Below are 56,303 nucleotides of genomic sequence, written 5' to 3' on the forward strand. Positions count from 1 at the left end.
GCTTGTTGCCGAAGATGATATCGACATTCTTGAAAACGACGGCATCGGTCATGCGCCTTCTCCTTCATCGGACGAGCGGAACAGGCGGTCGAGAATGATTGCGAGCACGACGATGCAGAGACCGGCTTCGAAGCCCATGGAGATGTTGACGGTGTTCAGCGCGCGCACCACCGGTACGCCGAGACCCTTTGCACCGACCAGCGCGGCGATGACCACCATCGACAGCGACAACATGATCGTCTGCGTCAGGCCGGCCATGATCTGCGGCATGGCGAACGGCAGTTCGATCTTGCGCAGCACCTGCGACGGCGTCGCGCCGAAGGAGACGGCCGCCTCGACCAACGAGGGCGGCGTGGAGATGATGCCGAGGCGGGTGAGGCGGATCGGCGCCGGGATTGCGAAGATCACGGTGGCGATCAGGCCGGGAACCATGCCGAGGCCGAAGAGGATGAGTGCCGGGATCAGGTAGACGAAGGTCGGGATCGTCTGCATCAGGTCGAGCGCCGGGCGCAGGATCGCATAGAACCAGGGCCGCCGCGCCGCCGCGATGCCCAGTGGAACGCCGACCAGCATGCTGACGCCGGTCGCGGCAAGCACAAGCGCAAGCGTTTCCGTCGTTTCCTTCCAGAACCCCTGATTGACGATCAGCAGCAGCCCGAGACAGGTGAAGACAGCGACCCCGATGGAGCGGCGGAAATACCAGGCGAGGCCGGTCACGAGCAGGATCAGGGCGAGGGCATAGGCGAGCTTGCCGCCGGGGCTCGAAATGAAGGGACCCTGCAGCACGAACAGCACCGCATCGATACCGGCCTGCAGAACCACTTTCAGGAAGTCGAACAGGCCCTTGCCGTTGGTCGTCAGCCAGGTGACGACGGCCTTGGCCCATGGGCCAATCGGAATCTTTGTACTTGTCAGCCAATCCACGAAACGAAACCCGATTTCAGTGTTGATGGAAAATCAGCGCGCGGGCAAAGCGGTGCCCGCCGCGGACGCGGATGCAATAAGGGACGGATCACGGGTGGATGGTTCCACCCGTGTCGATGTCAGTTGCCTTGCGATGATCCTTAGAGGCCGAGCGCCGTCTTGACCGCACCGGCGGCATCGCCACCGTCCTTGGTCGTCACTCCAGCGAGCCACGGATCGATCGCAGTCGGATTGGCCTTCAGCCATTCGGTGGCTGCGGCTTCCGGATCCTTGCCGTCATTGAGAATCTTGCCCATGATCTCGTTTTCCATCGGAAGCGAGAACTTGAGGTTTGTGAGCAGCTTGCCGACATTCGGGCATTCGGTCGTGTAGCCGGCGCGCACATTGGTGAACACGGTGGCGCCACCGAAATTCGCGCCGAAGATATCATCGCCACCCGACAGGTAGGTCAGCTTGAAATTGGCGTTCATCGGATGCGGCTCCCAGCCGAGGAAGACCACGGGGGCCTTGTCCGTTTCGGCGCGCGCCACTTCGGCCAGCATGCCCTGCTCGGACGATTCGACCACTTCGAAGCCCTTGAGGCCGAACGTGTCCTTGTCGACCATGTCGATGATCAGGCGGTTGCCGTCATTGCCGGGCTCGATGCCGTAGATCTTGCTGCCCAGTTCGTCCTTGTGGGCTGCGATATCCTTGAAATCCTTGATGCCGAGCTCGGCGCCCTTGGCGTTGGTTGCCAGCGTGTACTTGGCGCCCTCGAGATTTGGGCCGAAGGATTCAACCGACTTGTCGTCGAGGAAGGGGCGAACATCGTTTTCCTGGGTCGGCATCCAGTTGCCGAGGAAAACGTCGATGTCCTTGTTTTTCAGGGACTGGTAGGTGACCGGAACGGACAGGACGGTCGTTTCGGTCTGGTAGCCGAGGCCCTTGAGAATGGTGCTGACGGTGGCTGTGGTTGCGGTGATGTCGGTCCAGCCGACGTCGGAGAAACGGACGGTGCCGCAGTTTTCCGGCTCGGCGGCCTGAACGGATGTCAATGCGCACAGCGATACGGCTGCGGTCAGCATGAATTTCAGTGTCAGTCTGGTCATCGTTGTTATTCCCCTGCCTTTTGATTTTTAGCCAATCACCAAATGTCCGCCAGTTCAAGCGCCCTGATGTTGGCCCGAGTGTATTGAGACAATCGCCGGACACGCCCGCCTAAAACGACGTGAGATGTCGCATTGCTAATGTTCTGCCGATCGCTGTCGATTTTCTGTGACTTTCGCGCTCGCGCTCTGGTCTTCCTCGCCCGGTCTGTTCATGAACAACCAGCAGCATACAGAAGAGGACGCAATGGCAAAACTGTATTTCAGCTACGCCACGATGAATGCCGGCAAATCGACGATGCTCCTGCAGGCGTCCTATAACTATCGCGAACGCGGCATGCGGACGGTGATCCTGATCGCGGCCTTCGATGACAGGGCGGGCAAGGGGCGTGTGTCTTCGCGGATCGGCCTTTCGGATGATGGTATCGCCTTCAAGCATGAAGATGACCTCTATACGCTGGTCGAGCGCATGCATGCCGAAGACCCAATCGCCTGCGTTTTCGTCGATGAGGCCCAGTTCCTTGGTTCCGACCAGGTCTGGCAGCTTGCGCGCGTCGCCGACCGGATTGGCATTCCGGTGATGGCCTATGGCTTGCGCACCGATTTCCAGGGCAAGCTTTTCCCGGGCTCCATGGCGCTGCTGGCGATCGCCGATGAAATGCGCGAAGTCCGCACGATCTGCCATTGCGGCCGCAAAGCGACGATGGTGGCGCGGCTCGATCCCGCGGGCAACATCGTGCGTGAGGGCGCGCAGGTCGATGTCGGTGGCAACGAGAAATACGTCGTCTATTGCCGTCGCCATTGGGACGACAAGATGAACGAAGGCTGAGCCGGGCTATCGCGTGAGCCCCGCTCCGTGCCATGATGGGAACCGCACTGTCTGTCGCAGGAGTTCGCATGCCATCCCGCCTCGTTTTGATCAGTCTTTTTCTCTGTCTTGGAACCGGCTTCGCCCATGCGGCCGGCGATGCGGCGGCCGGCGTGCAAGTCTTCAAGAAATGCGGCGCCTGTCACACCGCAACCGAACCCACGAACCGCGTGGGGCCAAGCCTGATGGGTGTTGTGGGCCGTCCGGTCGCGACGTTTCCGGACTATTCCTATTCGAGCGCGATGGCGGATTTCGGCGCTGACGGCAAGGTCTGGGACGAGGATCGGTTGTCCGAATATCTCTTGAGCCCGAAGGCCATGGTTCCCGGCACGAAGATGAGTTTTGCCGGGCTGAAAAAGCCGCAGGACATCGAAAATGTCATCGCCTATTTGAAATCGATGGCTACGAATTAGTCCTGTTTTCATCTTCGGCCGGGCGGCCGGTATGGTACAAAATTGAAAATCGGCAGGTGGGGCTTGAGCTTCACCTTGCCGCTCCCATTATATAAGCTGATGTCACGACTGAATAATTGGGCTGCGCGATGCGTTAGCATCGGAGCAACAGGGGGAAAAGCCGATGGCGACACTTCAGAATTTTGAGAGCGAAATCGAAAAGACCCGCGGGATCGTCGAGCAGATGCGCGGCAAGATGAACCAGTCTGCGGTCGTGCTCGACCAGTTCGCCAAGTCCGACACCAAACTTGGCGACGCCAATTTCGATATCGAGAATGCCCGTATTCAGGACGTCATCAACCAGCAGAAGGTGATGGAAGGCAATATCGCCGACCTGATCATCGGCCTGGAAGACGCGACTAACGCCTTCGGCTCCGAATTCGAGAGCATGAAGAGCTTCACGGGCTACGAGAAATTCATCGGCATCTTTTCCAAGCAGAGCGCGCAGCGCATGCGCACGGACCGCGTCCGCAACATGTCTCTGGCCGGCAACCTGCAGGAACTGCTGGCCAAATCCGATACGATCGTCGGCATCCTGAAGGAACAGAAGAGCGTCCTCGACCAGCGCTACAAGACCTCCGAGGCCAGCCTTCTGCAGGTGATCGAGCGCCGCAAGGGGACGATGGCCAATCTGCAGGAAACGCAGAAGCGGATCGAGGAACTGAACCCGCTGCTGATGGACATCGAAAACAAGATCGCCGCCTCGACCGACCAGATTTCCCGCACGCAGCTCGAGGGCGAGCGTTCGGTTCTGGCGACCGAATACAACGAGAAGCAGGCGAAGGAACAGGAACTGCTGGCCGAGAGCCAGACCTACGAGCGCTATACCTCGATGTTCCAGACCTTCGTGGACAGTCTCAACAACCAGATCGCCGCGCAGAACACGCTGATCAACAAGCTGACCATCGATACCGAACAGCGCATCGTGCTCTACAAGGCGCTGGAAGATTCGTTGAAGACGGCGGCGCAGCAGGACGTGGCGCACAAGATCAACACACTCGGCAGCCAGGTCGATACCGCGGCTGAGGAGACCATGGCCGGCATCGGCTCCGCCTCGCAGCGCCATATCGGCGATCTTCTCGAGATGCACGAGAAGAACATGCTCTCCACCCAGGACATCCAGCGCCGCAAGAAGCTCGCCGACGACGCCTTCGCGCGGAGATTCCAGGCTGTTATGGACAAGCACAATTACGTGAAGCAGTGATCTGCATGTCTACCGCTGAAATAAATGACTTCCGCGCTTGCGGCGGCTTACCCCCCTCTGTCGGCGACGCCGACATCTCCCCCTTAAGGGGGGAGATGAGCCGCGGGCCTAGGAGTCATAAGGGAACACAACCATCTCCCCCCTTAAGGGGGAGATGTCACGCAGTGACAGAGGGGGCTAAGCGTCCTCAAACGCTGAGCGTTTCCCCATGAACGCCGCATCCGAAGGCACAGTCGGCCAGTATTTCGCTTCGATCCGCGCTGCACTCGGTGGGCTCGAAATCTTTCTGGGCGACCGCAATTCGCCGCTCTACAAGAACACGGTCGTCGGCGAAGTGATCGTGCCCTACCTGGCGCGGCTGAAGGCGTCGTTTTCCTGCTGGGAAAACCGGATCGGCTTTATCGAGCAGTTTCGCATTTCCCGCGCGGAAAGCGGATTTCCGGTGTTCCAGAATGTGCTGGAGCTGGAAAACGACCGGCAATCGGCGGAAAAGCGCCTGTCCGGCATTCCCGTTGCCGATGCTCTGCGCCAGGAAATGGCCGACTTCATCCTGAGGCAGAAGGCGTTTCCCGCTGCATTGCAATCGCGTATGGCCGAGCGCCTTTATCTGGAGCAGATCGGCAAGGGTGACATCTTCTCGCCGTTCATCATGCCGGAGACAGTGCGTGTCGCGGTCAATCCGAAGACCATGCGGCCATATTACATTGTCTGCTGGGGCGCGTTCGATGGCGCCAGTACGTTGCCGATGGTGTACATGGCAACAATCGAGGATTCATCGGAAAAGATCGCCAAGATGCTGGTTACGCCGGATGGCAAGCTGAATCCCGAGGTCGATATTCCGCTGCCGATCGGCGGCCTCCTCAATCCGGAATTTGCCAGCCGGTTCGATGATTTCGCGCTGAAGAACAGCGCCTATTCGCTGACGCCGGTGACGATCGCCACCAATCTCGACCGGGATTTTCCGGAACTGCGGCCCAAGCAGTTGCGCCGCCTCGTGCTCGGGCCGTTCTATTCCGCCGGGATTACCGAGAACAATGCCAAGATCAACGATATCCTCTCCAAGGTGCGCAAGCCCGAAAACGCCTGGGTTCTGACCTGGACGGTGCAGGAGGTCTTTTCCAAGGCCGAACGTCCGGCACAGCGCGGCTTCTGGTCATCGACGCCGCCGAGCGAGGAATTCCATATCGATACCGACAATCTGGAAGCGACGCGCATGGGCGTGAGTTCCTATGAAAAACATGCGCTGGTGCCGCACGAGGCCTATCAGGCGCTCTATGCATCCGGTGATGTCGCCCAGATTTTCGGTGACTACAAGGTGCATGTGATATCCGGCAACCAGGTCATCAGCGAGGTGTGAGACCATGTCCCTGAATGCGGGTTTGACGACGTTGCACGAAGACGACATAGCCAAGCATCAGGCGGTCGCGCAGGGTCTGGTCACACGGCTCATCATCCTGGAGGCGGATGATCCCTCAAGCGGGACGGCGATTGCCGGAACCGGCCGCCGCTTCGTTTCCACCGTTTCAACGGCGGGACAGCGGCGCACGCGCGAGGTGGAACTGGTCAAGACGATCCAGTCGGTGCGATCCGGTGACCCTCTCTTTTCGCCCGCCCAGCATGCGCTTCTCTATCGCGCTCGGCGCGGTGCGCAGGTCGCATTGGCTGTCGGCGATGTCTTTGTCCGCCAGACCAATCTCGAAGGCCTGCAATCGCGCAACGCGACGTCTCCCCTTTCGGGCGAGGACGCGACACAGTTCAAGGCATTGCTGTCAGCCTCTGCCTATGTCGCCGCATTCACCTTCGCGGCCTATCTCGCCGCCACCCTTGCCGGCCACAGCGAGCCGGTCGAGGACGGGACAGAACCGGATTTCCTGTTCGATACACCGCAGGACGCGCTCAAGGGGATGATTTCGGCACTGGACAAGACCATAACCGGTGCGCCCGACGATGCGGCGCTCACGAGCCGGGCGCGCGCTTTTGCGCGGCTTGCCCTCGAAGGGTTGATTGGCCGCAAGGCCCGCTTTACCGGGCTTTCGAGCTTCGAGAATGTCCATATCCGGCTCGACCAAGACGATTTTACGCTGGATGGTTTCGATGTTGCGCCGGGCCAGAAGCGCCAGCCGCTGGTGATGACCTTCAAGAAGCCGGAAGAAATCATCGGCAACCACATCGCCAAGTATCAGGCGCTGAAACTGTCGAAGATGCTGATGGCCTATGACTTCGAGCGGCAGATGAACCCGTTCGTCGAGCTTGGCGGTTTCCTGTTCACCTTCATCGGCGACGGCATGCCCGGCACTGGCAAGACCATCCTGATCCAGATGCTGGCCGGTCTGCTGAACGATTACTGCCAGATCGCCGGTTACGCCTTCCACTACGAGAATTTCGGCGTCGACCAGATTTCGTCCTATCAAGGCAAGTCCGGCCAGAACTGCAAGGCCTTCGTCAACAATGTCATCAATCCGAAGGCGATCGGTTTCGGCACCATTGATGATGTGGATCAGGTCGCAGCCAAGCGCTCGGACGACCGTGCATCCGCCGGCCAGCACGAGGTGACAGCGGTGCTGATGGAAAGCTTCGCCGGCGCCTCGACTGTGATCCGCGGCAACTGCACCTTCGGCATGTTCTCCAATTATCCGGAAAATGTCGACGATGCCCTGCGTCAGCGCGCCGGCGCCCGCTGGCTGGTCGACGGGCCGCAGTCGGAGGGCGATTACATCGATATCTTCGCGATGCTGGTCGGCAAGAACCACAAGATTCCGCTCGGCGAGCATCAACTGTTCGCAGCGCAGGAGATCAAGAAGGCGGTTTCGCAATCCTATGCCGAGCACGCCCGACCGAAGGAAGACGGCCTGCTTGCCGTCTGGGAGCGGCACGAGAAGGAGGAGGGCAAGATCGAGACGCTCGTTGATGTCGGCTCCTACCTGCACATGATCAAGGAGGCGGAGCCGCGTTTCACCGGCCGGGCGATCAAGAACATCACCGATGCGATCAAGATGCGTGCGATGGATGTCGAGCTTCCGGATGATTGGTTCGTCACGCCGCAAGCTTTCATGCACAAGAGCTACGACGAGAAGAAGGCCATGATCGAGGAATTGCGCGGCCCGATCACGCTCGAGATGGTCATGCAGGAGATCAACCGCTACGCCGACAGTGAATTCCGCTACACCGACAAGTCCGACGATGCCGCGGTGACCGAGATTATCCGGCGCGAGCGGCAGCGGGAGAAGGCTATTCGCGAGATCGAAGCGATGAAGGCGGATGGGCGGTGGCAGGGATAATTCGCTATCGGCGAATTTTCTTGCCGGAATTAGTTTTATCGGATTAGGATTATCATGCGCGTCATCTATGACAAGGAGGCCATCAAGGCCCTGACGCGGATGCCGGCGACCGATGCGAAGCGAATACGCCAGAAGATACAGCAATATGCCGAGGATCCCGCATCGCTCGCCAACAATGTCAAGAAACTGCAAGATATCGAATATTATCGTCTTCGGGTCGGCGATTGGCGTGTGATTTTCAGCGAGGACGGATTGGTAGTAGACGTCATCAAGATTGCCGGTCGCGGAGAGGTTTATAAGGGATTGAAGCCATGAACACGCCCGTTTCTTTCACAACGCCCAACGGCGAGGAGATGGTTGTCCTGAGCCGTAGCGATTATAACTTGCTCCTACAGCAGTCGGAACTTGTCGAGGACTTGGAGGACTTGCTCGCGGTCAAGGCTTATGAGGCGCGGGTAGCGGCAGGTGAAGAAGAGCGCGTGCCTGTCGAATTTGTCGATCGGCTCATTGACGGGGAACACCCGGTCCGGGTCTGGCGCGATTTTCGCGGGCTCTCCGCCAAGGACCTCGCGGCTGCCGCCGGTATCAGTACAGCCTACATTTCCGAGATCGAGACGGGCAAGAAGGAAGGCAGCATCTCCGTGCTCAAAGCGATTGCAAGGGTCCTTCGCCTAGACCTCGACGACGTGGTGCCGACACGCGATGAAGCGCCGTCTAAAGATGATTGATCAACGCAAAATCGCAGCAAACGCATGAAACGACTACTTGAAGCCGAACTCATCTATGGTCGCCTGCTCGAAATTTCCGAGCCGCACCTGATCGCACGTTACAACAAGGCGCTGCAGGGCTTGGGTCTGCGCCCGACATCTCTCTCATCGTTCCAGATCGACATGACAGGGTTTTCGCCCGAGATTGCCGATGAGCTTGGCGACCGCGATTATCTCGATCCAAACCGAGTCAACCGGCGCTTCATCATCATGACTCCGGGGCAGGAGGAGCTTCCTGTCGTCCATACCAGCTTTTCCAACACCGCCGCGCTGATGCATGAGTTCTTCTCCGCCAATGCGCGGGCGATCAATGCGGTGACGATCAAGGACGCACTCTACGGCGAGATCGAGGATTCCGTCTCCACGGTCAGCGATATCGACGATCTGCTGTCGATCAACGAGGTGCGGTTCCGGGTCATGTCGGCCGAAGACATGCTCGGCAAGGCGGCAGAGCTGCGGGCGCTGGTCGATCGGCTGAAGACTGTGCCGACCGCATGGTCCGACGACGCCATGCTGAACCGTATGGTCGAGCTTGCCAAGTTGACCGGCGACATCCGCGAAAATGCGCTGGTTCCGGACAAGCTGGTCTTTCGCCACGACGCCTTCTGGGCCAATCATTTCGGCGGCGTGTATGTCTTCCTCGATGAAAAGACGACGACGGTCATCTGCGATCCCTCGGTGCCGGGCTTTCGCCGGTCGCGTCCTTGGCAGGTGGGCTATATCAGCCTGTCGGACCCGCAGCGCATCTACGAATTCCTGGCGTCGACCAACCGGCTGCAACTCCCTCAGGCATCCTGGGTGGAAAGCTCGGGTCTCTACCAGCATCGCTGCGACATGATCCTGCGCAGCCTCATCAATACGGTCGACCCGACGACTGACATGGGTTCCGTCGACGCGATCTGGCTGCAGACCTGGATGCACCGCAATTCCGCGCGTGTTGCGGCAGATGGGGCCTATCCTTTCCTGCAGACCATGCTTCGTACCGTGCTTTCGTCGGGAACGATCAGGATGCAGGACGTGGCACCCGAACACCGCTTCTTGCTGGTCCGCGCCGCGCCGGATCACCCCGATCAATGGCTGACCAACCGGCTGATTTCACAGCTTGTGCCGCGTGATTTCGTCTCTCGCTTCGTCTTTGACAAGCAGGGCTTCTATGCGGCCTATGAACATTACAGTGAAAAGTTCAGGGAATATGTTGTGGCGACGCTGACCGGCACATATCTCAGGGACAAGGTGGCGTTCCGCAAACGCCTTTACGGGTTGAAGGAGGATAACAGCAATGCTTGATCCGATCGTCGCGTTTTTCCAGCGCATTTTCTCCGCGATCGGCCGCGGCATTGGCCTTGTGGTCTCCTGGATCCTCTATCCCTTCATCACGGTCGCCAACTGGTACCGGGCGCGTGCCTGGATCATCAAGGGACCGATCGGCATCGGCCTCGCGGTGCTTTTCAGCTTCTACTTCTATTTTGTCTGGCAGACGCAGGTCTGGACGGGCTTCGATCCTGATTATGTCAACAGCTACAACCTGAGCCAGCGCAAGCAGGATGCCGGTGTCGCGGCAACCGATACGAACACGACGGTGGCTGCCAACGAGGCGTCCGAGCCGGCGCCGAAGACCTGCGTCAAGTCGGCGGTGGTCGAGGTGACGGCCGATCTGATCGACCAGAACGTCAACAAGAATGCCTGGATTTCATCGATGCTGCTCTACAAGCTCGGCCTGTTCGGGCTGGACTGGGACAGCACGCCGTGGTTCGACAACAAGGCTTCCTTCCAGCGCGGGGTCAACCAGGCCGTGCGGCGCACCTCGGTCGAACTGGTCGATTCACTCGGCCGCGTCCGCGGAACGTCCGGCGTCAACGCCGACCTGCAGCGTGCGCGTGGCAACATCCAGTTCGATGAGGAGACCTGGTATTTCGGTTCTGACTCGCTGCTGCCGAAGACGCCGACGCCAAACTATTATCGCACGGCCCTGGAGGACCTGCGCAAGTTCAATGTTTCGCTCGAAGCCTGTGATGCGATTTTTGACGGCCGCTCCGACAACCTGATCGAATTCCTCGACCGCATTGCCAACGACATTGGCTCGACCTCGGCAATCATTCGCGAACGCTCGGAATTCCACAATGGCGGCTGGTTCGATACTCGGGCTGACGACCGGTTCTGGTTCGCGTATGGCCAGCTCTACGGCTATTACGGCATCCTCGCCGCTGCCGGTGCCGATTTTGACGCCGTTATCAAGGCGCGTGGTATCGATCCGATCTGGCAGGAAAGCATCAAGCAGCTTCGTGCCGCGCTGAATATTCAGCCGGCGATCATCTCGAACGGCCGCGAGGATGGCTGGATCATGCCGACACATCTGGCAACGATGGGCTTCTATATTCTCCGGGTTCGTTCGAATCTTGTTGAAATGCGCGATATTCTCGCGCGGTAAAGGGAGGGGACAGTGGGCCTGATGTTGCGGATGGCCACTGTTTTCCTGTTTTGCCTGACCGGTGGCGGTTGGGCATCGGCCGAAGAGAAACTGCGTCCACCGGCCGAGTTCGCGCCGATGGTCTTTTCCATCGTGCGCAGTGTGTCGGGTTGCGAGCCAAGCTGTCCCGAGTGGATTTTCGCGCAGGGGCAGATCGTTGCAGGTTCGCCTGCGGGCTTGAAGAAGATCCTGAAAACGGCCGGTAAGCGGCGCCTACCCATTCTTATTCAGTCGCCCGGCGGCGATGTCGATGCGGCCATTGCGATGGGGCGCATGATCCGTAAGCGCAAGCTCGATACCGGCGTCAGCGCCACTCGCTTCAGGGGATGCGAGCCAACCGATCCCGATTGCACGCTTGGACCGGAGGCGCGGGGTGTCTATTCCGGCACGGCGTTTTCAGGCGGTGCATTCTGCGCCTCTGCCTGTCCGCTGATGCTGGCCGGTGGTGTCACCCGTCTTGCCAGCCACTGGTCCTATGTCGGCGTGCATCAGGTGACGACGAGCTATAGCGAGACACGGGTCACCTACAAAACCCTGTACCGGATCGTGAATGGCAAGAAGAAAGTGGTGAAGAAGACTGTCGTCGGCCGCAAGCAGGGGCCGGTCCGGACCACCACCAAAATGAGCAAGGCCATTCGCAAGAAGCTGCTCGGATATTTCGCCGAAATGGGCGTTCAGGCATCGACGTTGGAGGCGATGCTGAGCACACCGCCGGAGGACATGCGCCATCTGCCGGAGGATGAATTGTTGCGGCTCGGCTTGATCACGCGCCTTGGGACCGCCGACATGCTGGTTGCCAGAGAACTTTGCAAGACCGCGCCGCCGGTATCCTCCTGCAGCATGATCACTGCCGTTGCCGGTGTACCGGCGATGACCGTTTCGCCGCATCCTTAGTCGCAATAAAGATACCCCCGTGTTGGTCTGTCGTTTCGAGCGCCTCAATTGTCGCTTTTGGTCTATCCGACGGCAAATTAGGATATGGAAAGTGGCGTCAATTCAGGCTCTTATGCTCCCAGAACAAAAAAGGTGGATGGGAGAGACACCAAATGGCCGACGTGAAGTCCGATATCGAAATTGCACGTGCAGCGAAGAAAAAGCCGATCCTCGAGGTTGGCGCAGGACTTGGAATTCCCCCGGAAGATCTTCTTCCCTACGGCCATGACAAGGCGAAAATCAGCGCCGATTTCATCGCCCGCCAGAAGAGCAAGAAGAATGGCCGTTTGATCCTGGTCACGGCGATCAACCCGACGCCGGCGGGCGAGGGCAAGACGACGACCACGGTGGGTCTCGGCGACGGCCTCAACCGCATCGGAAAGAAGGCAATCGTCTGCATCCGCGAGGCATCGCTTGGGCCCTGCTTCGGCGTCAAGGGCGGTGCGGCCGGTGGCGGCTATGCGCAGGTGGTGCCGATGGAGGACATCAACCTTCACTTCACCGGCGATTTTCACGCCATCACCTCGGCCCATAATCTGTTGTCGGCACTGATCGACAACCACATCTACTGGGGCAACGAACAGAATATCGATATCCGCCGCGTCGCCTGGCGCCGGGTCATGGACATGAACGATCGCGGGCTGCGCCAGATCGTCGGCTCGCTCGGCGGTGTTGCCAACGGTTTTCCGCGCGAGACGGGTTTTGATATAACCGTCGCTTCGGAGGTGATGGCGATCCTGTGTCTGTCGACCGACCTCAAGGATCTGGAAAAGCGGCTCGGCGATATCATCGTCGGCTACCGGCGTGACAAGACCCCGGTGTTTGCCCGCGACATCAAGGCGGATGGCGCCATGACGGTGCTGCTCAAGGACGCCATGCAGCCAAACCTCGTGCAGACGCTGGAGAACAATCCGGCCTTTGTCCACGGCGGGCCGTTCGCCAATATCGCCCATGGATGCAATTCGGTAGTGGCCACGACGACAGCGCTGAAGCTCGCCGATTATGTCGTGACGGAAGCGGGTTTCGGCGCCGATCTCGGCGCGGAGAAATTCTTCGACATCAAGTGCCGCAAGGCCGGGTTGAAGCCCGATGCGGCGGTCATTGTCGCGACGGCGCGCGCCATGAAGATGAATGGCGGGGTGAAGAAGGAAGACCTGGGCCAGGAGAACGTCGAGGCCGTCAAGAAAGGTTGCGCTAACCTTGGCCGTCATATCCAGAACGTGAAGAAGTTCGGCGTGCCGGTGGTCGTAGCGGTCAACCACTTCACGCTGGATACGGAAGCGGAAATTCAGGCGATCAAGGATTTCGTCGCCACGCTCGGCGCCGAGGCGATCCTGTGCAAACACTGGGCGCAGGGGTCGGCGGGGATCGAGGATCTGGCCCATAAGGTAGTGGAACTGGCGGAAAACGGCCGCTCGCAGTTCTCGCCGCTCTATCCCGACGATATGCCGCTGTTCAAGAAGATCGAAACGATCGCCAAGGACATCTATCATGCCGGCGAGGTGATCGCCGACAAATCGGTGCGCGACCAGTTGAAGACATGGGAGGAGCAGGGCTACGGCCATTTGCCGATCTGCATGGCGAAAACCCAGTATTCGTTCTCGACCGACCCCAACTTGCGCGGCGCACCGAGCGGTCATACCGTCCCGGTCCGCGAGGTTCGCCTGTCGGCTGGCGCAGGGTTTATCGTGGTCATCACCGGCGAGATCATGACCATGCCGGGCCTGCCCAAAGTGCCGTCGTCGGAGAAGATTTACCTCAACGCGGACGGGTTTATCGAAGGGCTGTTCTGAAGCGGGGGCAGGCGCCGCGGACTCTTTCGTGGCCTCCGCATTCTCTCCCATGCTCGCCCTCGTGGCGAGCATCCAGCGACCCGACGTCCGTCGGGTCGAAAGACTTTTTTCGCCCAAGGTTTTGGGCGGCTGGATTCCCGTGACAGGCACGGGAATGACGGAGGTTTTGGATGCCGCTAAACGTCGCGGCCGCTTTCAGTGTCGGAACCGGTTTTCACCCGTTTGAAGGGGATTGCGGCCCCTTCCATTCATCGAGAAACCTGCTGGCCTTAGCTGTAAGCGCCCAGATAATCGGCCTTGCCGACCGCGACGCCTTGGTTGCGCAGGATGTCGTGGGTTGTCGTGACGTGGAAGAAGAAGTTCGGGATGGCAAATTTCAGCATGTAGTCGTCACCGGTGAAGCTGAACTTCACCTTGCCGAAATTGACATTCACTTCCCGCTCATCGCTCTTTTCAAGATCGGACGGCTTCACGGTTTCCAGAAATGCGATCGTCTTGGCGATGCGCTCGCGTAGCTCGGGAAAGGTCTTTTCCTCATCCGGAAAGCTCGGCACGGCAATGTCGCTCAGCCGGCCGATGGTGTTTTTCGAGGTGTCGCTGACCCGCTGAACCTGACCGGACAGGGCCAGCATGTCCGGGGCGAGACGGGCATTGAACAGGTCGTCGAGCGGGATCTTGCGCTCGGCGGCATGCGACTCCGCCTTGTCGAGAAGGCTGGCTAGAATGTTGAGGCCGCGAATAAAGACCGGCACGGAGAGCTTGTACATGGAAACGGGCATGAAACATTCCTTGTGAACAGGCGAGCACGGAAGCCCGGCATGCGATGCAAATGGGGTGCGGCTTTGCCTCCGGCAAGACGGCGGAGGCGACGGCCACGAAGTATTCTAGAATCTATGCGGACTCTGTGATCAGCGGCAATAGCGGTATCCGCCCTTGCGTTCGATCACGTCGAAATGTAGATGGTTTTCATGGGCTTCGTCGCTGCCAGGATCGAGCACTGTTTCGAAATAGAGGCAGCCTGTGGCCGTCACTGCGCGCTGGAAGGCCCCGGCCAATGTCGAGTCTTCGTCGCGCGGCTGGATTTCGATCGATTTTCCGCTCTTGAACGTAAAGGAGGCGATATCGATGGCATTGCCGCGGGCGTGCTCGGAGATTTTCCCGGTCTTGGCGTTGTTGCGCAGGCGGCAGACATAGCTGGACGCCTGGTTGATCGTCGTCAGCGGTCCTTCCTCTTCGAGCGCGGCCTTGGCCGCAGGCAGCACCGCATCCTTCGTCCACCGCGCCAGTTCCAATGCCGTTTCGCAGCGCATCGTGCCTTCGGGCTTCAGCGTGATGCCCGGAAGCACGGTGGTGACGGTCAATGGCTTGTCGATGCCGCACCCCTTGCCGTCGTCAATCCGCTTGGTTTCCTCGAAGACGGCGCCAATGGCTTTCAGGTCGGCCAGGCAGGCGGTGTATTCCTTGCCGTCTTCCGGCTTGATCGTCAGCACAGGTTCGGGCTTTTCCACCGTGGCCTTGTCATCGGCGGGCGGAGCATCCTTCTTGTCTTCATCGGCCGGCGCCGGCTTTTCCTTGTCATCCTTAGCCGGCGCCGGTTCTGCCTTTGCAGGCATGTCCGTTTCTTCCTGTGCCTTTTCTTCCGGCTTTTCAGCCGGTACCGGGACTTCGACGGTCACTGGTTTTTTCTCGGGAAGGGGGCCTTTTTTGGGAAGGGCGGCGCTGGACAGGAGGAGGATGGAAACGAGCGAGAGGGCGATCCGAAACGACATGAACAGGCTCCGTTTTCTGCCGGAGATGGCAGGGGGTCGGTTCACAACGCTTTTGGACCGTGGTCGGTTGCATCCAAGCCTCCGGTCGGGCGTCATTCAAGGGCCAAGAGAGACGCGCATTTCAGGATTTCATAAATTTCGATTGACAAAGTGCATATACACATCTATTCATCCTCTCATGAAACCGCAATCGTCGATCACCACCTGCAACTGCTTCGCCATTCGCCAGGCCGCGCGCTTCGTCTCGCAGCTTTACGAGCGACACTATGCCAAAGCAGGGATCACGGCGGCGCAGTTTTCATTGCTGGTCTACATCGCCGAAGCGGAGAAGGCCGGCATGGCCGAGATCGCCGAGGCGATGGTCATGGACCGCACCACGCTGGTGCGGGCCTTGAAGCCTCTGGAACGCGACGGCTATGTGGTCAGCGTGCCGGAAGGCAAGGGGTCGCGCAAACTGCTTCTGATGCTGTCCGATGCCGGGCAGAGGAAACTGGCGGAAGGTGCCGAATGCTGGCATGCCGCTCAGGCCGAATATGTCGAACTGGTTGGAGCCGAGCGGGCGGATGAACTGCGCCAGATGCTTCTCTCCGTTCCGACGGGCATCGCTACCTGAAGAAACACGAGGCCGAAACGTTCGGCTTTTTTGATAGCACAAATAGTGTATATGCACTTTTATAAGGAAGAAACTGATGTCGCAGAAAATCGAAAACTCCGTCGCCCTAGTCACTGGTGCCAATCGGGGCATCGGCCGCGAATTCGTCGCCGAACTGCTGCGCCGCAGCGCGGCCAAGGTATACCTCGGCGCCCGTGACCCGGCCGCACTTGCTGATCTCGTTGCACTCGATCCGGAACGCCTCGTGCCGCTGAAGCTGGACGTGACCAATGCGGCGGATATCGCCGAGGCGGCGAAGGTTGCGACCGATGTCACCCTTCTCATCAACAATGCCGGTTTCGCCGGCGAGCATGGCGTCTTTTCGGCACCGGACCTGTCCGTCGCCCGGGCAGAAATGGAAGTGAACTATTTCGGCGTGCTTGCGCTGTCGAAAGCCTTTGCGCCAATCCTTGCCAAGGCAAGCCAGAGCAGCATCGTCAACGTTCTTTCGTTCCTGTCGCTGGTCACGCTTCCCTCCGCCGGCACATATTCCGCGTCGAAGGCCGCCGGTCTGGCCGCGACCCGGTCCATCCGCGCCGAACTGAAAGGGCAGGGGACGCAGGTGGTCGCCACCATGCCGGTGCAGGTGGATACGGATATGGGCAAGAACCTGCCCGAACCGCGCTTGAAGCCTGTCGAGGTCGCGTCGGAAACGCTGGATGGCGTCGAAACAGGCGCCGAGGAAGTCTTCCCGGGCGAACTGACCCGCAACGTCCAGACCGCCTTTGCCGCCGACCCGAAGGGGGTGCAGGCGCACATGTCGACCCGGCTGCCGGCCTGATCGGACCTGAAAGCGCGGCGGAAAATGGCCATTATTTTTCCGCCGCCGCCCGCTTGCACAATCCTTTCTCTCACGCTAACAATTCTGCCATGACACAGGCACGCAACATTGCAATCTGGTGGTGGGCTCGCTAAAGCGGCCTTGACCAGTCATGCGTGATTGAGACGATAAGCCGCCCGGAAGTTTCGAGGCGGCTTTTTTGTATTCGGGCCGCAGGAATGACGGGCCTGAATGGAGCGACAGATGGCGACGACAATTCTTGCAGATGGCGGGGAAGCCTATACCACCAAGGGCGGCATTTCCGTCACCCGCCGGCGGCGCGAGGCCCCCTATGGTGAAGCGATCTCCAGCTATGTCGACAAGCTCGACGAGCGCCGGGGCGCTGTCTTCTCCTCCAACTACGAATATCCGGGCCGCTACACCCGCTGGGATACGGCTATCGTCGATCCGCCGCTGGCCATCTCCTCCTTCGGTCGCTCGCTCTGGGTCGAAGCCTATAACGAACGCGGCGAAGCCCTGCTGTCGATGATCTCCGATCATCTGGCCGGTATCGCCGATATCACGCTGGGCACATCGACGGCCCGCCGTCTCGATCTGACAATCAACATGCCGGACCGGGTGTTCACCGAAGAAGAACGCTCGAAGATGCCGACGGTCTTCACGGTGCTGCGCGCCGTCACCAACCTGTTCTATTCGCAGGAAGATTCGAGCCTCGGACTCTATGGCGCCTTCGGTTACGACCTGGCCTTCCAGTTCGATTCGATCGAGCTGAAGCTGAAGCGCCCGGACGACCAGCGCGACATGGTGCTGTTCCTGCCGGATGAAATCCTCGTCGTCGATCACTATGCCGCCAAGGCCTGGATCGACCGCTACGACTTCGCTAAGGATGGCCTGACAACCGAGGGCAAGGCAGGCGATATCGCCCCCGAACCGTTCCGTACCGTCGACAGCATTCCGCCGCATGGCGACCACCGTCCGGGCGAATATGCCGAACTGGTCACCAAGGCGAAGGAAAGCTTCCGTCGCGGCGACCTGTTCGAGGTTGTGCCCGGCCAGAAGTTCTTCGAGCGCTGCGAAAGCAAGCCGTCGGAAATCTCCAACCGGCTGAAGGCGATCAATCCGTCGCCCTATTCCTTTTTCATCAATCTCGGAAACCAGGAATATCTGGTCGGTGCCTCGCCGGAAATGTTCGTGCGCGTGTCCGGCCGCCGGATCGAGACCTGCCCGATTTCCGGCACGATCAAGCGCGGCGAAGACCCGATCGCCGACAGCGAGCAGATCCTCAAGCTCTTGAACTCCAAGAAGGACGAATCCGAACTCACCATGTGCTCGGACGTCGATCGCAACGACAAGTCCAGAGTCTGCGTGCCCGGTTCGGTCAAGGTCATCGGTCGCCGCCAGATCGAAATGTATTCGCGCCTCATCCACACGGTCGATCATATCGAGGGCCGCCTGCGCGACGACATGGATGCCTTCGACGGGTTCCTCAGCCACGCCTGGGCCGTTACGGTCACCGGTGCGCCGAAGCTCTGGGCGATGCGTTTCATCGAAAGCCATGAAAAGAGCCCCCGCCTGTGGTACGGTGGCGCGATCGGCATGGTCGGCTTCAACGGTGACATGAACACGGGCCTGACGCTGCGCACCATCCGCATCAAGGATGGTATTGCCGAGGTACGCGCCGGTGCCACATTGCTCAACGACAGCAATCCGGAAGAAGAAGAAGCCGAAACCGAACTGAAGGCATCCGCCATGATCGCAGCGATCCGCGACGCAAAATCCGCCAACAGCCGTGGCACGGGCCGCGACGTTGCGCCGGTCGGAACCGGCGTCAACATCCTGCTGGTCGATCACGAGGATAGTTTCGTTCACACGCTGGCCAACTATTTCCGTCAGACGGGCGCCACCGTCACCACGGTCCGCACGCCGGTGGCCGACGAAATCTTCGATCGGGTAAAGCCCGATCTCGTCGTCCTGTCGCCCGGTCCCGGCATGCCGAAGGATTTCGATTGCAAGGCGACGATCAAGAAGGCGCGCGCCCGCGACCTGCCGATCTTCGGCGTCTGCTTGGGTCTGCAAGCGCTGGCCGAAGCCTATGGTGGCGATCTGCGCCAACTCGCCGTTCCGATGCACGGCAAGCCCTCGCGCATCCGGGTACTGGAACCCGGCATCGTCTTCTCAGGCCTTGGCAAGGAAGTCACGGTCGGCCGCTATCACTCGATTTTCGCCGATCCTTCGACCCTGCCGCGCGAATTCATGATCACGGCGGAAAGCGATGATGGTACCGTCATGGGTATCGAGCATATGAAGGAGCCGATCGCCGCGGTGCAGTTCCACCCGGAATCGATCATGACGCTCGGCGGAGATGCCGGCATGCGGATGATCGAAAACGTGGTGGCGCATCTTGCCAAGCGGGCAAAGATCAAGGCTGCCTGATAGTCGCAGGGCCGCAAGGTTGAAAACCGCCGCGCCCGAGAGGACGCGGCGGTTCTTTTATTGGAAATGAGGGCCGGAAATGGCAATTGGCATTCAAAAGAACAGGGCGCAGCGGCTCGCATTCTGGGGCATTCCACTTGCCATTCTGGTGCTCGGCCTGAAGATGCTGGCCTGGTGGGTCACGGGATCGGTGGCGCTTTTGTCCGACGGCCTGGAATCGATCGTCAATGTCGTCGCCGCGATCGTCGCCTTTCTCGTTATCGGCTATGCCGCCAAGCCGGCGGATGCGGGCCATCCGTTCGGTCATTACAAGGCCGAGTATTTTTCGGCCGTCATCGAGGGCGTACTGATCGTCGTGGCGGCGCTGCTGATCGCCTGGGAGGCGGTGCCGGCCATCCTGTCGCCGCGTCTGCCGGAAGCGCCGGCGCTCGGTCTGACGATCAATATTCTGGCAGGCTTCATCAACGCCCTCTGGGCCGGAGTGTTGATCCGTTCCGGTCGCGCTCTGCGATCCCCGGCGCTGACCGCCGATGGTCAACATATTCTCTCGGATGTCTTCACCTCGATCGGCGTTCTCATCGGCCTCGTGCTGGCGATAGCCACCGGCTATGCGGTGCTTGATCCCCTGCTGGCCGTGCTTGTCGCCTGCAACATTCTTTATCAGGGCTGGAAAGTGATTGCCCGCTCCATCGACGGTCTGATGGACAAGGCGGTTGCTGCAGAAGAGGAGGCCGCCATCAAGGCCGCGATCGCCGCCAATGCCACCGGTTCGCTCGGCGTGCATGACCTGAAGACCCGAGAGGCGGGGTCGGCGATCTTCGTCGATTTCCACATGGTCGTTCCCGCCGCCATGCCGGTGGGGGAAGCGCACGATATTTGCGATCGCCTTGAAGATGCCATTCGGGCGGTCAATCCCGGCGCCAAGATCGCTATTCATGTGGAGCCGGAGGGCGAAAAGGCCCATGGCATCCGCGTTAAAGTCGTTGAAGGATTGAAATCGTGAGCAAGACCGATGTTTCCGGCCTCTCGCAATTGGGGCAGGCTGTCGAGGCGCCGAAAAACCCGGAGGAGGCCGTACTGGAGCGGGTGCCGAGCAACCATGCCGGTACCGATTTCGTGGTGCGGTTCACCGCCCCGGAATTTACGTCGCTCTGCCCGATGACCGGCCAGCCGGATTTCGCCCATATCGTCATCGATTATGTGCCGGATGGCTGGCTGGTCGAATCGAAATCGCTGAAACTGTACCTGCATTCCTTCCGCAATCACGGCGCCTTCCACGAGGATTGCACGATCGATATCGCCAAGCGGCTTGTCGACCTTCTGTCGCCGAAATGGCTCCGGATCGGTGCCTACTGGTATCCGCGCGGCGGCATTCCGATCGATGTGTTCTGGCAGACCGGCAAGCCGCCGGAGGGTGTCTGGCTGCCGGATCAGGGCGTCCAGCCTTATCGCGGGCGCGGTTGATCTCACAACGAAACGGCGGGTCAAAAGCCCGCCGTTTTGCGTTCTGGTTTATTCCCGGCATCCTCAAATTCCGTCATCCTCGGCCTTTGAGCCGAGGATCCACGTTTTCCAGCATGGATGATCGGGTCAAGCCCGACCACGACGAAACGAGGGAGTAAGATCAGCCGAGGATCAACGCCAATCCGGCAAAGGCGGTGAAGCCGCCCAGAATGCGCGAGAGGATGCGGCCCGAGGACAGGCGGCCGATGCCGAGGCCAAGGCCGATACCGGCGGCATGCAGCAGCGCCGTGGCAATGATGAAGCCGGCGCTGAAGGGCGGGGCGCCTGCCTCGCCGAGTTCACCGCCGTGGGCGTAACCGTGGAACAGCGCGAAGACGCCGACCACTGCGGCGCAGGCGGCCGTATTCATCCGCACGGCCAGGGTAACCAGAAGTCCGAGTGCCACGATGGAGGCAAGGATCGTGGGTTCGACGAACGGCAGGGACACGCCGGTCATGGCGAGTACGAAACCGGAGGCCATGGTGCCGACGAAGGCTGCGGGCACCGCCCAGAGCGCCCGTCCGCCGATCTGCGCTGCCCAGAGGCCGACCGCGACCATGACGAGGATGTGATCCAGACCCGACAACGGATGGGTGACGCCGGAGAGGAACGAGCCGTGCTCAGCCGGATCGAGATGGGCGAAGGCGGGAGCGGTCGATGCGGCGAATGCGACCGCGGCAAGAAGAATCTTTTTCATTGTGGTCCCCACTGAAGGACGGGAGCGTGGGAAGCGGCCCCGCCGGATGCGAATTCGTAACCTCCGCATCTTATTGCCGGTGAAGCTGCTGTCCATACGGCAATTGCCTCAGCCGACGTCTTTACCATAGCGAAAATTGCCTTGCGGATTGCCCTTTCATAGGCATCCGTTTTTGTTGCATTGTTTTCGCAGTCGAGTCGCCTTATCTGACAGCGGCAGGACATTTGATTTATTTTGCGGGAGACTTCGCATGAACGAAGAAGACGACGACAAGACAAAGGAACTGCCGCTCGGCAAGGAAACGGAGGCGAACCTTTTCAAGTCGCGTTCGATCTTCATCTATGGCCCGATCACGCAGGAACTGGCGCAGAAGGTCAACACGCAGCTCGTGGCGCTTGCCGCAGCCAGCGACGAAGATATCCGTGTCTACGTGAACTCGCCCGGCGGCCACGTCGAATCCGGCGATTCCATCCATGACATGATCAAGTTCATCAAGCCGAAGGTCTGGATGATCGGTACCGGGTGGGTCGCTTCCGCCGGCGCGCTGATCTACGTATCGGCCCCCAAGGAACGGCGCATCTGCCTGCCGAACACCCGCTTCCTTCTTCATCAACCGTCGGGCGGCACCCGCGGCATGGCATCGGACATCGAGATCCAGGCCCGCGAAATCATCAAGATGAACGAGCGCCTGAACAGGATCTTCGCCGACGCCACCGGCCAGCCCTACGAAAAGATCGCCAAGGACACGGACCGCGACTACTGGCTCTCCGCCGAGGAAGCCAAGAGCTACGGCCTGGTTTCACGGATCGTGACGTCGCAGGCCGAGATCGCCTGAGCGGTTTTCGTCTGACCTGAAGCAGAACCATAGGCGCTTGCTTTGGCAGGCGCCTTTTTCACATCGGCCTTGCCCTTCGTTTTTTCTACGGTTATACACATTCCATGTCGAACATTGGCGCCACGATCATCGAACACGTTTCCTGCGGGCAGGTTGCCATCGCGGACCGTTCGTGTGCCTCGCTTCTTCTTCTCGGCCTTATCAGCGGTTGCCGGGTTCTTTGAAGGAGCGCCCGGTGGCCCAAAGCCCACCGGCCCCAGCTCCTTGCCCTTCCTGAAATTCAGAATTGAAAAGAACCCGAGAGCCAGCATTTTGCCGTCGCAATGGAACCGTCGATCGGTTATTGCATGCGGGAAATGCGCCTCACAGATGAAGAGAAGCCGCAATGATCATGAAGTCCCACACCGTCAAGCAGGGCATGCCCGAGGCAGCGGTCAAGTACCAGCCCTATCCGCAGATCAATATTCCGGACCGCACCTGGCCCGGCAACACCATTACAAAGGCGCCGATCTGGTGCTCCGTCGACCTGCGCGACGGTAACCAGTCGCTGGTCGATCCGATGGGCCACGACCGCAAGGCCCGGATGTTCCAGCTGCTGCTCGACATGGGCTTCAAGGAAATCGAGATCGGTTTCCCGTCGGCCTCGCAGACCGATTTTGACTTTGCCCGCTGGTGCGTCGAGGAAGGCAATGTGCCTGCCGATGTATCGCTGCAGGTTCTGGTCCAGTGCCGCCCCGAACTGATCACGCGGACCTTTGAAGCCCTGCAGGGGGCCAACAAGCCGATCGTGCATTTCTACAATTCCACCAGCGAATTGCAGCGCCGCGTCGTGTTCGCCAAGGATGTGCGTGGGATCAAGCAGATCGCCACCGATGCCGCCAAGATGATTGCCGACATGGCAGCCAAGGCAGGCGGCGGCTTCCGCTTTGAATACTCGCCGGAAAGCTTTACCGGCACCGAGCTGGAAGTGGCGCTGGAAATCTGCAACGCGGTTACCGAAATCATCCAGCCGACGCCGGACAACAAGCTGATCCTGAACCTGCCGTCGACCGTCGAGATGGCGACGCCGAACGTCTATGCGGACCAGATCGAATGGATGTGCCGCAATCTGGACAATCGCGAGAACCTGATCATCTCGCTGCATCCGCACAATGACCGCGGCACGGGCATTGCCGCCACCGAGCTGGGCCTGATGGCCGGTGCCGATCGTGTCGAAGGCACGCTGTTCGGCAATGGCGAGCGCACCGGCAATGTCGATGTGGTTACATTGGCCTTGAACATGTTCACGCAGGGCATCGATCCGCAGCTGGATTGCTCGAACATCGAGCGGATCAAGGAAGTCTACGAATACTCCAACCAGATGACGATCCCGGAGCGCCACCCTTACGTCGGCGAACTGGTCTACACGGCCTTCTCCGGCTCGCATCAGGATGCCATCAACAAGGGCATGAAGGCGATCAAGCAGGCCAACAAGCCTTTGTGGGAAGTGCCGTATCTGCCGATCGACCCGCAGGACGTCGGCCGGTCCTACGAGGCGATCATTCGCATCAACTCGCAATCAGGCAAGGGCGGCATCGCCTATATCCTGCAGGAAGACTACGGCATCAACCTGCCGCGTAATCTGCAGGTGGAGTTCCGCGAGGACATCCAGCGCATTACCGACGAACACGGCAAGGAACTGCCGTCGAAGGCGATCCATGCGCGCTTCATCGAGCGTTATGTCGATCAGCCCGGCGCGCGCATTCGCTATGTCGATCACCACACTTATCCGGTCAGCGAGCAGAAGGGCGCCCGTATCGTCGCTGCCGAGATCACGGACAAGGGCGAGACAAAGCGCATCGAGGGCAGGGGCACAGGCCCGATCGACGGCTTCATCAACGCGCTGTCGATCTATCTCGGCGTCGAGATGTCGGTTGCCGATTATTCCGAACATTCGCTGCAGCACGGCTCGAATGCCGCCGCGATCGCCTATGTCGAGGTGGAATATCCAGGCGGCAAGCTGTTCGGCGTCGGTATCAACACCAACATCGTCGCCGCCTCGCTCGAAGCGATCGTTTCGGCAGCCAATCGGGTTCTGGAATTGAAATAACGGCAGGAATGTTTCTGGATACAACGAGGCCATCCATGCGATGGTCTCGTTTGCATCAGGCTTTTGATCGAATATCATTCATTATGCGTGTATAATATTCGCAAGAATTCGCGCTATAGTTTTAACTCTTTGTTAAAACAATTTATTAACCACAAGTCGCTAATATATTTATCCAGCAAGACAGCTGGACAAACAGCGCCCCATTTCGGCCTGCTGCCATGATGGCATGCCCGATCCCGGTTCCCGCCGGGATGTCTTGAACATTCCCCTTCATTCGACAGCGTCGCTGGTGCCCTTTGCGTGCGCCGGCCAGTAAGAGGATTCAAGATGACATCAATATCGCGGTTTGGCATTGGAACGCGCCTGGGCATCGGCTTCGGCTTTCTTGTCCTGCTCATGCTCCTCCTGACCCAGCAGTCTGTATCGCGGGTCAATGAAATCAACGACGATCTGGCCAAGATCAACGACGTCAACAGCGTCAAGCAGCGCTTCGCCATCAACTTCCGCGGCAGCGTTCACGACCGCGCCATCGCCATCCGCGACGTGACGATCGTCGAGACGGCGAAGGAGCGTCAGGAAGCGGTTGCCCTGATTGCAAAACTCGCTGACACCTATGCCGCCAATGAAGTGAAGATGAAGGACATGATCGCTTCTCCGGCCGGTGCCTCCGACCAGGAAAAGACGATCCTCGCAGAGATCGCCGACATCCAGTCGAAGACCAACCCGCTGGTTGCTGAAATCATCGCGCTGGAAGACAAGGGCGACAAGCCAGCCGCGAAGAAGATCCTGCTGGAGCAGGCCCGTCCGCTGTTCGTTTCCTGGCTGGGCGCGATCAACAAGTTCATCGATTATCAGGAAGCGCTCAACAAGTCCGTCGGCGGCGATGTCCGTTCCATGGCAAGCGGCTTCCAGACCCTTGCGCTCGGCTCGCTCGGCGGTGCCGTTGTCTTGGCAATGATCGCCGCCTTCCTGGCCGCACGCTCGATCACCGCGCCGATGGCCAAGCTGCAGGACGCCCTGCGCAAGATGGCCGAAGGCAAGCTCGAGGGTGACCAGGCGCTGGACGCTCGCCGCGATCAGATCGGCGATCTCGCCCGTGCCGTTGGCGCTGTCCGTGATGCCGTCGGTTCGCAGGCCGCCCGCCAGGCGGAAAGCGATCAACAGCGCGCTGCCGCCGAACGCGAGCAGATGGAAAACACGGCCCGTGAACGTGATGAAGAGGCCATGCAGACCAATCATGCAGTGTCCCAGCTCGGCCAGGCGCTCGAGGAAATGGCCAATGGCAATCTTGAATTCCGTCTGTCGGAGCCGTTCGGCTCGTCGCTTGACGAACTGCGCATCAACTTCAACAATTCCGTAGACAAGCTTCATTCGGCTCTGAAGGCGATCGGTGGCAATGCCTTCTCGATCGATGCCGGTGCCCGCGAAATCAGCGGTGCCGCCAATGACCTCGCCCGCCGCACCGAAACGCAGGCCGCATCCATCGAGCAGACCGCTGCGGCGCTCGATGAAATCTCCACCACGGTCAACGATTCGACCAAGCGTGCGGAAGAAGCCGGAAGCCTCGTCGCCAAGACCCGGCAAAATGCCGAGCGCTCCGGCGAAGTGGTCAAGCGTGCCGTCGCGGCGATGGGCCAGATCGAGGGCTCTTCGAACGAGATCAACAACATCATCAGCGTCATCGACGACATCGCCTTCCAGACCAACCTGCTGGCGCTAAACGCCGGCGTCGAGGCGGCGCGGGCAGGGGAAGCGGGCAAGGGCTTTGCGGTCGTTGCACAGGAAGTGCGCGAACTGGCACAGCGTTCCGCCAATGCCGCCAAGGAGATCAAGCAGTTGATCAACAATTCCGGTGAGCAGGTCCGCTCCGGCGTGACGCTGGTCGGCGAAACCGGCAAGGCGCTGACGGAAATCGTCGCCGAGGTGCAGGAGATCAATCGCCACGTCAACTCGATCGTCGAATCCGCCAAGGAGCAGTCTGTCGCGTTGAAGGAGATCAATGCGGCAGTCAACACCATGGACCAGTCCACGCAGCAGAACGCAGCGATGGTCGAGGAAACCTCGGCGGCCAGCCAGAAGCTCGCCATGGAGGCCGCCTCGCTCTCCGATCAACTGGCGAAGTTCCGCTTCGAAGGCGGCGGCAATGCCCGTCACGTCCAGGCTGCAGGTCCATCGTCCACCCCACGTTCTTCGCCCGCCGGCGCGATGATCCGCAAGGTTGCTTCCGCCTTCGGCGGCCGTGCGACAGCCGCTCAGGCCCAGCCTTCCGGCGATTGGCAGGAGTTCTGATCAAAGGGACGACAAACAAAAAAGGCCGCATCCTTCGGGGAGCGGCCTTGCTGTTGATAATGGGACGTTTTCAGATCGTCGCGGAAACCGCTTCGGCCAACTGATGCAGGTTGGCATCGGCCGAAGGGCCGACGATCACATAGGACGCGCCCGACTTCTGCCAGGAAATCATCGCGATATCGTCACGCATGCTCTCCATCATCTTGCCGTCGGTGGTACCAGGCTTGCTTTTGAGAAAACAGATGGCGAAGATGTCGCCATCCTCGTTCTTGTACATCAGCTGCGCCACCGGCTTGCCGGCTGCGACAAGCAGGCGGGCACCCTCGAAAGTCAGACCCTTGTCGGCGAGATTTGGCAGTGCGAAATTGACGCCGACGCTGGCCGACAGCCAGCTCTGGATCCTGTCATCGGTCGCGGGAACTTCAACCAGACGTTCCGCGGTCTGACGGGAGTAGATGCGGTGATAGTCGGCGATATCGTCGAGCCACGTGCGGGCTGCAGCCACGTTCATCGGTGCCATACCATCATTACCGGTCTTGCCGATGATGAAGCCGGTCGAGCCGCCGATCAGCAGCAGTGCGATCGAGGCAGCAAGCGCGCGCGGCCACATGCGAATTTTCGCCTTGCGCGGAGCGGATGGTACCACGCGCTCCGTCTTCGTATTAGAGCCGGGGCCTTGCTTGATCTGACGGACCAGCGATAGCGGAACCGGATCATGGAGGAATTCCTCGAACGCCTTGTTACCGAAGGCATTTCCGGCTTTCAGCATTTCCAGAACCAGCCGGGCTTCGTCGTCACGCGCCACCAACTGTTCGAGTTCCTTGCGTTCCGCTTCGTTGACTTCGCCGTCGATATAGGCCGACAGACGAACCTCAAGCGCGAGCCCTTTCGTGTTTTGCAACGCTCAGGCCCTCCTTTCCGTCGTCTCAGTAATCATTGCGGCCAGACGCATGCGTGCGGTCGAAAGCCTGCTCATCACCGTGCCGATCGGGATTTTCAGGATATCGGCGGCCTCCCGGTAGCTGTGGCCCTCGACATTGACGAGGACGAAGACACTTGCCAGGCCTTCCGGCATGGACAGGATCATCTTGTGCAACTGGTTGGCGTAAACGGCTTTTTCGCCCGATGGTTCAACGAACAGTTCGTCATGCTCGGATGCATCGACGGTTCCTCCGCCGGTGCGCACCTTGCGCTTTCTGATTTCATCGATCCACAGGTTGCGTGTCATTGCGTATATCCAGCTTTCGAGCCGGCCTTCACCGTTCCAGAGATGATAGCGGGTGATGGCCCGCTCGCAGACCTCCTGCACCAGGTCATCGGCATCGGCGGCATTGCGCGTCAGTGTCATGGCGAAACGGCGCAACTTGGGCAGCACACTGACCAAGTCCCGTCTGAATTCGTTCGATTCTGCCGCTGGACGCATTGCTCTTCCAATGAAACGTTCCGGATCGGGACTTTATTCGCCCCTGTCGAAATACACGCCGGATGATATGAAACATTTGACCCATGGTCTGCAAGTCGGCAGCCGGTCGGAAGAGCATATTTTGCCACATCGGGAGCGTTCCCGATATCAAATAACAGGCCAGGCGCGTCAAAAACCACGCCCGGCCTGATCACAAATTCAATACTGACGGACACCGCCGAGCGACTGGAGAAGCGCCTGGTAGGCCCAGGTATTTTCGCCGCCACGATCACGGATTTCGAGAAGCTGGACCTTGGCTTCCTCGATCTTACCCTGTTCGACCAGCGCCTGGCCCATGTAGGAGCGCGCCAGGATATAGTTTTCGTCGGCCTGCAGTGCACGCTTGTAATAGGCCATGCCCAGTTCCATGCGCCCGGCCTTGCGGTTGGAATAACCGCGATAGTTGAGGATGCGGGCGTTGTTCTGGTCGCGGACGGCGTCGAGCACTTTGAGCGAGTTTTCATACTGGCCGGCATAGGCCAGTTCGCGTGCGGCCTTGAACAATATGTCGTCGTCCAGCCCGCTTTTCTTCGGGTCGACGCATTCCTTCTTCTTTTCGTCCCAGACCTTGCCTTTTTTGCATTCGGTGGAGGTCTTCGTCTTTTCCGGTGGCTTGGTGGTGTCCTCGCCCATAGCCCAAGCCGAGTGACTGAGGGTAAAGGCGGAGGCGGCGGAGAAAAAGGCGATCAGTGCAATCTTGCGGTTCATCATGGTCCTCTCCTGGCTGAAACTGCGTCCGGCAAACCGATTGCGCGAGGCACTTTCCCGTGCCGGTGGCTCTGTCGTCCGGTCAGTCCCGTATGACGGATGACGAGCCCCGATTATTTCGCAAGCATAACGCCTTTTGTGGCTTTGGCGAGTGACGATGCACTAAATTAGAACCGTGTCGTTTCTGCCAAGGTGACAGCGCGACCGTCCATGGTGAGTTCGAACCGCTCGCGGATCAAGTTCCATTGCCCTGGGCTGCCGGAGATCGAAAACAGGTTGAAGGCCGCAGGTGGCTTCTTGCCGCCACGGCCCTGCGAGGCCGACGCAATGCCGACGACCGGCACCGGCTTGACCTGGCCCTTCAGCGAATAGACCGTGTTGAGATGCGTATGCCCGTGTAACACGAGCTCGGCTCCTCCGGACGAGATCGTCGCGGCAAAACGGCGGATACCCAGCATGCGCTTGTGCATCGAAGTCGCACCCCGGATCGGCGGATGATGGATCATCACCACACGGAACAGGCCGGCCTCACCGGCGGCACGCAGCAGGTTAACGGTCTCGCGTGCCTGCCGGCTGCCGAAATAGCCACTGGCGGCAAAGGGCGGGGTCGCGACTGCTGTCGAGCAGCCGATCAGGGCAACCGGACCCCGAATGCGCAGATAGGGATAACAGTGAAAATCCTCATCCCATTCCTCCGGGCCACGCTCGCCGCGCATGAAGGGATACCAGGCCTTGGTCGTTTTCTCGTAAGCACCCGGCACATAGGCATCGTGATTGCCCGGCACGACGGAGATGTTTTCCGGTTCGCCGGCCTCCTTCAGCCATTCCGTCACCACTTCGATTTCGCGCGACGAGGCGAGATTGACGAGGTCTCCCGTAATGGCCAGATGGTCGGGGTCGATGCGGTCGATTTCGTCCATGAGCAGGTTGAGTGTGTCACCGACGAGATGGTTGCGGCGATTGCGGTGCCAGTTGACGAAACCGGTGATCCGCTTGGACAGGAGTTCGCGGATCGAAAGATCGGGCAGGGGGCCGAGATGAATGTCGGAAATATGCGCAAGTTTGAACATCCTTGGTACCTAGCGCATATTCCTTAAAAGGGGAATCATTCGACGTTTTTTATCGTGGATGACCGCGAGCGGAGGAAAATCAACGGCATGACGGAAACGCCGCCGGAAATGCGCAATTGGAGAGCAAGGCTCGTTACCCGCCTGATCCATGGCTATTTCGCCTTCGCACGGGGCATGACCATGGGGGTGCGGGCTGCCTGTTTCGACGAACGGGGCCGGGTTTTCCTGGTCCGGCATTCCTATGTGCCCGGCTGGCACATGCCCGGTGGCGGGCTGGAGCGGGGTGAAACGGCCTTTGCCGCGCTCGTCAAGGAACTGCACGAGGAAGGCAATCTGGAGATGACCGAGAAGCCCGAGCTTTTCCATGTCTATTTCAACCGCCTGACCAGCAAGCGGGACCATGTCCTGTTCTATCGCTGCCGCAATGTGCGCCAGGTGACACCGAAAAAGCCGGATTTCGAAATCGTCGAAACCGGCTTTTTCGCGCTGGATGCTCTGCCGCCTGAAACGACGCCGGCAACACACCGGCGTCTGGCGGAGCTTGCCGGCGAGACCCCGCCAGCAGACGTCTGGTAGCGATCAGGCCACCAGCTTTTCGCGACCATGCGGTGCGTTGAGATCGAGCACCGGACCGACGGGAACGACGCCGGTCGGGTTGATCATCGTGTGGCTGCGGTAATAATGCTCCTTGATGTGGCGCATGTTCACCGTCTCGGCGACACCATCGACCTGATAGAGATCCTGCAGATAGGCCTGCAGGTTCGGATAATCGGCGATGCGGCGGATATTGCACTTGAAGTGGCCGACATAAACAGGATCGAACCGCACCAGCGTCGTGAACAGTCGCCAATCGGCCTCGGTGATCGTGCTGCCGGTGAGGTAGCGGCGTGTCGACAGGCGCTCTTCCAGTTCGTCCAGAACGTCGAACAGCACGGTGACATTCTCTGCATAGGCGTCCTGGCTTGTCGCGAAGCCCGCTTTGTAGACGCCGTTGTTGACGGCGTTATAGATGCGGTCGTTCAGGGCGTCGATTTCGCCACGCAGCGCTTCGGGATAGAAGTCCACGTTGGAGCCGGTGATCCCGTCGAAGGCCGAATTGAACATCCGGATGATTTCCGAGGATTCGTTGGAGACCATCCTGTTCTGCTTCTTGTCCCACAGAACAGGAACGGTCACACGACCGGAATAATGCGGATCGGCCTTGACGTAGACCTGCCACAACGCGTCCGAGCCGAACAGGTGATCGACGGTGCCGCCGATCTCGTTCTTGAACTCCCAGCCCTTCGACAGCATCAACGGATCGACGATCGAGACGGTGATCATGTCTTCAAGTTTCTTCAGCTTGCGGAAGATCAGGGTGCGATGCGCCCAGGGACAGGCTAGCGAGACATAGAGGTGATAGCGGTCAGCCTCCGCCTTGAAGCCGCCCTCGCCGGAGGGACCGGCCGAGCCATCTGATGTGATCCAGTTGCGGAACTGTGATGCCGCCCGCTTGAAATGGCCCTTCGTTTCCTTGGTGTCGTACCAGACGTCGTGCCAGACGCCATCAACCAGCATGCCCATCGATTGTCTCCTGCGGCGCGATCGCCACTTATGTGTGTATTCGTTGCCTCTACATAGCGCTTAAATTTAACGCATATAGTCCGCGAAAGCTGAACAGTGCGTTTTAGGCTTTGACGCCGGGAATTTTTCTGCTATCGGGCCTGACGCAATTTTTCATGCCGACGGATCTATCGATGTTTTTCCCGGGAAGCCCACGACGACGCTGATGCTGAAAACGCCTTGAGGGCGTAGCCATCACCTTTATTCCGTCTCGTATGCCCGGTTTCCCGATGTTCATGAAAAAGCACGACCTCGTCTATCTCACCGAAGACGCTTCCCACGACGCAGCCATTGAAATCATCAACGAAGAAGCCTTCGGCCCCGGCCGTTTCGCCCGTGCCGCCGCGCGGATCCGCGAGCAGGGGCCGCACGACCTGTCCCTCTCCTTCGTCTGCGCCGACGATGGCGAAACGATCGCCTCGGTGCGGATGACGCCGGTTCTGGCCGGTACAATCAAGGGCCATCTTCTCGGCCCGCTCGCCGTTCGCCCCTCGCACAAGAACCGCGGCATCGGCCGTGAACTGGTGCGCATCGCCGTCGAGGCCGCCCGGCGCAAGGGCTCGGAAGGCGTCATCCTGGTCGGGGATCCGCCCTACTACCAGCCGCTCGGCTTCGAAAAGGTCGCCTACGGCGCCTTGATTTTCCCCGGCCCGGTCGATCCCAACCGGGTGCTCGTCGTGCCGATGAAGGACGATGCCCATGCCGGCCTTAAAGGTGAAATCCGCTGGCGCGGTTGATCCTCTGCGTCAGGTTATAAGCGGCGCACGATCGTTTTTTCCGGCGACGCTGTTTTAAACGATAAAATCCGAGGCGATGAGCGAAATTGCACGGTCAAGCGTGATCCGGAAATCTGCCACCCCGTCACCATTGACGTCGCCTGAGATGGTCGTGGTGCCTCCGGTTATTCCGTATCGCAGCTCGCCAGCCGTACCGCTGTAAGCTGCCCTTCCGATGAACGAGAATGACTGGTCGCCAGTTGTGTTGTAGTCCGCATCCATGCCGCTCAGGTCAATTTTATCGCCGTGCGTGCGGGCAAAGTCGAGGATCGTATCCTTTCCGGCCGCCGTTGGCATCGAATCGTGAAGCCTGGGATTGAAAGGGTTGAGACTGTAGAGAAAGGTGTCAGCACCCGTACCGCCAGTCAAGAGGTCAGCCCCTGCGCCTCCGTATAGAATATCGTTTCCTGCCCCGCCATACAGTGCGTCATTGCCGAACTCACCTTCGAGAAGGTCGTTGCCAGCTCCGGCTCTGATTTCGTCGTCTCCCCCAAAGCCGTGCAGGGCGTCATCCATGACGCCGCCCAGGATGTCGTCGTCAAAATTGCTGCCATTGTGTGTCAGGGCGGTGTTTTGAAGTTGATCGAGGAGCGCGCCCGGCATTGTTCCCTTCATGAGATTCAGTAGCTCGCGCGGGGTCAGAGAAAGCCCTGAGTAAGACCCGATGAGGGAGTCGTCATCGGTATAGATAGCCAGTTGAGTGACGGTGCCGCCGACAAGCGCACCGCCATTGAAGGCCAGGTTCGTGCCGCCAATCGCGGCGTAGAATTCCACGGTTGGGTCGGAATACAGAGCGCCATTGGGAGCAGTTAAGTCGAATTGATTGCCATGGTATAGGTAGTCCAAAATTCCGATAGCGGATTGATTGAAGTAGCCGCTCTCATTTTGCGTTAAAGTGATCACAATTTTCTCCTCCGACCATCTACAGGCCATCGCGCGTGTACCGGGTCCGGGAAGAAATCTGATTGATGACTGTCAGAAACACATCCCCCAAATGGGTTATGTATATGAGTAAGCTCACGCGCTCGGCTCAACGCGCCACAGCAGGTCACGTTCGTGAGCAAATAGCACGCCTATTGAAGGAGAAGCCTGCCGACGAATGAGCAGAAGCAGCAGCACGATCGCTACGGTCGATCAGAAATTCAACGCCCCTCGCGATGCCAGGTCGCCGATAGCACGAACAGCAGCGCCGTCAGGCCCAGGAAGCCGGCAAACAACGACAGCGAGTTGATGCCCTTCAGCACGGTTTCGTCGGTCATGCGCAGCGACAGGCGCTGGTCGTCGGCGACGCGCACCGTGCCGCGGACGGGGAGGACCGGGGGCAGGTCGACCGGGCCGTCGGCGCTGGCGAGGCGGCGGACGAGGCCCTTTGTCTTTTCGGCCCAGGGGCTCAGTGTTTCCGTCGTCGAGATCGTCGCCTTGAACTCGGGTGCATCGACGCTGCCGACATGGACCAGCGTGTTGAGGTAGCCGTTGGAGACCTCGAACAGGCCCGTTTCCGTCGTCTTGACGCTTGCCTTGTAGAGGCCGGGTTCGCCTTCGGCCAGCGCCACCTGCTCGCTCTTGCCGGAAGGGTAGGTGAGGGTGGCGGCCCCCGGATCGCCGGCGATGGTCTGGCGGGCGATTTCGAGCGTGCGGCCGCTGGCATGCGCGGTCAGGGCTTCCTCTTCCAACGCCGGTTCCTGCATCAGCCAGTGGGCGGTGCGGCGATAGAGCGAAACGCTCGGGCCACCGCCCTCGAAGCCGCGCGCCCAGAGCCATCCCTGATCGGATAGCAGCATGGCGACGCGGCCCTTGCCGACCCGGTTGAGCACCAGGAGTGGCTTGCCGTCGGCTGCCTGCATCACCGTCTGGCCAAGCGGCCGGTCGACATCGACGGTGCGGAACCAGCGGCCCCAATGCGGCGGCTCGCTGTCGGCGCCTTCGAGGCCGCGGGTGACGGGGTGTTTCTTGCCCTCGTCGGACAGGCGCGGGTAGAAGGCCTTCTCGTTCATGAAGCCGGTCGGGCTTGCGGGCAGAACGGCGGACAACGGCGTCGTGGCGATCGAATCGTCACCCGCATATTCGGGACCGGCCGCGATCAGTAGCGCGCCGCCGTTTTCGACATATTGGGCGATATTGTCATAATAGAGGATCGGCAACACGCCGCGATGCTGGTAGCGGTCGAAGATGATCAGGTCGAATTCCTTGATCTTCTCGACGAATAGTTCGCGGGTCGGAAAAGCGATCAGCGACAGTTCGTTGATCGGCGTGCCATCCTGTTTCTCCGGCGGCCGCAGAATGGTGAAATGCACGAGATCGACGGCGGCATCGGACTTCAGCAGATTGCGCCATGCCCGCTCGCCGGCATGCGGTTCGCCGGACACCAGCAACACGCGCAGGTTCTCGCGAATACCGTCGATGACATGGACGGCGCGGTTGTTGGCATCCGTCACCTCGCCCGCGACAGGGGCGACGGCGAATTCGAGGATATTGTTGCCGCCGCGCGGTACGGTGAAGGCAAAGGGCACGTCAGTGCCGGGCTCGGCCATTTCCCGCGCGATCTCGTTGCCGTTCAGGCTAATGGTAACGTCGGCGGTGCCGCCCGGTGCCGCGCCATCATCGACGATGCGGAAGGAGACCTTCTGCTCCTCGCCGACGATGCCGAAGCGCGGGCCGCTGACGATCTCGATGCGGCGATCGAATTCGTCCGGCTTGCCGGTGATCAGTCCGTGGACCGGTGCGTCGAACCCGAGTGGCTGGTTGACGTCGGGAACATCGTGGATCTGCCCGTCGGTGATGAAGATCGCGCCGCCGACGCGGGCGGGCGGCACGTCGGCAAGGGCCGTCTGCAGCGCGGTGAACAGCCTGGTCGATGGGGTTTCCGTATCCGGATCGTCGGCCGCCTCGACGATGCGTGCCTCGATCTGCGGGAATTTGGCCAGTCGCTCCTTCAGCGTCGCGAGCGCCGCATCCGTCATTTCCCGCCGTCCGCCGTCGTCCTGGCTCTGGCTGCGATCGACGACGACGCCGACAATGGTCGACAGCGGTTCGCGTTCTTCCTGGAAGAAAACCGGATTGGCGATGGCAAGGCACAGAGCGGCCAGCGCCGCCGTGCGGAAGGCAGCACCCCGGATGCCGCGCCAGAAGCCGAGCGCCGACAACAGGATCGCAACCAGCGCCAGCACCGCGATATAGGGCCAGGGGATGAGCGGCGAGAAATCCAGTGTCATGCCCAAATCCTCACTGGCCAAGCCGTTCGAGCAGAGCAGGGATATGCACCTGATCGGCCTTGTAGTTGCCTGTCAGCATGTACATCATGATGTTGACGCCGGCCCGGAAGGCATATTCGCGCTGCTGCTCGTCCGGCGGCACAGTCGGCAGTAGCGGTGCACCGTTGGAATCGATCGCCCAGGCGCCGGCCAGATCGTTGCCGGTGATCATGATCGGCGAGACACCGTCGCCGGAGCGGGCAGGGCGGCCGGTCGGCTGCGAGTCGGTGTCCGGCTGTGCCTCGATCCAAAGCGGGCTGCCGCTGTAACGGCCCGGAAAGCTGGAGAGCAGGTAGAAGGATTTCGTCAGCACATTGTCGGTCGGAACCGGCTCCAAGGGCGGAATGTCGAGATCGGCGAGGATCGCCTGCAGCCGTTCCGAATTGGGGCTGGTGCCGCCATTGTTGCCGAGCGATGAGAACTGGTCGCGGGTATCGAACAGAACCGTGCCGCCGGCGCGCATATAGGCATCGATCCGGCTGATCGCCTGCGCGCTCGGCATCGGCGCATTGGCGGAAACCGGCCAGTAGATCAGCGAATAGAAGGACAGTTCGTCCGCGGCGATATCGAGACCAACAGGTGGGCCGGGTTCCAGCGTCGTGCGATAGGTGAGAAATTCGGTCAGACCGGCAAGCCCGCGCTCGGACAGGCGGTCGACGTCGGATTCGCCGGTCACGACATAGGCCAGATGCGTCTTGTCCAGCCGCTCGAAAATCTTGTCGTCACCCGGCTTGCTGTCGTCGGCCAATGCCTGACCCGGCGAAATCATCATCAATCCAGCTGAAAGGGCGAGAAGGATTGCGGCTGCCGCCGGCATGCGCAGGCGGGCAAAGGCGCCGCCCATGAACAGGACCACGACTGAGTCGACCAGCAACAGCAACAGTGCGACAGCAAATAGCGACGGCTTCAACGACCAGGCCTCGGCGCCGATCAATGGCTCCGTCGTATAGGCCATCGAAAGACCGGCCGTGTCGATCGGCTTCAGTTCCGTATCGCGGGGCAGGAGGTTCAGCGCGGTAAATCCTTCTTCCGAGCCATAGAGGCCGGGCGGGTTTTCGGGCGAGGAGGCCGGCGTTGCGCCTGCCGCGATTTCCAGCGGCCGAGCCTTGCCGGTTTCGGCAACCAGCACGCCATCGGCATTCAGCAGGCGGTAGGGCGGCAATGTCTGGCCTTGGGCGCCGCCCTCGCTTGCCACGCCGCCGCTGCGAGACAGTTGCACGCTCCGGCGCAGCATCTCGACGAAATCGCCTGATATCGGCAGGTTCGACCAGGTTGCCTCGGCGCTGACATGGAACAGGATGATACGGCCGGCCCCTTGCGCCTTCGTGGTCACCAGCGGCGTGCCGTCGGCAAGGCTTGCCCAGGTGCGCGACGAGAGGTCGGCGGTCGGCTCGGCCAGCACCTGCCGCTTGACGAGGATTCCCTCGGGTCGCGGCATGCCGGCAAACGGACTGAGCGCCGGGTAATCGGCCAGCGGCTGCGGTTCCGACCAGGAGAGGGCTCCGCCCAGCGCGCGCTCACCCTGGCGCAGCGTCACGGGAACCAGCGGATCGTCGGCCGGCGCCGCCGCCAATCTGGGGCCCGCGAAACGCACCAGCGTACCGCCATTCTCGATCCATTTGGTGATCGGGGCATAGGTTTCATCCGGCAGGCGGCCGATATCGGCCATGATCAGCATGGACGGTTTCTGCGCCAGCAGTTCCGGGATCGAGATTGCCAGATCCGCCTCGTTCGGCTGGACGAGATCGGCATAGGGAGCGAGCGCCCGGTTGATGTAGTAGAGCGGCGAGAGCAGCGGCTGCGACTGGTCGCGCGCCTCGCCGCTCAGGAGTGCCACCCGGCGGCGGCGGAACCCGTCGTCGAGCAGGAAAGTGCCGCCGGCGGTCGCCGCGTCATCGATGGCGATCCGGGCGAAATCGTTGCGCAGTTCGAAAGGCGCTGCCAGCGAGGCCTTGGCGACGCTTTCGCCAGCCGCGAAATCGATCGTGCCGTTGGCGATCGCCCGTCCGCGCGTGTCGTAGGCAGTGACCGGAAATGCGCGTGCCGCGGTGGTATCGAGGCGGCTGGCGCTGATCACCATGGATTCGGCGTCGTTCGCCGAGTTGGTGATGGCGATGGCGCGGTCCTTGGCGCCTTCGATCAGCCGAAGGTTTGACGGCGAAAGGGCCGCGAGTTCGGACATCACCTTCGTATCGCCGGCGTCGATGCCGTCGGACAGGAAGGCGAGCGTGCCCGGAACTGTGCCGTTCAGCGCGGTTCGAAGGGCGGTGACGGCCGCTTCCCGGTTCGGGCGCAGCGGCTGCGGCGATGCGGCGGCCATCCGGTTACGGGCCGTCGTGGCCGATCCCGGTACGGCATTGTGCTCGCTGTCGGCCGTAAACACGATCGAGACAGGCAAATCCTTGGCTTCCGCGTCGCCGATCAGCGCATCCGCCGTTTCCACCCGGCGTTCCCAATCGGTCGCCGTGGCCCAGCTATTGTCGATGACCAGCGCCAGCGTGCCCTCAGTCGACAGCGTGTTCGAGCGTGGATTGAACACCGGATCGGCGATCGCGAGGATAATGGCTGCGGCCATCAGCATGCGCAGCAGCGTTAGCCACCAAGGGCTTTTCGATGGCGTTTCCTCGCGCTTCAAAACGCTCGCCAGGATGCGTAGCGGCGGAAAGACTTCCGTTACCGGCTTGGGCGGCGTCATTCTCAGCAGCCACCAGATCGCCGGCAGGGCGACGAGGGCGGCGAGCATCAGCGGATTGGCGAAGATGAAGGGCAGGAAGCTCATAGCTGACCTCCATGCGTCGCCCGTCCGGGCATGCCGGACAGGTACATATGCACGGCGACCAGCGCTTCAGACGCCAGATGGTCGGTGCGGTGCGGCGTAAACGTCCAGCCGAGATGGCGCAGGTTTTCGCCGATGCTGTCACGACGGGCAATGTAGGCCCGGCGATAGTCCTCGCGGACGATTTCGGCACGTCCCGCTGTCAACTTTTCGCCAGTTTCGGGATCGGTGAACTCGGTACGACCGGCATAGGGAAAGCTCTCCTCTGCCGGATCGGCAATCTCGACAACATGGCCACGCAGGCCGCGGCGGGCCAGCGGGCCAAGCTGCGCCATGATCTTCTCGGCCGGATCGAGGAAGTCGCCGATCAGGACGAGGTCGCTGGCGCCACGGATCATGCCGGTCTGCGGCAGGCCGCCGGAGAGCGGCGTATGCATCAGCGCGGTTGCCAGCCGCTCGGCGGCATTGCGGGCCGAGACTGGCTCCATGACGCCAGGGCAGCCGATGCGCTCGCCGGAGCGGGCGAGAATTTCGGCCATTGCCAGCATCAGCACCAGCGCCCGGCTTTCCTTCGAGACGCTGCCGAATTTCGACTTGTACATCATCGACGGGGACAGGTCGGCCCAGAGCCAGATCGTGTGCGCGGCTTCCCATTCCCGGTCGCGGACATAGGTATGATCGTCGCGGGCCGAACGGCGCCAGTCGATCCGCGACAGGCTTTCGCCGTCGCTATAGGGGCGGAACTGCCAGAAATTTTCGCCGATGCCGCGCTTGCGGCGGCCGTGCCAGCCGGAGATCACCGTATTGGCGATGCGCTTGGCCTCGACCATGCAGTCAGGGATCAGCCGGGCGCGGCTCTGCGCGCGGGAAAGGACTTCTCCGGACGGCGTCGGTTCGACGATTTGCCCAATGGCAGCCATGCACTATCCCTTGGCTCGCTAAGCCTTAGCCTGTTTGACCAGTCCGGTGATGACGTCGCGGACCGTCATGCCTTCCGCCCGCGCTGCGAATGTCAGCGCCATGCGGTGCTGCAGAACGGGTTCGGCAAGGGCCATGATGTCATCGATGGATGGTGCCAGCCTGCCGTCGTAGAGCGCGCGGGCGCGGGCGCAGAGCATCAGCGACTGGCCGGCGCGTGGGCCGGGACCCCAGGCGACATTCTTATCGGTGGCGGCGTTACCGTTGCCAGGGCGGGCCGAGCGGACCAGCGCGAGGATGGCATCGACGACCTTTTCGCTGACCGGCATCTGGCGGATCAAATGCTGGATGTCCTGAAGCTGCTTGGCGTCGATGACGCCGTGGACCTCGTTTTCGTGGATGCCGGTGGTTTCGAGCAGGATTTGCCGTTCGGCGGCAAGTTCGGGATAGCCGACATCCACCTGCATCAGGAAGCGGTCGAGCTGGGCTTCGGGCAGGGGATAGGTGCCCTCCTGTTCCAGCGGGTTCTGCGTCGCGAGGACGTGGAATGGCTGTGGCAGGTCGTTGCGCTGGCCGGCGACGGTGACGTGATATTCCTGCATGGCCTGCAACAGCGCCGACTGAGTGCGCGGGCTGGCACGGTTGATTTCGTCGGCCATCAGCAGTTGCGTGAAGATTGGACCGGGCACGAAGCGGAAGGAGCGTCGTCCGTTTTCGTCTTGGTCCATCACTTCCGAGCCGAGAATATCGGACGGCATCAGGTCGGGCGTGAACTGGATGCGGCTGGATGAAAGGCCGAGCACGGTGCCGAGCGTCGAGACCAGCTTGGTCTTCGCCAGACCGGGTACGCCGACCAGAAGCGCATGGCCGCCGGAAAGGACCGCGAGCAGGGTCTGTTCGACCACGCTTTCCTGGCCGAAGATCACCTTGCCGACTTCCTTGCGGATCACGGCGATCTCGCCAAGGGCCTTTTCCGCCGCCGCAATGATGGCTTTTTCGTCAAGTGCGCCGTCTGTCGTTTTCATCACACCCATTGTCTGTCTCCAGTGGCCGGCCCCGGTGCCGAATCGCAAAAAGCGCTCTTTCCGTCCCTGTTTTTCAATCTATGCTCCGATCAAAGGCTGACAAGACGTGACCAGCGCACTATCTCGTGAGTTGGTGCTCGAGAAAACGCAAGAATAGGGCCAAACGGGACGGAACGATGGCGGATGAGCAAATACATCAGACCGGAGATGCGGTAGGACTGGCGGCACTGATCAGCCGCGCGGCCGGACAGACCAACGGCCAAACCAAGGGTTTGCCGCCGGTCGATAAATGGAATCCGCCGTTTTGCGGCGATATCGACATGGAAATCCGAGCCGATGGCACATGGTTCTACATGGGTACGCCGATCGGCCGGCAACCGCTGGTACGCCTGTTTTCCACGGTTTTGCGCAAGGACGAGGACGGCAAGACCTATCTCGTAACTCCTGTGGAAAAAGTCGGCATCCGCATCGTCGATGCACCCTTTGTCGCCGTGGAAATGAACCTCACTGAAAACGATGGCGAGCCGGTCATTACCTTCCGCACCAATGTCGGCGATGTCGTCGAGGCCGGACCCGAGCATGAGCTGCGCTTCGTCATCGAAGGCGAGAACAGGGAATTGAAGCCTTATCTACACGTGCGCGGCCGGCTGGAGGCGCTCGTTTCGCGTGCTGTGATGTACGATCTGGTGGAGCTTGGCGAAACGCGCACGATCGATAGCGTCGAGATGTTTGCCATCCGCTCCAGCGGCGTTCTGTTTCCAGTCATGCCTGCAAAAGAGTTGGCGGCGCTTTCGGCATGACCGTGACGTTATTTTCAGCCGAGGATTTTCGCCGCCGTGCGCTTGAGCAATCCGGCAGCCCGGTGGATGACGCCTGGCGCGAGCATGGCGATTTCCTGCTCAATCCCGATACAATCCCGTATCTGGAGACGTTGAAGCTAAAGGACGCCGCCGTGCTCGTTCCCGTCATCGATGATGGCGACGAGGCACGCGTCATTTTCACCCAGCGCACCAAGACCCTGCGCAAGCATTCCGGCCAGGTCGCCTTTCCCGGTGGTGCCGTCGATCCGGAAGACGATACGCCCGAGCGGGCGGCGCTGCGCGAAACCGAGGAGGAGATCGGCCTTGACCGGCGGTTCGTCCAGACGGTCGGGCGGTTGCCGCATTACATGGCCATGTCCGGCTTCCGTATCACGCCGATCCTCGGCATTGTCCAGCCGGGTTACGATCTCGAACTCAATCCGACCGAGGTTGCGGCGGTGTTCGACGTGCCTTTGTCCTTCCTGATGAACCCGGACAATCATGGCCGGGGGCAGGCAACCTGGAAGGGGGCCGAGCGACATTTTTACAGCATGCCCTATGGCGATCAGCATATTTGGGGCATTACGGCGGGAATCGTCCGCATGCTGTATGAAAGGCTCTATGCATGACCTCCGTTGCCTCCGAGGCCTGGTTTACCGCACCGGCGCTGACGCGCGTGTTCGATCTACTCAATGCCGATGGCGGCGAAGTTCGGGTGGTCGGCGGCGCTGTGCGCAACAGCCTGATGGGGCTCGCCGTTGCCGATATCGACATGGCGACGACGCTGCTGCCGGACGAGGTCGTCGCTCGCGCCAAGGCGGCGGGCATCAAGTCGGTTCCAACAGGCATTGCCCACGGCACGGTGACCCTGGTCATCGATGGCGTTCCCTATGAAGTGACCACGCTGCGGCGTGATGTCGAAACAGACGGTCGCCATGCCGAGGTAGCGTTCGGAACGGACTGGACGGTGGATGCCGAGCGGCGCGACCTGACGATCAACGCGCTCTATGCCAATGCCAAGGGCGAAGTGATTGATCTGGTCGACGGGCTTGCCGATATCGAAAAGCGCAATATCCGTTTCATCGGCAATGCTGCCGAGCGAGTCGCCGAGGATTATCTCCGAGTCCTGCGGTTTTTCCGCTTCTTCGCCCATTACGGGTCCGGCCGCCCGGATGCGGACGGACTGAGAGCATGCGCTCAGGCGCGTTCGAAGCTGTCGAGTCTTTCTGCGGAACGCGTCTGGTCGGAGTTGAAGAAGATTCTTGCCGCCCGGGATCCGGGACGGGCGCTTCTGTGGATGCGAACATCCGGCGTGCTGACCGAAATCCTGCCCGAAAGCGAAAAATGGGGCATCGACGCGATCCCCGCGCTGATCGCGGCGGAACAGAGCTTCGGCTGGCAGCCAAATCCGCTGCTGCGGTTGGCAGCGATCGTTCCGCCGGATTCCGAGAGGCTGGACGCGATGACGAAGCGTCTGCGGTTGTCGAAAGCCGAGTCTGCTGTTTTCACGGAGTGGACAAAAGCGCCGCGTTTGCCGGCCACGATTGCCGACACGGCGTTCGACCGATTGCTTTATCGGCATGGCATACAGGGGTTGGAGACGAATCTCCGGCTTGCGCTGGCATCGGCGCGGCAGAAATCCGAAAATGACCCGTCACAGTTACCCGAAACGGGACGCCTGCAACGGCTGCTCAGCCGGACCGAAAAATGGGAAAAGCCTGTCTTTCCCCTGACGGGCGCAGATGTCCTGCAGGCAGGTATTCCGGCCGGGCCGCGCGTCGGCGAGATTCTGGGCGCGCTGGAAGACAAGTGGGTCGAGGGGAATTTCAATGCCGACCGGGCAACGCTCGTTGCCCGGCTTCAATCCATGGTCTGAGGGTCAGGGGTTCGGAATCAGGCCGCCTTCGTCTCGTCGACGATGCGTTCCTTGATGTGATCGACCATGTTTTCACGGATCAGCGTTTCGCCATGGGTTTGGCGCAAATGCTCGACGGCGCGGCGGACGACTTCCGCATCGCTGTCGGCGCGTGTGTGCCAGTCGCAGCCCGGCACGAGGGACCCGCATTCAAACAGTCGCATGAGCTTCCTCCTTGCATGTGGACGTTCCGCGCGTCTGCCGTGTCGGCTGGCGGAACGGTCCGACTATAACCGAAATCGGGCCCGAATGGTTCCCCGATATCGAGGGCTCGCGATGTGTGCGTCTCGACATCGCCTTGAACCTTCCTTCTCAGGGTCACATTGTCGCCCGATCCGTCCTGAACCTTGGCCGTGGGGTTCGCCCTATTCGAAAAGGCGGTGAACACTGCCTTCAGATTGACTTAAGGAAGGAATGCATATGACCATTCGCCACATGCCCGTCGCAGCCCTGACCGCTGCGGCCCTCAGCCTGATCGTCATCAACTCGCCGGCTTTCGCCCAGGGGGCCGTCGAGCCGCAGGCCACACAACCGGTGCAGGAGACTGCACCCGCCGCCATCAGCGACCAGAAGATTGAGGCCTTCGCCGTCGCCTATCTGCAGGTCGACAAGGTCCGCCAGGACTATGCCGCCAAGATCGGCGCGGAAAAAGATGCGACGAACAAGCAGAAGCTTCAGAACGAGGCCAACCAGCAGATGATCAATGCGGTCGAAAAGTCGCCGGACATGTCGCTGGATGAATACAAGACCATCATCACCGCCGCGCAGACCAATCCGGACGTCGCCAAGAAAGTGCAGGAGAAGCTGAAGGTTTCGGCGCCCGCCCAGTAACCGCCATTTGACAAGGGCGGGACGCGGAGAAAGCTTCGTGCCCGCTCTCGGCTTCCCTCTTTGGCAGATCTATAGACCGGCAAGAAACCGCTATAGGAAAGCGCGGCTTTGGTGCTATGCCTTCGTCTCCTTCAGACGTCCTACAAAGGCATGCCTTCCCCATGAGCTCTTCTCTCCAGCAGGAATTGATCGCCGCCATCCGCAACATCGCGGATTATCCCAAGCCCGGCATCATGTTCCGCGATATCACCACGCTGCTCGGCAATCCGCGCGCCTTCCGCCGCGCCATCGACGAGCTGGTGCATCCCTTTGCCGGGACGAAGATCGACAAGGTGGCGGGCATCGAGGCGCGCGGCTTCATCATGGGCGGCGCCATGGCGCACCAGATGTCTGCCGGTTTCGTGCCGATCCGCAAGAAGGGCAAGCTGCCACATGACACGGTCAGCATCGCCTACAGCCTGGAATATGGCGTCGACGAGATGGAAATGCACCGTGACGCCATCAAGCCGGGCGAAAAGGTCGTTCTCGTCGATGACCTCATTGCGACCGGCGGCACGGCCGAGGGCGCAACCAAACTGCTGCAGCAGATGGGCGCCGATATCGTCGCCGCCTGCTTCATCATCGATCTTCCCGAACTCGGCGGCCGCAAGAAGCTGGAAGCGCTTGGCGTCGAGGTCCGGACGCTGATTTCGTTCGACGGCCACTGAACCAGAGAGGCGCCGCATGGCATCGATTGGCGACGCGCTCCGTTCCGCGGCAGACGAGGGGATCATCACGGGTGAGCAGGCCGGCCGCCTTGAGCCCTATCTGATCGGCAGGGGTGCCATCATCGCCCACGAAAGCGTTGCGGTGTCCGTCATCGATGACGACGCGTCGCAGGCCGAAGAGAGCGAGCAGCCCCGCTTCGTGCGCGGTTTCCACGATATCCTTATCACAATCGGCATTGTTGTTGCCCTGATCGGGCTGTGGGGGCTCGGCAGCCTCTTCGCCGCCTTGCCGGCGATCATCATTCTCGCCGAAATCCTGGTGCGCCGGCAGCGGCTGGCGCTTCCGGCAGTGGTGCTGACGGTGGCGCTCGTTCAGTGGATTTGCGTTCTGGCCATGATGCTCAGCGAAGAGTTCTGGAGCGGTATGAGCGGTGCCGATCAGGCGCTCTACGTCCTCCCGATCTTCGCGATCCTGCTTTCAGCTTTTTATTGGCGATATCGCGTGCCGCTGGCACTTGCGGCGACATTGCTCTCGCTCTGCCTGCTGGCCATCGATCTGGTTTTCGCACTCTTGTCGAAGCTGTTGGGATCGGGCGACATGCTTGCTGAACATAGCGTGCTGTCGGCAACCGTCTTTCTCATTGGCGGACTTGGCATCTTTTCTGCTGCCATGTCCTACGATATCGCCGACCCCGCGCGAAAAAGCCGGCTTTCGGATGTCGCCTTCTGGCTCCATCTCGCGGCCGCACCGGCACTGCTATATGCGATGCTGTCCTTCATTTTCCTGCGCAATATCAACGGCGAATGGTGGGGAGACGCGACCTCGCCGGGCGACGCCGCAGCCGTGCTGACGATCGTCATCGTCTTCATGGCGATCGGCCTGATCATCGACCGGCGAGCCTTCGTCACGTCCGGGCTGCTGTCGCTCGGGTTCGCGATCTGGACGATTCTGCAGCGGGGCGGTGCAAATTTGGGCGACTATTTCTCGGTCACGGTGCTGGCCGTCGGTCTCGTCGTGCTGCTTATCGGCATTTTCTGGCAGGTCTTGCGGCGGGCGGTGGTTTCGATGCTGCCAGACACGATCACGTCCCGCTTGCATCCGTTCTATCGTCCCACGCGGTGAACCCGGTCACGGAAACTCGATCACCTTGCTTTCGAACCGGATCACGGGTTGGCCCTCCTGGTTTTCGCCTTCGCAGAGGATCGTGTTGATCCGCCATCCCGGCCGCGATTCCAGATCCTTGGCGGAAACGAAAGTGACGAAATAGGTGATGGTGTCGCCGGCAAAGACGGGGCGCAGCCAGCGCATGTCGCGAAAGCCGGGTGAGGGGCCAAGCTTCGGTGCGGCGATACCCTGTTCCGCCAGCCGCCGGATTTCACCCATCCAGTAAGGCACGAAGCATTTCATCCAGCCGGCGCAGGTGTGCCAGCCAGAGGCGCAGAGTCCGCCGAACAGCGAGTTTTTCGCCGCCTCGGCATCGAGATGAAACGGTTGCGGGTCATATTTTCCGGCGAAACGGATGATGTCCTCGGCCGTGAAATGAACAGAACCGATCGTCTCGCGGGTGCCCTCGGGGTGAAGTTCGGCGAGCTTCATGCCGCGTCTCCCGTCGGCCGGCAGCGGATCATGTTGGCATAGTCGCAGATCGCCACGGTTTCGCCCCGCTGGTTCTTGACCACCGCACTCAGCTTGACGATGCCAATCTCGGGCCGCGAGCGAGACACGCGCGCCTCCGTCACGGTGCAGGTGCCCGACAGGATGTCTCCGGCGAGCACCGCCTTCTTCCACTCCATGCTGTCGACCCCAGGGGAGCCTTCGGATGCGGTTTCATGGATGTAGCCATCACACAGCATGCGCATCATCATGGCGCTGGTGTGCCAACCGGATGCCGCATGACCACCCAGAATGCTGGCCTTGCCGCCTTCTTCAGAGAGGTGCATCGGCTGCGGATCGAATTCGGCGGCGAAGGCGGTGATCTCGTCGGCCTTGACCGCAATGGGCTTGAAGTCGAACCGCTTGCCGGCCGGAAAATCCTCGAAATAAAGCATCGGTATGCCCTCCAACCGGCATGTTCTAGCATCCGGGTCGATGATCTTAAACCGGCCCGGATGAGATGATGGATCGCTGAATGTCAGGGCTGGAAGGGCAGGTCCTGGCCGTTGATCTTCACCTTCTTGGTTTCATCGACGACGATGTTCCAGGTCTGGCGTCCGTCCGGACCTTCCTTGGCAAGCCCCTTGACCATCAGCAGAACGAAGGCAGCCTGGCCGAACTGCGGCACGGCGGCGGCATTCTTCTGCAGATATTCGACCGTCTTGTCGAAATCCTTGGCAGAGATCGTGACGTCCGTGTTCTGCTTTTCCGGCTGGTCCGGATAGACCGTCGTCGTGCCCGAAAGGCTGAAATCGTAGATCGAGGAGCGAGCCGAAACGTCGTCGTAGCGGATCGTCATGGCACCGTTTGGCAGGAAGATACGGCCGGCTTCCGCAGATTGTTCGTCCGTCAGAGGCTTGTCCGAATTGAAGTCGGCATGGTCGATGAAATAGGTGATGCCGCTGGCGAGATTGATGTTTTCCAGTGAAATGCGGGTGGTCACTGTTTCCGGCAGGGCGGGGGTGAAGGCGTCGGGGATGACGCCAGGCGGCACCGACGGCTTGTCGATGGTGATGCCGAAACCGACCTTTGCCTGATCGCGCAGGCCGTTCGTGTCGATCGTGTAGCGCAGGGCTTCGGCGCCGAAGGTTCCCGTCGGTGTGCCGACCTTCAGATTGGCGACCTCGATCGATTCCAGCAGGTTTTCGAACATCGGCAGGTTGGCGCGCACCAGTGCCTTGAGTTCGACCTGCTCGGTTGCCAGCAATTCTTTCTTGTCCTTCTCCACCTTGTCGAGCACGAAAAAGATGAGGTCCTGCAGCGGCTTATAGCCCAGGCCGTTGAACGCCACGTCCGCCGTCAGGCTGTCGGCGGTCAGATCGACTTTGACCTTGGATGGATCGATGATGGTTTCGGTGAAACCGTTCATCACCATGTTGGAGCGGATGTCGATGGTTTCCGGTGTGGCACGCGTAGCGTCGAGCGTCGAGGTCATCGCGCCGAAGGTCGCCTCCACCGATTGCAGCGGTGACTTCGACGTCATGGAGGCTTTGTCGGCGCTCATTTTCGCCGATTTGAAATAGAGAAGGTCCGGATCGATCGTGCCGTCAGCCTTCATGCCATCGATCTTGTAGCTGAAATCCGTCGTCTCGGTGCCGACGGTGAACTGCCCTTTCAAATCGAGATCAGCCGTCTGGTTGAACTGCCACAGGCCGTCATCCGTCGGCCGGATCAGCGCCAGCCATGGCTTCAGCCCGGAAATGGTGAATACCTTCGGATCGACATCCTTGACCAGCACCGTCGGATCGAACGTCACTTCGTAGTCCGTGGTGCCGGGGCGGACCTTGATCAGGCCCGATTTCGCCAGCTTCTCCGGCAGATATTTGGTGAAGTTCTGTTCGATTTCCTGCGCGCCCTGATGGGTGATTTCCGCCGCCTGTGCGGATTGCGTGACAAGGGCGGTGGACAAAAGCAGGGCGGGAAGCAGGCGCATCTAAAAACTCCTCATTGAATATCGCCGCCAAACATATCGCCGATCGATCCAAGGGCAAGCGGGGTGGGCAAGAAAGCCGGCGCGAAAACGCCGCCCGTTGGGAACGGGCGGCGGTGCAATCTTATTCAGGGTTGTCGGCCTTCAATTGGAAAGGCCCGGCAATCCGTCAGGTGTTGAAGCGGAAGTGGATGACGTCGCCGTCGTTGACCACGTATTCCTTGCCTTCATCGCGGCCCTTGCCGGCCTCCTTGGCGCCTGTTTCGCCCTTGTAGGCGATATAGTCGTCATATCCGATGGTGAAGGCGCGGATGAAGCCGCGTTCGAAATCGGTATGGATGACGCCGGCTGCCTGCGGCGCCTTGGTGCCGCGAACGATGGTCCAGGCGCGGGTTTCCTTGGGGCCGACGGTGAAATAGGTGATGAGGTCGAGCAGGTGATAACCGGCGCGGATCAGGCGGTCGAGGCCTGCTTCCTCAAGGCCGAGGGCCGACAGGAACTCTACCGATTCCTCTTCCGGCAACTGCGCGACTTCGGCTTCTATAGCGGCGGAGATGACGACGCATTCGGCGCCCTGTTCCTTGGCCATGGCAGCGACGGCTTCGGTGTGCTTGTTGCCGGTCGAGGCATCGGCTTCGGCGACGTTGCAGACATAGAGAACCGGGTGCGAGGTGAGCAGGTTCAGGCCCTTGAGGATCTCGATCTCTTCCGGTGCCAGGGTGTTGAGGAGCAGGCGGGCCGGCTTGCCTTCATTCAACAGCTTGACCACGGCTTCCATGATCGGCAGCTGCGCCAGCGAATCCTTGTCCTTGCTGGACGCCCGCTTGCGGGTCTGGTCGACGCGGCGCTCCAGGCTTTCGAGGTCGGCGAGCATCAGCTCGGTCTCGATCGTATCGGCGTCGCCGACAGGATTGATGCGGCCTTCGACATGGGTGATGTCGTCATCCTCGAAGCAGCGCAGCACATGCACCACGGCATCGACTTCGCGGATATTGGCGAGGAACTTGTTGCCGAGGCCTTCACCTTTCGACGCGCCGCGTACGAGACCGGCGATATCGACGAAGGAGATGCGGGTCGGAATCAGTTCCTTCGACTTGGCGATATCGGCAAGCTTGCGCATGCGCGGATCGGGAACCGCCACTTCGCCGGTGTTCGGCTCGATGGTGCAGAACGGATAGTTCGCCGCCTGCGCCTGCGCCGTCTTGGTCAGCGCGTTGAAGAGAGTGGACTTGCCGACATTCGGCAGTCCGACGATACCGCATTTGAAACCCATGGCACCTTGTCCATATCTTGAAAAACTGTGCCCTGCCTATGGGGGAAGGGGCCGATATGGTCAAGCCTTGCCGCCCTGTGGGAGGCGCATTTTCGGCCTTCGCAGTGAAAGCCGGCGGAAAACCGCGCCCGGCGAGGACCGGGCGCGGCCTTTCTCAAAGACGGAACACCTTGACCGCGTTGCCCCGCTCCAGATCCTTATTGGCGAGAAACAGCGCCGTCTTGGCATCGCTGATGTCGCGCTCGACAAGCAGTTGCAGCGCGGCCTGAAGGCGACGGATCGCCGTTGCCTTGTTGCGATGCTGCGAGCGCTCGTCGCGGCATATGACAGTAATGCCGGACGGGACATGTGTGGCCCGGACCGCGCTGTCGGTCGTGTTCTGGTGCTGACCGCCCGGACCGCCGGCGCGCAGCGTTTCGAAGCGGATGTCGCGCGGATCGATGGTGATATCACCCGCATCACCGGCAAGCTCGATCTGGCGAAGGCCGACGAACCAGTTCTGCCGCTTGTGATGCGGCCGCACCGGGCTCTTGAACACGAACTGGATGGTGCCGCCATACTCCGCCGCGATCCGCATGGCGTCGCCGCCGCCGAGCGTGACGATCGCGGATGCAGGTCCGTGACCGTCGGGCGCTCTTCCTGCCGTCGCCTCGAAGGTGCAGCCGCGGGCCTTCGCCTCCTTTTCCAGAATGGAGAGAAGCGAAGCGAGGGCAATGCGGCATTCAACCGGGCCATTGCCGGATGCCGCCAGAAAATGGATGTCAGCCATGTCTGTGCCTCCGTTCCAGGCGGCGCTCGCGCCCCTTGTCCCGTTTGGCTTCGTCATGGTCGATCTCCGCCTTCTTGTAGGTGAGGAGCGGTTTCATCGCGGCGAGCGGCCGAACGAGACCATGGCTTGCCAAGTCCTCGACCACCTGGGCGGCGTTCTTGTAGGCGCCGGCCGCCTCCTCGATTGCCAGCCGGCGGTCGTCGCAGATCGCGACGCCACCCCAGGCATTGCGCAGCAGGCCTTCGCGCTCGCTGCGGGTGTTGCCGGTGCGCCTATGCATGTTGCGCCGGTCATATTTGCGGCCGGCCCCATGCGAGATCGCCCAATGGGCGCGGGCCGCCCCTTCGAGTGGTTCGACGACATAGCTGAGACTGGCACGCGAACCGGCAATCGGTGCGACATGACCCGCCGTCACTGCGGCCGCGCCCTTGTAGTGGACGAAGCCCTCCGCAGTTGCCCGCACGAGATTGTGCGGCACATCGGTGATCCGGCGAACCTCGGTGCGCAGGACCGCCGCCGCCCGCTCGGCGATGACCTGACGGTTGATGGCCGCCCACTCGACGCAGAGATCGTGCATTTTCAGCCAGCCGATGCCGCCGTCGGATGCTGGATCGAGACCTTCGGCCAGCGTGGGGTTTGCCGAAAGCGTTTCCGCAAACACGTTTGCGCCGAGATTGCGCGAGCCGGAATGGACGAGCAGATAGGTTTTCTGCTTGTCCAGATGGCGCGCAGCGTCCGGGGAGAGCAATTCGTCCACTGCCTGGATTTCGCAGAAATGATTGCCACCGCCGATCGTGCCGAGCGCATCGGCGTGGGCGATCAACGAACGTGCGCCCTCCATCACTGCGATGTGCCTTTCGGCAATCGCAGGCGTTTCAAGCTGGCGCATCGCATCGACGGCCTTTTCGATCTTGAACTTGCGCAGCGGCAGGTCGAGTTCGAACAGGCCCATGCCGCAACCAATGTCGGTGCCGATGAGTTGCGGGTAGAGGCGGGTGGACAGCGCCGCCATGCCGACGGGGCCGTATTTGCCCGGATGAAGGTCCGGAAATCCAGCAACCGACAGCATGCCCGGCATGTCTGCCATGGCGGCCAGTTGTTCGAGTGCGGATCCTTCGATCCAGGATTTTGCAGTGAAGTAATGTGCCACGGCGGCGGGCTCGCCGCGCGGCGTGGGGTCGGGACGGTTGTCCCTTATGGAATTGCCCATGGATGATCTTCCGAAGACAGGGTAAATCGTCCGGTCAAACGACCGGCTCTTTGGCCCCCGGCAGCGCGACGACGCTGACTAGGCCCGTGCCCTTTGCGGGCGTGCTGAAATGATCAGGATCATTTGAAGCTCCCTGTCTCGATAAATCTGGTGCCGATATACGTGAAATCGCCTGCGATACAATCCGTCTGGATACCCGAACGGGCAAGTCGACCGGCGTCCGTGTCATCGATGCCACAGCTGCGGCCTCTTGAATGCGGGCCTTGGCAGTGCAAATATCGGGTCATCGGAGGCACGCGCCGCCGCCCTCGTCACTTCGCGAGAGGATTTGCAGATGGCCGAAAACGGCACCAGTCTCAAACCGAAAACCATCACCAAGCCCAAGCTGGAAAGGCCGAAGCTCTACAAGATCATTCTCGTCAATGACGACTACACGCCACGAGAATTCGTCATCATGGTGTTGAAGGCTGTGTTCCGGATGAGCGAGGAAACCGGCTACCGGATGATGATGACCGCCCACAAGCTGGGCGTCTGCGTCATTCTTGTCTGCGCCAAGGACATCGCCGAAAGTAAGGCCAAGGAGGCGACCGATCTGGGCAAGGAGGCCGGTTTTCCGTTGATGTTCACGACAGAACCGGAGGAGTAGGGGCTCAGATATCCGCAGGGCGGCGAATCTGGAAACCGGTCTTGTTCCGGACTCGATCTATTCCCCCTTGTTGCCGAACAGTTTCTTCAGCATGTCGGCCATCGGGCCGGTGGTCGGCAGAGCTTTCGGCTGGGCGTTGTTACGGGCCTGGCGGATGTGGGATTTTCCTGTTGGCTTGACTGGCTCCGGCTCGGGCTTGCCGCCGGTCGCGAGCGTCAGCTTGTTGAGGAGTTGTGAATCCTCGCCCTTCACCAGCATGTCGGCATTGTCGGCAATCGCCTCGATCAACGGCTCCAGCCAGACGCGGTCTGCCTTGGCGAAATCGCCGAGAACGTGGTTGTGTACCTGTTCCTTTGAGCCGGGATGACCGATGCCGAGGCGCAGGCGGCGGTATTCCCGTCCGCAATGGGCATCGAGCGACTTGATGCCGTTATGGCCACCATGGCCGCCGCCGGTCTTTATCCGCGCCTTGCCTTGAATGAGATCCAGTTCGTCGTAGATCGCAACGATATCCTTGGGCTCCAGCTTGTAGAAGCGCATTGCCTCGCCGACGGCTTCGCCGGACAAGTTCATGTAGGTCTGCGGCTTGATCAGCAGCACGCGCTCGCCGGCGATCTCGCCTTCCGAAACCAGCGCCTTGAACTTCTTCGACCACGGCGAGAATGAATGGCGGCGCTGGATGGCATCGACGGCCATGAAACCGATATTGTGGCGGTTGCCGGCATATTGGCTGCCTGGATTACCGAGGCCTGCGAAAATCTGCATGGGTGTAACTCTAACAGTCGGACAGACCCGTCTTGCAGCGCGTCGGCGGCCAGATGTCAACCGTCTGTTTTCCTTGATGTCAATTTTCCGGCCTTGCCACACCAATTGCCGGTGAATAGCGCGGGACCTGTCCTAACGGTTCGGGCGCAGGCCGTATTTGACGAAGAGCTTGTCCTGTGTCCCGTCAGCCATCAGCAAATTCAACTGCACCTGCATTTTTTCCACCACCGTATCGGGCGTGTCGAGATTACAGGCAAAGCCGTAGAGCTTGCCTTCAAGGACGAGGGCGGATTCGATTGGCTTTCCATGATCCCTCATTGCCTCGAATGTCTTTTCCGAGGTCATCATCAGGTCGATGCGTCCGCTCAGCAGCTTTTTCTCGGTCGTTTCCATGTCCACGGCGAGATCGATCTTGGGAAATTTGTTCTTTTCCAGAAAATTGAAGGAAAAATCCTCGCGCTGGGTCCCCACGGTGAAACGTTTGGCCTCCTCGACCGAGGTCGGATTGATACCGGATCCGGCCTTCCGTACCATCACCATGTGATCGACCAGCAGCGGTTCCACCCATTTGAAGCGCTTGTCGCGTTCCTCATCGTGGCCGGTGGTAAAGACGCAGGTGGAAGGCTGGTTTTCGGCGAGCGACAGGGCGCGCGCCCAAGGGAGGATTTCGAGGGAGTATTCCGCCCCCATCCCCTTCATGATCAACTCGGCCTGCTCGACCGCTATGCCCTTGATCACGCCGTTCTCGCTGAAGTTATAGGGCGGATATTCCTCCGTCAGCAGTTTCAACGGCTCGGCGTGGGCTGTGCTGGACCATAGAAGAACGAGTGCGAACGCCAGTTGTCTCATACTCGTTCCCCCTTGTTCATCATGCGATGCTGGTCGCCTTCGCTTCGGAGTCCATCTCCAGCATCAATAGCATGTTTTCGATCGGCATGGGCCTGCTGAAGAGGTAACCCTGGCCGTAATCAAGGCCCAGCTTGCGCAGCAGTTCCCACTGTTCCTTGGTCTCGATACCCTCGGCGACCACGGTGCAGCCCATCTGATGAGAAATGGTGCGGATGCCCTTGATCAGCATCCGGCTCTTGCGGCGGATGTCGGCCGTTCCTGTTGTCAGCGACCGGGTGAAGGACTGGTCGACTTTGACGATATCGACCGGAAAACGGTTGAGATAGCTGAGCGACGAATAGCCCGTACCGAAATCGTCGAGTGCGATCCGGCAGCCGAACTCGCTCAACTGCTTCAGGACCGCATGCACATCGGGATTGTCGAGCATCAGCACGGCTTCGGTGATTTCGATGACGATGCGGGACGGGGCGATGTGGTTTTTCAGCAGCAGCGCCGCAAGCTTGTGGGGCAGGGTGGTCTCGAACTGCAGCGGCGAGAAGTTAATGGCGAGATAGGTCGTCTCGGCGCCTTCAAGCTTCGTCAGGCGCGCCAGATGACTGATCGCCTTTTCCAGCACCCGTTCACCGATCTGCGCGATGGTGCCGGTTTCTTCGGCGATGCTGATGATCTTACCTGGAGGCAGGATACCTTTTTCAGGATGGTTGAGCCGCATCAGCGCTTCGAAGCCGGCAATGCGGCCGTCGCCAAGACTGACGATCGGCTGCAGATTGGCTTCGAACCAGCCTTCCTTCAAGCCCGCTTCGATGTACTGTTCCATCTCGTGGCGTTCGCGCGCCGTGTCGAGCATGCTGGTGTCGAAGATCTGCATGCCATTCTTGCCGTCACGCTTGCGGGCATACATGGCCATGTCGGATTTCAACAGCAGTTCCGCGGCATTTGCGGCATGGTCTGGATAGAGCGCGATGCCGACGCTGGCGCTGACCGACAGTTCGGTTCCTTCAACGATGATCGGTTCGCGCAGGCTGGCGCAGATGCGGTCGCCGATTTCGCTCGCCAAGGCCTCGACTTCGGTCGCGTTGACGAGGAGGGCGAATTCATCGCCGCCGAGGCGCGACATCGTGTCGTCCGGACGCAGTGTCGTGCGGATGCGGGAAACGACCTGGCGCAGCACCTCGTCGCCGGCGGCGTGGCCGAAATTGTCGTTGATCCACTTGAACCGATCGAGATCGATGAAGATGCAGGCGAGTTGGATCTCCTGTTCGTCGGCGTTGCGGATCGCATCGTCAAGGGCGGCCTCGAAACCCTGACGGTTCAGGAGACCGGTCAGGTGATCGGTAATCGCCTGGGCGTGGTTGCGGCTTTCCGCCTGCTTCAGTTCCGTGACGTCGGTCATGACAGAAAGTGAGAGACCACCGCGTTCGTCGCTGGTGGCGCTCTTCATTTCGAGGATCAGTACCGTCATCGTCTCGCCGTTCGCCTTGATGAAGGGCACGGTCACTTCGCAGATATTGGCGTGTGATGAATTGGCATTGGTGCGGCGGGCACGATATGTCTCGTGCCAGTGCTCGTCGACGAAATCGGTGAATGTGTGGCCGATGACGGCCGAGCGGTCATAGCCGGTCGCTATGAGCCAGTAATCGCTGACTGCAGTGATGCGGTTGGACGGATCCAGCGAGAATAGCATGGATGGGGTGAGGTTGTAGATGTCGGTCGCACGGCTGTGCGCCAGCTTCAACTCGGTTTCCTCACGTTCCAGCCGGCTCTGCATCTCGTTGAAATTATGGGCGAGGCTGCCCATTTCGTCGTCCGAGGTCCAGTCCACGTGATGGCGCGAGCCGAGACGGCGGGTGGCCTCGATCGCGGCCGTCAGACGCATCAGCGGCCGGATGATGGTAATGCGGTTGCCGATGATCGCGGCCGCAAAGACAATGCCGATGGCGACGATCAGGATGGCGAAGACAGACAGTTCGTCCTTGCTGAAGCGCGACAGCAGGCCGGGTGTCGAGACCCATACTTCCAGCCTGCCGACGGATTTGCGGCCATCCCGCGAGTTATAGAAGATTTCTTTGGTCAGTGTGGTGTGCGGCAGGGCAGAATCCACCGAGGCTGTGGGAAGCTGAACGGATATGGAGTTCGAACTGTCCTTGATCTGGACGGATATCACATTGACATCGGCGCTCAGCGACCTGGCGATCTGCTCGATGGCATCCGTGTCGAAATCCCATAGCGGTTTGCCGAGCGCCTGGGCGCCGGCTTCCATCAGGATATCGGTGTTCTGCAGCCGCTCGCGTGCGACGCGGTCCGTCGACAAGGTCAGGAACAAAACGATCAACGGAGCGACGAAGATCAGCATCGTGCCGCAAACGATCGCAATAAAACGGTTCTCGACGGAATGCATCATCGAACGCACCCTGTCGTCTTGCTTGCCTTACGTCCCATTCGGAATTCTCGTACACTGAAGCCGGAATATTCCCCCGACGACAACACATCACGAAAATCTTAAATGTTGCTGAAACCGATGGATGAAAAATTGTAGCCACACTTGTG

Annotated in this window: 55 protein-coding genes (1 of these 55 running past the window's edge); 28 read left to right on the forward strand and 27 right to left on the reverse strand. The window is 60.5% G+C overall.

Features of this window, described 5'->3' with window-relative positions:
* The 3 genes from choV to ASG68_RS28360 all read right to left on the reverse strand — a co-directional run.
* Positions 1-52: the 5' end (the start) of a choline ABC transporter ATP-binding protein gene (gene choV, locus ASG68_RS28350; RefSeq protein WP_062576878.1), read on the reverse strand. The gene continues 1,001 nt to the left of window position 1, outside the view; only the first 52 of its 1,053 coding nucleotides appear in the window; its start codon is at positions 50-52; its stop codon lies off the left edge, out of view.
* Positions 49-924, reverse strand: coding sequence for a choline ABC transporter permease subunit (gene choW / locus ASG68_RS28355; RefSeq protein WP_062576880.1), 876 nt, complete (start codon positions 922-924; stop codon positions 49-51). Before choW ends, choV begins: the two co-directional genes overlap by 4 nt.
* Before the next feature lie 140 nt (positions 925-1,064).
* Positions 1,065-2,012 (reverse strand): choline ABC transporter substrate-binding protein, encoded by a 948-nt coding sequence (locus ASG68_RS28360; RefSeq protein WP_062576882.1) that lies wholly within the window; start codon positions 2,010-2,012, stop codon positions 1,065-1,067.
* Positions 2,013-2,256: 244 nt separating this feature from the next.
* Here ASG68_RS28360 and ASG68_RS28365 point away from each other — a divergent pair, with 244 nt between their 5' ends.
* From ASG68_RS28365 to ASG68_RS28415, 11 genes are all read left to right on the forward strand, one after another.
* Positions 2,257-2,838, forward strand: coding sequence for a thymidine kinase (locus ASG68_RS28365; protein ID WP_062576885.1), 582 nt, complete (start codon positions 2,257-2,259; stop codon positions 2,836-2,838).
* Between the two features lie 68 nt (positions 2,839-2,906).
* Positions 2,907-3,290 carry a c-type cytochrome gene (locus tag ASG68_RS28370; protein ID WP_062576886.1) on the forward strand — a complete coding sequence of 128 codons (384 nt, stop codon included), beginning with the start codon at positions 2,907-2,909 and terminating at the stop codon, positions 3,288-3,290.
* A 163-nt stretch (positions 3,291-3,453) separates the two neighbouring features.
* Complete coding sequence (locus tag ASG68_RS28375; protein WP_062576888.1) at positions 3,454-4,533, forward strand: hypothetical protein; 1,080 nt, start codon at positions 3,454-3,456, stop codon at positions 4,531-4,533.
* 208 nt (positions 4,534-4,741) lie between these two features.
* Complete coding sequence (locus tag ASG68_RS28380; RefSeq protein ID WP_062576890.1) at positions 4,742-5,890, forward strand: hypothetical protein; 1,149 nt, start codon at positions 4,742-4,744, stop codon at positions 5,888-5,890.
* 4 nt (positions 5,891-5,894) lie between these two features.
* A complete protein-coding gene (locus ASG68_RS28385) occupies positions 5,895-7,811 on the forward strand; it encodes an AAA family ATPase (RefSeq protein ID WP_062576891.1) in 1,917 nt (638 codons plus the stop codon).
* Positions 7,812-7,865: 54 nt separating this feature from the next.
* Positions 7,866-8,126: a type II toxin-antitoxin system RelE family toxin gene (locus ASG68_RS28390; RefSeq protein WP_062576893.1), complete on the forward strand. Its 261-nt coding sequence runs from the start codon at positions 7,866-7,868 to the stop codon at positions 8,124-8,126.
* A complete protein-coding gene (locus tag ASG68_RS28395; protein ID WP_062576895.1) occupies positions 8,123-8,539 on the forward strand; it encodes a helix-turn-helix domain-containing protein in 417 nt (138 codons plus the stop codon). The genes ASG68_RS28390 and ASG68_RS28395 overlap by 4 nt, the downstream gene beginning before the upstream one ends.
* Before the next feature lie 24 nt (positions 8,540-8,563).
* Positions 8,564-9,865, forward strand: a complete 1,302-nt coding sequence (locus ASG68_RS28400) for a DUF6638 family protein (protein ID WP_062576897.1) — start codon at positions 8,564-8,566, stop codon at positions 9,863-9,865.
* Positions 9,858-11,006: a DUF2333 family protein gene (locus ASG68_RS28405; protein ID WP_062576898.1), complete on the forward strand. Its 1,149-nt coding sequence runs from the start codon at positions 9,858-9,860 to the stop codon at positions 11,004-11,006. Before ASG68_RS28400 ends, ASG68_RS28405 begins: the two co-directional genes overlap by 8 nt.
* 12 nt (positions 11,007-11,018) lie before the next feature.
* Complete coding sequence (locus ASG68_RS28410; protein WP_062576900.1) at positions 11,019-11,939, forward strand: hypothetical protein; 921 nt, start codon at positions 11,019-11,021, stop codon at positions 11,937-11,939.
* Positions 11,940-12,091: 152 nt separating this feature from the next.
* Positions 12,092-13,771: a formate--tetrahydrofolate ligase gene (locus tag ASG68_RS28415; protein ID WP_062576902.1), complete on the forward strand. Its 1,680-nt coding sequence runs from the start codon at positions 12,092-12,094 to the stop codon at positions 13,769-13,771.
* Positions 13,772-14,040: 269 nt separating this feature from the next.
* Here ASG68_RS28415 and ASG68_RS28420 read toward each other — a convergent pair whose 3' ends face one another.
* Together ASG68_RS28420 and ASG68_RS28425 are read right to left on the reverse strand one after the other, a co-directional pair.
* Positions 14,041-14,550 carry a DUF1993 family protein gene (locus tag ASG68_RS28420; protein WP_062576903.1) on the reverse strand — a complete coding sequence of 170 codons (510 nt, stop codon included), beginning with the start codon at positions 14,548-14,550 and terminating at the stop codon, positions 14,041-14,043.
* Positions 14,551-14,679: 129 nt separating this feature from the next.
* A complete protein-coding gene (locus ASG68_RS28425; RefSeq protein ID WP_062576905.1) occupies positions 14,680-15,540 on the reverse strand; it encodes an extensin family protein in 861 nt (286 codons plus the stop codon).
* A gap of 178 nt (positions 15,541-15,718) precedes the next feature.
* Between ASG68_RS28425 and ASG68_RS28430 the strand changes: the two genes are divergently transcribed.
* From ASG68_RS28430 to queF, 5 genes are all read left to right on the forward strand, one after another.
* A complete protein-coding gene (locus tag ASG68_RS28430; protein ID WP_062576907.1) occupies positions 15,719-16,153 on the forward strand; it encodes a MarR family winged helix-turn-helix transcriptional regulator in 435 nt (144 codons plus the stop codon).
* 76 nt (positions 16,154-16,229) lie between these two features.
* Positions 16,230-16,973 carry an SDR family oxidoreductase gene (locus ASG68_RS28435; RefSeq protein WP_062576909.1) on the forward strand — a complete coding sequence of 248 codons (744 nt, stop codon included), beginning with the start codon at positions 16,230-16,232 and terminating at the stop codon, positions 16,971-16,973.
* A gap of 243 nt (positions 16,974-17,216) precedes the next feature.
* Positions 17,217-19,406, forward strand: coding sequence for an anthranilate synthase (locus ASG68_RS28440; RefSeq protein ID WP_062576911.1), 2,190 nt, complete (start codon positions 17,217-17,219; stop codon positions 19,404-19,406).
* A gap of 79 nt (positions 19,407-19,485) precedes the next feature.
* A complete protein-coding gene (locus ASG68_RS28445; protein ID WP_062576914.1) occupies positions 19,486-20,409 on the forward strand; it encodes a cation diffusion facilitator family transporter in 924 nt (307 codons plus the stop codon).
* Positions 20,406-20,870, forward strand: coding sequence for a preQ(1) synthase (queF, locus tag ASG68_RS28450; RefSeq protein WP_062576916.1), 465 nt, complete (start codon positions 20,406-20,408; stop codon positions 20,868-20,870). Before ASG68_RS28445 ends, queF begins: the two co-directional genes overlap by 4 nt.
* A 160-nt stretch (positions 20,871-21,030) precedes the next feature.
* On the opposite strand, the gene ASG68_RS28455 is transcribed toward queF, so the two are convergent.
* A complete protein-coding gene (locus ASG68_RS28455) occupies positions 21,031-21,606 on the reverse strand; it encodes a HupE/UreJ family protein (RefSeq protein ID WP_062576918.1) in 576 nt (191 codons plus the stop codon).
* Positions 21,607-21,856: 250 nt separating this feature from the next.
* Between ASG68_RS28455 and ASG68_RS28460 the strand changes: the two genes are divergently transcribed.
* Entirely contained in the window at positions 21,857-22,441 is a 585-nt protein-coding gene (locus ASG68_RS28460) for an ATP-dependent Clp protease proteolytic subunit (protein ID WP_062576920.1), read from the forward strand.
* On the opposite strand, the gene ASG68_RS31690 is transcribed toward ASG68_RS28460, so the two are convergent.
* Positions 22,393-22,827, reverse strand: a complete 435-nt coding sequence (locus ASG68_RS31690) for a hypothetical protein (RefSeq protein WP_062602504.1) — start codon at positions 22,825-22,827, stop codon at positions 22,393-22,395. The genes ASG68_RS28460 and ASG68_RS31690 overlap by 49 nt on opposite strands.
* Between ASG68_RS31690 and leuA the strand changes: the two genes are divergently transcribed.
* Positions 22,827-24,530 carry a 2-isopropylmalate synthase gene (leuA, locus tag ASG68_RS28465; protein WP_062576922.1) on the forward strand — a complete coding sequence of 568 codons (1,704 nt, stop codon included), beginning with the start codon at positions 22,827-22,829 and terminating at the stop codon, positions 24,528-24,530. The genes ASG68_RS31690 and leuA overlap by 1 nt on opposite strands.
* Before the next feature lie 327 nt (positions 24,531-24,857).
* Positions 24,858-26,819, forward strand: coding sequence for a methyl-accepting chemotaxis protein (locus ASG68_RS28470; protein ID WP_062576924.1), 1,962 nt, complete (start codon positions 24,858-24,860; stop codon positions 26,817-26,819).
* Positions 26,820-26,889: 70 nt separating this feature from the next.
* Here the strand turns inward: ASG68_RS28470 and ASG68_RS28475 are convergent, their stop codons facing one another.
* The 4 genes from ASG68_RS28475 to ASG68_RS28490 form a co-directional block, all read right to left on the reverse strand.
* Positions 26,890-27,720: an anti-sigma factor family protein gene (locus tag ASG68_RS28475; RefSeq protein WP_062576926.1), complete on the reverse strand. Its 831-nt coding sequence runs from the start codon at positions 27,718-27,720 to the stop codon at positions 26,890-26,892.
* Between the two features lie 3 nt (positions 27,721-27,723).
* Positions 27,724-28,242 (reverse strand): RNA polymerase sigma factor, encoded by a 519-nt coding sequence (locus ASG68_RS28480; protein WP_062576928.1) that lies wholly within the window; start codon positions 28,240-28,242, stop codon positions 27,724-27,726.
* Positions 28,243-28,440: 198 nt separating this feature from the next.
* Positions 28,441-28,992: a tetratricopeptide repeat protein gene (locus tag ASG68_RS28485; RefSeq protein ID WP_062576930.1), complete on the reverse strand. Its 552-nt coding sequence runs from the start codon at positions 28,990-28,992 to the stop codon at positions 28,441-28,443.
* A 164-nt stretch (positions 28,993-29,156) separates the two neighbouring features.
* Entirely contained in the window at positions 29,157-30,059 is a 903-nt protein-coding gene (locus ASG68_RS28490) for a metallophosphoesterase family protein (protein ID WP_062576933.1), read from the reverse strand.
* Positions 30,060-30,146: 87 nt separating this feature from the next.
* Between ASG68_RS28490 and ASG68_RS28495 the strand changes: the two genes are divergently transcribed.
* Positions 30,147-30,635, forward strand: a complete 489-nt coding sequence (locus ASG68_RS28495; protein WP_062576936.1) for an NUDIX domain-containing protein — start codon at positions 30,147-30,149, stop codon at positions 30,633-30,635.
* Between the two features lie 3 nt (positions 30,636-30,638).
* Here the strand turns inward: ASG68_RS28495 and ASG68_RS28500 are convergent, their stop codons facing one another.
* Positions 30,639-31,622, reverse strand: coding sequence for a glutathione S-transferase family protein (locus ASG68_RS28500; protein WP_062576938.1), 984 nt, complete (start codon positions 31,620-31,622; stop codon positions 30,639-30,641).
* A 275-nt stretch (positions 31,623-31,897) separates the two neighbouring features.
* Here ASG68_RS28500 and ASG68_RS28505 point away from each other — a divergent pair, with 275 nt between their 5' ends.
* Positions 31,898-32,398, forward strand: coding sequence for a GNAT family N-acetyltransferase (locus tag ASG68_RS28505; protein WP_062577101.1), 501 nt, complete (start codon positions 31,898-31,900; stop codon positions 32,396-32,398).
* A 54-nt stretch (positions 32,399-32,452) separates the two neighbouring features.
* Here the strand turns inward: ASG68_RS28505 and ASG68_RS28510 are convergent, their stop codons facing one another.
* The 5 genes from ASG68_RS28510 to ASG68_RS28530 all read right to left on the reverse strand — a co-directional run bounded on the left by ASG68_RS28510 (position 32,453) and on the right by ASG68_RS28530 (position 40,416).
* A complete protein-coding gene (locus ASG68_RS28510; protein WP_062576940.1) occupies positions 32,453-33,340 on the reverse strand; it encodes a calcium-binding protein in 888 nt (295 codons plus the stop codon).
* A 239-nt stretch (positions 33,341-33,579) separates the two neighbouring features.
* Entirely contained in the window at positions 33,580-35,649 is a 2,070-nt protein-coding gene (locus ASG68_RS28515; protein ID WP_062576942.1) for a hypothetical protein, read from the reverse strand.
* A 10-nt stretch (positions 35,650-35,659) separates the two neighbouring features.
* Positions 35,660-38,467 carry a DUF4159 domain-containing protein gene (locus ASG68_RS28520; protein ID WP_062576944.1) on the reverse strand — a complete coding sequence of 936 codons (2,808 nt, stop codon included), beginning with the start codon at positions 38,465-38,467 and terminating at the stop codon, positions 35,660-35,662.
* Positions 38,464-39,384 (reverse strand): DUF58 domain-containing protein, encoded by a 921-nt coding sequence (locus ASG68_RS28525; protein WP_062576946.1) that lies wholly within the window; start codon positions 39,382-39,384, stop codon positions 38,464-38,466. The genes ASG68_RS28520 and ASG68_RS28525 overlap by 4 nt, the downstream gene beginning before the upstream one ends.
* A gap of 18 nt (positions 39,385-39,402) precedes the next feature.
* Positions 39,403-40,416: an AAA family ATPase gene (locus tag ASG68_RS28530; RefSeq protein WP_062576948.1), complete on the reverse strand. Its 1,014-nt coding sequence runs from the start codon at positions 40,414-40,416 to the stop codon at positions 39,403-39,405.
* A gap of 167 nt (positions 40,417-40,583) precedes the next feature.
* Between ASG68_RS28530 and ASG68_RS28535 the strand changes: the two genes are divergently transcribed.
* From ASG68_RS28535 to ASG68_RS28545, 3 genes are read left to right on the forward strand one after another with little or no spacing between them, the layout of a single operon-like run.
* Entirely contained in the window at positions 40,584-41,207 is a 624-nt protein-coding gene (locus ASG68_RS28535; protein ID WP_062576950.1) for a DUF1285 domain-containing protein, read from the forward strand.
* Complete coding sequence (locus ASG68_RS28540; RefSeq protein ID WP_062576952.1) at positions 41,204-41,836, forward strand: CoA pyrophosphatase; 633 nt, start codon at positions 41,204-41,206, stop codon at positions 41,834-41,836. The genes ASG68_RS28535 and ASG68_RS28540 overlap by 4 nt, the downstream gene beginning before the upstream one ends.
* Positions 41,833-43,083, forward strand: a complete 1,251-nt coding sequence (locus ASG68_RS28545; RefSeq protein ID WP_062576954.1) for a CCA tRNA nucleotidyltransferase — start codon at positions 41,833-41,835, stop codon at positions 43,081-43,083. Before ASG68_RS28540 ends, ASG68_RS28545 begins: the two co-directional genes overlap by 4 nt.
* A gap of 17 nt (positions 43,084-43,100) precedes the next feature.
* Here the strand turns inward: ASG68_RS28545 and ASG68_RS28550 are convergent, their stop codons facing one another.
* Entirely contained in the window at positions 43,101-43,286 is a 186-nt protein-coding gene (locus tag ASG68_RS28550; RefSeq protein ID WP_062576956.1) for a DUF1059 domain-containing protein, read from the reverse strand.
* Positions 43,287-43,542: 256 nt separating this feature from the next.
* Between ASG68_RS28550 and ASG68_RS28555 the strand changes: the two genes are divergently transcribed.
* From ASG68_RS28555 to ASG68_RS28565, 3 genes are all read left to right on the forward strand, one after another.
* Positions 43,543-43,953: a DUF4168 domain-containing protein gene (locus ASG68_RS28555; RefSeq protein WP_062576959.1), complete on the forward strand. Its 411-nt coding sequence runs from the start codon at positions 43,543-43,545 to the stop codon at positions 43,951-43,953.
* A 161-nt stretch (positions 43,954-44,114) separates the two neighbouring features.
* Entirely contained in the window at positions 44,115-44,660 is a 546-nt protein-coding gene (locus tag ASG68_RS28560) for an adenine phosphoribosyltransferase (protein ID WP_062576961.1), read from the forward strand.
* A 16-nt stretch (positions 44,661-44,676) separates the two neighbouring features.
* On the forward strand, positions 44,677-45,783 hold the full coding sequence (locus tag ASG68_RS28565; RefSeq protein ID WP_062610314.1) for a hypothetical protein: 1,107 nt from the start codon (positions 44,677-44,679) through the stop codon (positions 45,781-45,783).
* A gap of 6 nt (positions 45,784-45,789) precedes the next feature.
* Here the strand turns inward: ASG68_RS28565 and ASG68_RS28570 are convergent, their stop codons facing one another.
* The 6 genes from ASG68_RS28570 to ASG68_RS28595 form a co-directional block, all read right to left on the reverse strand.
* Positions 45,790-46,257, reverse strand: coding sequence for a MaoC family dehydratase (locus ASG68_RS28570; RefSeq protein ID WP_062576965.1), 468 nt, complete (start codon positions 46,255-46,257; stop codon positions 45,790-45,792).
* Complete coding sequence (locus ASG68_RS28575; RefSeq protein WP_062576968.1) at positions 46,254-46,709, reverse strand: MaoC family dehydratase; 456 nt, start codon at positions 46,707-46,709, stop codon at positions 46,254-46,256. The genes ASG68_RS28570 and ASG68_RS28575 overlap by 4 nt, the downstream gene beginning before the upstream one ends.
* Before the next feature lie 83 nt (positions 46,710-46,792).
* Positions 46,793-48,247, reverse strand: a complete 1,455-nt coding sequence (locus tag ASG68_RS28580) for a hypothetical protein (protein ID WP_062576970.1) — start codon at positions 48,245-48,247, stop codon at positions 46,793-46,795.
* Between the two features lie 166 nt (positions 48,248-48,413).
* Complete coding sequence (ychF, locus tag ASG68_RS28585) at positions 48,414-49,517, reverse strand: redox-regulated ATPase YchF (RefSeq protein ID WP_062576973.1); 1,104 nt, start codon at positions 49,515-49,517, stop codon at positions 48,414-48,416.
* 154 nt (positions 49,518-49,671) lie between these two features.
* Complete coding sequence (gene prfH / locus ASG68_RS28590; RefSeq protein WP_062576975.1) at positions 49,672-50,286, reverse strand: peptide chain release factor H; 615 nt, start codon at positions 50,284-50,286, stop codon at positions 49,672-49,674.
* Positions 50,279-51,496 carry an RNA ligase RtcB family protein gene (locus ASG68_RS28595; RefSeq protein ID WP_062576977.1) on the reverse strand — a complete coding sequence of 406 codons (1,218 nt, stop codon included), beginning with the start codon at positions 51,494-51,496 and terminating at the stop codon, positions 50,279-50,281. The genes prfH and ASG68_RS28595 overlap by 8 nt, the downstream gene beginning before the upstream one ends.
* Before the next feature lie 334 nt (positions 51,497-51,830).
* On the opposite strand from ASG68_RS28595, the gene clpS reads away from it, so the two are divergent.
* Positions 51,831-52,142 (forward strand): ATP-dependent Clp protease adapter ClpS, encoded by a 312-nt coding sequence (clpS, locus tag ASG68_RS28600; protein WP_062576980.1) that lies wholly within the window; start codon positions 51,831-51,833, stop codon positions 52,140-52,142.
* 57 nt (positions 52,143-52,199) lie between these two features.
* Here clpS and pth read toward each other — a convergent pair whose 3' ends face one another.
* From pth to ASG68_RS28615, 3 genes are all read right to left on the reverse strand, one after another.
* Positions 52,200-52,907 (reverse strand): aminoacyl-tRNA hydrolase, encoded by a 708-nt coding sequence (pth, locus tag ASG68_RS28605; RefSeq protein WP_062576982.1) that lies wholly within the window; start codon positions 52,905-52,907, stop codon positions 52,200-52,202.
* Between the two features lie 132 nt (positions 52,908-53,039).
* Positions 53,040-53,756 carry a substrate-binding periplasmic protein gene (locus tag ASG68_RS28610; protein WP_062576984.1) on the reverse strand — a complete coding sequence of 239 codons (717 nt, stop codon included), beginning with the start codon at positions 53,754-53,756 and terminating at the stop codon, positions 53,040-53,042.
* A 19-nt stretch (positions 53,757-53,775) separates the two neighbouring features.
* Positions 53,776-56,157 carry a bifunctional diguanylate cyclase/phosphodiesterase gene (locus tag ASG68_RS28615; RefSeq protein WP_062576986.1) on the reverse strand — a complete coding sequence of 794 codons (2,382 nt, stop codon included), beginning with the start codon at positions 56,155-56,157 and terminating at the stop codon, positions 53,776-53,778.
* Between the last annotated feature and the right edge of the window lie 146 nt (positions 56,158-56,303).

It is taken from the genome of Rhizobium sp. Leaf453, assembly GCF_001425605.1.
Classification (GTDB): domain Bacteria; phylum Pseudomonadota; class Alphaproteobacteria; order Rhizobiales; family Rhizobiaceae; genus Pararhizobium.

Coding starts and splice junctions, on each gene's coding strand:
- ASG68_RS28360 (WP_062576882.1), bottom strand. CDS start 2,012: ATGACCAGACTGACACTGAAATTCATGCTGACCGCAGCCGTATCGCTG.
- ASG68_RS28365 (WP_062576885.1), top strand. CDS start 2,257: ATGGCAAAACTGTATTTCAGCTACGCCACGATGAATGCCGGCAAATCG.
- ASG68_RS28370 (WP_062576886.1), top strand. CDS start 2,907: ATGCCATCCCGCCTCGTTTTGATCAGTCTTTTTCTCTGTCTTGGAACC.
- ASG68_RS28375 (WP_062576888.1), top strand. CDS start 3,454: ATGGCGACACTTCAGAATTTTGAGAGCGAAATCGAAAAGACCCGCGGG.
- ASG68_RS28380 (WP_062576890.1), top strand. CDS start 4,742: ATGAACGCCGCATCCGAAGGCACAGTCGGCCAGTATTTCGCTTCGATC.
- ASG68_RS28385 (WP_062576891.1), top strand. CDS start 5,895: ATGTCCCTGAATGCGGGTTTGACGACGTTGCACGAAGACGACATAGCC.
- ASG68_RS28390 (WP_062576893.1), top strand. CDS start 7,866: ATGCGCGTCATCTATGACAAGGAGGCCATCAAGGCCCTGACGCGGATG.
- ASG68_RS28395 (WP_062576895.1), top strand. CDS start 8,123: ATGAACACGCCCGTTTCTTTCACAACGCCCAACGGCGAGGAGATGGTT.
- ASG68_RS28400 (WP_062576897.1), top strand. CDS start 8,564: ATGAAACGACTACTTGAAGCCGAACTCATCTATGGTCGCCTGCTCGAA.
- ASG68_RS28405 (WP_062576898.1), top strand. CDS start 9,858: ATGCTTGATCCGATCGTCGCGTTTTTCCAGCGCATTTTCTCCGCGATC.
- ASG68_RS28415 (WP_062576902.1), top strand. CDS start 12,092: ATGGCCGACGTGAAGTCCGATATCGAAATTGCACGTGCAGCGAAGAAA.
- ASG68_RS28420 (WP_062576903.1), bottom strand. CDS start 14,550: ATGCCCGTTTCCATGTACAAGCTCTCCGTGCCGGTCTTTATTCGCGGC.
- ASG68_RS28425 (WP_062576905.1), bottom strand. CDS start 15,540: ATGTCGTTTCGGATCGCCCTCTCGCTCGTTTCCATCCTCCTCCTGTCC.
- ASG68_RS28430 (WP_062576907.1), top strand. CDS start 15,719: ATGAAACCGCAATCGTCGATCACCACCTGCAACTGCTTCGCCATTCGC.
- ASG68_RS28435 (WP_062576909.1), top strand. CDS start 16,230: ATGTCGCAGAAAATCGAAAACTCCGTCGCCCTAGTCACTGGTGCCAAT.
- ASG68_RS28440 (WP_062576911.1), top strand. CDS start 17,217: ATGGCGACGACAATTCTTGCAGATGGCGGGGAAGCCTATACCACCAAG.
- ASG68_RS28445 (WP_062576914.1), top strand. CDS start 19,486: ATGGCAATTGGCATTCAAAAGAACAGGGCGCAGCGGCTCGCATTCTGG.
- ASG68_RS28455 (WP_062576918.1), bottom strand. CDS start 21,606: ATGAAAAAGATTCTTCTTGCCGCGGTCGCATTCGCCGCATCGACCGCT.
- ASG68_RS28460 (WP_062576920.1), top strand. CDS start 21,857: ATGAACGAAGAAGACGACGACAAGACAAAGGAACTGCCGCTCGGCAAG.
- leuA (WP_062576922.1), top strand. CDS start 22,827: ATGATCATGAAGTCCCACACCGTCAAGCAGGGCATGCCCGAGGCAGCG.
- ASG68_RS28470 (WP_062576924.1), top strand. CDS start 24,858: ATGACATCAATATCGCGGTTTGGCATTGGAACGCGCCTGGGCATCGGC.
- ASG68_RS28480 (WP_062576928.1), bottom strand. CDS start 28,242: ATGCGTCCAGCGGCAGAATCGAACGAATTCAGACGGGACTTGGTCAGT.
- ASG68_RS28485 (WP_062576930.1), bottom strand. CDS start 28,992: ATGATGAACCGCAAGATTGCACTGATCGCCTTTTTCTCCGCCGCCTCC.
- ASG68_RS28490 (WP_062576933.1), bottom strand. CDS start 30,059: ATGTTCAAACTTGCGCATATTTCCGACATTCATCTCGGCCCCCTGCCC.
- ASG68_RS28495 (WP_062576936.1), top strand. CDS start 30,147: ATGACGGAAACGCCGCCGGAAATGCGCAATTGGAGAGCAAGGCTCGTT.
- ASG68_RS28500 (WP_062576938.1), bottom strand. CDS start 31,622: ATGGGCATGCTGGTTGATGGCGTCTGGCACGACGTCTGGTACGACACC.
- ASG68_RS28505 (WP_062577101.1), top strand. CDS start 31,898: ATGAAAAAGCACGACCTCGTCTATCTCACCGAAGACGCTTCCCACGAC.
- ASG68_RS28515 (WP_062576942.1), bottom strand. CDS start 35,649: ATGACACTGGATTTCTCGCCGCTCATCCCCTGGCCCTATATCGCGGTG.
- ASG68_RS28520 (WP_062576944.1), bottom strand. CDS start 38,467: ATGAGCTTCCTGCCCTTCATCTTCGCCAATCCGCTGATGCTCGCCGCC.
- ASG68_RS28525 (WP_062576946.1), bottom strand. CDS start 39,384: ATGGCTGCCATTGGGCAAATCGTCGAACCGACGCCGTCCGGAGAAGTC.
- ASG68_RS28530 (WP_062576948.1), bottom strand. CDS start 40,416: ATGGGTGTGATGAAAACGACAGACGGCGCACTTGACGAAAAAGCCATC.
- ASG68_RS28535 (WP_062576950.1), top strand. CDS start 40,584: ATGGCGGATGAGCAAATACATCAGACCGGAGATGCGGTAGGACTGGCG.
- ASG68_RS28540 (WP_062576952.1), top strand. CDS start 41,204: ATGACCGTGACGTTATTTTCAGCCGAGGATTTTCGCCGCCGTGCGCTT.
- ASG68_RS28545 (WP_062576954.1), top strand. CDS start 41,833: ATGACCTCCGTTGCCTCCGAGGCCTGGTTTACCGCACCGGCGCTGACG.
- ASG68_RS28550 (WP_062576956.1), bottom strand. CDS start 43,286: ATGCGACTGTTTGAATGCGGGTCCCTCGTGCCGGGCTGCGACTGGCAC.
- ASG68_RS28555 (WP_062576959.1), top strand. CDS start 43,543: ATGACCATTCGCCACATGCCCGTCGCAGCCCTGACCGCTGCGGCCCTC.
- ASG68_RS28560 (WP_062576961.1), top strand. CDS start 44,115: ATGAGCTCTTCTCTCCAGCAGGAATTGATCGCCGCCATCCGCAACATC.
- ASG68_RS28565 (WP_062610314.1), top strand. CDS start 44,677: ATGGCATCGATTGGCGACGCGCTCCGTTCCGCGGCAGACGAGGGGATC.
- ASG68_RS28570 (WP_062576965.1), bottom strand. CDS start 46,257: ATGAAGCTCGCCGAACTTCACCCCGAGGGCACCCGCGAGACGATCGGT.
- ASG68_RS28575 (WP_062576968.1), bottom strand. CDS start 46,709: ATGCTTTATTTCGAGGATTTTCCGGCCGGCAAGCGGTTCGACTTCAAG.
- ASG68_RS28580 (WP_062576970.1), bottom strand. CDS start 48,247: ATGCGCCTGCTTCCCGCCCTGCTTTTGTCCACCGCCCTTGTCACGCAA.
- ychF (WP_062576973.1), bottom strand. CDS start 49,517: ATGGGTTTCAAATGCGGTATCGTCGGACTGCCGAATGTCGGCAAGTCC.
- prfH (WP_062576975.1), bottom strand. CDS start 50,286: ATGGCTGACATCCATTTTCTGGCGGCATCCGGCAATGGCCCGGTTGAA.
- ASG68_RS28595 (WP_062576977.1), bottom strand. CDS start 51,496: ATGGGCAATTCCATAAGGGACAACCGTCCCGACCCCACGCCGCGCGGC.
- clpS (WP_062576980.1), top strand. CDS start 51,831: ATGGCCGAAAACGGCACCAGTCTCAAACCGAAAACCATCACCAAGCCC.
- pth (WP_062576982.1), bottom strand. CDS start 52,907: ATGCAGATTTTCGCAGGCCTCGGTAATCCAGGCAGCCAATATGCCGGC.
- ASG68_RS28610 (WP_062576984.1), bottom strand. CDS start 53,756: ATGAGACAACTGGCGTTCGCACTCGTTCTTCTATGGTCCAGCACAGCC.
- ASG68_RS28615 (WP_062576986.1), bottom strand. CDS start 56,157: ATGATGCATTCCGTCGAGAACCGTTTTATTGCGATCGTTTGCGGCACG.